Source organism: Paraeggerthella sp. LCP19S3_G8 (assembly GCF_052119225.1).
In the GTDB taxonomy this organism is placed as follows: domain Bacteria; phylum Actinomycetota; class Coriobacteriia; order Coriobacteriales; family Eggerthellaceae; genus Paraeggerthella; species Paraeggerthella hominis.
The window spans coordinates 1-46979 of record NZ_JBQKFQ010000014.1 but is presented as its reverse complement, the minus strand read 5'-3'; the positions used below and the strand labels follow the sequence as shown (position 1 = coordinate 46979).

The 46979-nt window shown below is 63.6% G+C and carries 60 protein-coding genes; all 60 read left to right on the top strand.

Features of this window, described 5'->3' with window-relative positions; translation table 11 throughout:
- The coding region (locus tag ACTQZK_RS12200) for a hypothetical protein (RefSeq protein WP_441899707.1) at nt 1–229 on the top strand (229 nt) is incomplete at its 5' end.
- Between the two features lie 259 nt (nt 230–488).
- Nucleotides 489–2189: a major capsid protein gene (locus ACTQZK_RS12195; RefSeq protein ID WP_441031765.1), complete on the top strand. Its 1701-nt coding sequence runs from the start codon at nt 489–491 to the stop codon at nt 2187–2189.
- A gap of 31 nt (nt 2190–2220) precedes the next feature.
- Nucleotides 2221–2943 (top strand): hypothetical protein, encoded by a 723-nt coding sequence (locus ACTQZK_RS12190; RefSeq protein WP_441031767.1) that lies wholly within the window; start codon nt 2221–2223, stop codon nt 2941–2943.
- A gap of 2 nt (nt 2944–2945) precedes the next feature.
- Nucleotides 2946–3191 (top strand): hypothetical protein, encoded by a 246-nt coding sequence (locus ACTQZK_RS12185; RefSeq protein ID WP_343095443.1) that lies wholly within the window; start codon nt 2946–2948, stop codon nt 3189–3191.
- 3 nt (nt 3192–3194) lie between these two features.
- Nucleotides 3195–3953, top strand: a complete 759-nt coding sequence (locus ACTQZK_RS12180) for a hypothetical protein (RefSeq protein ID WP_441031769.1) — start codon at nt 3195–3197, stop codon at nt 3951–3953.
- Nucleotides 3954–4383: 430 nt separating this feature from the next.
- The gene (locus ACTQZK_RS12175; RefSeq protein ID WP_441052903.1) at nt 4384–5037 is read left to right on the top strand and encodes a hypothetical protein; all 654 of its coding nucleotides are present in this window, start codon (nt 4384–4386) and stop codon (nt 5035–5037) included.
- Nucleotides 5037–5540 carry a hypothetical protein gene (locus ACTQZK_RS12170; RefSeq protein ID WP_441031773.1) on the top strand — a complete coding sequence of 168 codons (504 nt, stop codon included), beginning with the start codon at nt 5037–5039 and terminating at the stop codon, nt 5538–5540. The genes ACTQZK_RS12175 and ACTQZK_RS12170 overlap by 1 nt, the downstream gene beginning before the upstream one ends.
- Nucleotides 5541–5550: 10 nt before the next feature.
- Nucleotides 5551–5862 carry a hypothetical protein gene (locus ACTQZK_RS12165; protein WP_441031775.1) on the top strand — a complete coding sequence of 104 codons (312 nt, stop codon included), beginning with the start codon at nt 5551–5553 and terminating at the stop codon, nt 5860–5862.
- Nucleotides 5852–6283, top strand: coding sequence for a hypothetical protein (locus ACTQZK_RS12160; protein WP_441032707.1), 432 nt, complete (start codon nt 5852–5854; stop codon nt 6281–6283). Before ACTQZK_RS12165 ends, ACTQZK_RS12160 begins: the two co-directional genes overlap by 11 nt.
- A 47-nt stretch (nt 6284–6330) precedes the next feature.
- Complete coding sequence (locus tag ACTQZK_RS12155) at nt 6331–6879, top strand: hypothetical protein (protein ID WP_441031778.1); 549 nt, start codon at nt 6331–6333, stop codon at nt 6877–6879.
- A 3-nt stretch (nt 6880–6882) separates the two neighbouring features.
- Nucleotides 6883–7431 carry a DUF7240 domain-containing protein gene (locus tag ACTQZK_RS12150; RefSeq protein WP_441031780.1) on the top strand — a complete coding sequence of 183 codons (549 nt, stop codon included), beginning with the start codon at nt 6883–6885 and terminating at the stop codon, nt 7429–7431.
- Nucleotides 7432–7471: 40 nt separating this feature from the next.
- Nucleotides 7472–12937 (top strand): tape measure protein, encoded by a 5466-nt coding sequence (locus ACTQZK_RS12145; protein WP_441899705.1) that lies wholly within the window; start codon nt 7472–7474, stop codon nt 12935–12937.
- Nucleotides 12934–14229 (top strand): hypothetical protein, encoded by a 1296-nt coding sequence (locus ACTQZK_RS12140; RefSeq protein ID WP_441899704.1) that lies wholly within the window; start codon nt 12934–12936, stop codon nt 14227–14229. The genes ACTQZK_RS12145 and ACTQZK_RS12140 overlap by 4 nt, the downstream gene beginning before the upstream one ends.
- Nucleotides 14230–14231: 2 nt before the next feature.
- Nucleotides 14232–15365 (top strand): hypothetical protein, encoded by a 1134-nt coding sequence (locus ACTQZK_RS12135; protein WP_441032700.1) that lies wholly within the window; start codon nt 14232–14234, stop codon nt 15363–15365.
- A gap of 215 nt (nt 15366–15580) precedes the next feature.
- Complete coding sequence (locus ACTQZK_RS12130) at nt 15581–16225, top strand: DUF7172 family protein (RefSeq protein ID WP_441031697.1); 645 nt, start codon at nt 15581–15583, stop codon at nt 16223–16225.
- Between the two features lie 24 nt (nt 16226–16249).
- On the top strand, nt 16250–18097 hold the full coding sequence (locus ACTQZK_RS12125) for a hypothetical protein (RefSeq protein ID WP_441063944.1): 1848 nt from the start codon (nt 16250–16252) through the stop codon (nt 18095–18097).
- Between the two features lie 2 nt (nt 18098–18099).
- Nucleotides 18100–18750, top strand: a complete 651-nt coding sequence (locus ACTQZK_RS12120) for a hypothetical protein (protein WP_441031701.1) — start codon at nt 18100–18102, stop codon at nt 18748–18750.
- A gap of 1 nt (nt 18751) precedes the next feature.
- Entirely contained in the window at nt 18752–19444 is a 693-nt protein-coding gene (locus ACTQZK_RS12115) for a LamG-like jellyroll fold domain-containing protein (protein WP_441052916.1), read from the top strand.
- A gap of 189 nt (nt 19445–19633) precedes the next feature.
- Nucleotides 19634–20989: a peptidoglycan DD-metalloendopeptidase family protein gene (locus ACTQZK_RS12110; RefSeq protein WP_441031704.1), complete on the top strand. Its 1356-nt coding sequence runs from the start codon at nt 19634–19636 to the stop codon at nt 20987–20989.
- 21 nt (nt 20990–21010) lie between these two features.
- Complete coding sequence (locus ACTQZK_RS12105; protein WP_441032692.1) at nt 21011–21433, top strand: hypothetical protein; 423 nt, start codon at nt 21011–21013, stop codon at nt 21431–21433.
- 8 nt (nt 21434–21441) lie between these two features.
- Nucleotides 21442–22638 carry a DUF4185 domain-containing protein gene (locus ACTQZK_RS12100; RefSeq protein ID WP_441032689.1) on the top strand — a complete coding sequence of 399 codons (1197 nt, stop codon included), beginning with the start codon at nt 21442–21444 and terminating at the stop codon, nt 22636–22638.
- Nucleotides 22635–23081, top strand: a complete 447-nt coding sequence (locus tag ACTQZK_RS12095; RefSeq protein ID WP_340034933.1) for a hypothetical protein — start codon at nt 22635–22637, stop codon at nt 23079–23081. The genes ACTQZK_RS12100 and ACTQZK_RS12095 overlap by 4 nt, the downstream gene beginning before the upstream one ends.
- A gap of 12 nt (nt 23082–23093) precedes the next feature.
- Complete coding sequence (locus tag ACTQZK_RS12090) at nt 23094–23468, top strand: hypothetical protein (RefSeq protein WP_441031710.1); 375 nt, start codon at nt 23094–23096, stop codon at nt 23466–23468.
- A 77-nt stretch (nt 23469–23545) separates the two neighbouring features.
- Nucleotides 23546–23833 carry a hypothetical protein gene (locus ACTQZK_RS12085; protein ID WP_441031712.1) on the top strand — a complete coding sequence of 96 codons (288 nt, stop codon included), beginning with the start codon at nt 23546–23548 and terminating at the stop codon, nt 23831–23833.
- 52 nt (nt 23834–23885) lie between these two features.
- Nucleotides 23886–24896 carry a helix-turn-helix domain-containing protein gene (locus ACTQZK_RS12080; protein WP_441031713.1) on the top strand — a complete coding sequence of 337 codons (1011 nt, stop codon included), beginning with the start codon at nt 23886–23888 and terminating at the stop codon, nt 24894–24896.
- Nucleotides 24889–25389, top strand: coding sequence for a hypothetical protein (locus ACTQZK_RS12075; protein ID WP_441031715.1), 501 nt, complete (start codon nt 24889–24891; stop codon nt 25387–25389). Before ACTQZK_RS12080 ends, ACTQZK_RS12075 begins: the two co-directional genes overlap by 8 nt.
- Entirely contained in the window at nt 25386–25733 is a 348-nt protein-coding gene (locus tag ACTQZK_RS12070) for an HNH endonuclease signature motif containing protein (RefSeq protein WP_441032685.1), read from the top strand. The genes ACTQZK_RS12075 and ACTQZK_RS12070 overlap by 4 nt, the downstream gene beginning before the upstream one ends.
- On the top strand, nt 25727–26617 hold the full coding sequence (locus tag ACTQZK_RS12065; protein WP_441899703.1) for a YqaJ viral recombinase family protein: 891 nt from the start codon (nt 25727–25729) through the stop codon (nt 26615–26617). Before ACTQZK_RS12070 ends, ACTQZK_RS12065 begins: the two co-directional genes overlap by 7 nt.
- A gap of 80 nt (nt 26618–26697) precedes the next feature.
- Nucleotides 26698–26976, top strand: coding sequence for a hypothetical protein (locus tag ACTQZK_RS12060; protein ID WP_441031719.1), 279 nt, complete (start codon nt 26698–26700; stop codon nt 26974–26976).
- Between the two features lie 2 nt (nt 26977–26978).
- Nucleotides 26979–27854 (top strand): phage recombination protein Bet, encoded by an 876-nt coding sequence (gene bet / locus ACTQZK_RS12055; protein ID WP_441031721.1) that lies wholly within the window; start codon nt 26979–26981, stop codon nt 27852–27854.
- Nucleotides 27855–27856: 2 nt separating this feature from the next.
- Complete coding sequence (locus ACTQZK_RS12050) at nt 27857–28321, top strand: single-stranded DNA-binding protein (RefSeq protein WP_441031723.1); 465 nt, start codon at nt 27857–27859, stop codon at nt 28319–28321.
- A 20-nt stretch (nt 28322–28341) separates the two neighbouring features.
- A complete protein-coding gene (locus ACTQZK_RS12045) occupies nt 28342–28716 on the top strand; it encodes a hypothetical protein (protein ID WP_441032680.1) in 375 nt (124 codons plus the stop codon).
- Nucleotides 28700–30001: a replicative DNA helicase gene (locus tag ACTQZK_RS12040; protein WP_441031727.1), complete on the top strand. Its 1302-nt coding sequence runs from the start codon at nt 28700–28702 to the stop codon at nt 29999–30001. Before ACTQZK_RS12045 ends, ACTQZK_RS12040 begins: the two co-directional genes overlap by 17 nt.
- A 123-nt stretch (nt 30002–30124) precedes the next feature.
- On the top strand, nt 30125–30412 hold the full coding sequence (locus ACTQZK_RS12035) for a hypothetical protein (protein ID WP_343095466.1): 288 nt from the start codon (nt 30125–30127) through the stop codon (nt 30410–30412).
- A 51-nt stretch (nt 30413–30463) separates the two neighbouring features.
- A complete protein-coding gene (locus ACTQZK_RS12030) occupies nt 30464–30763 on the top strand; it encodes a hypothetical protein (RefSeq protein WP_441031730.1) in 300 nt (99 codons plus the stop codon).
- A gap of 52 nt (nt 30764–30815) precedes the next feature.
- Entirely contained in the window at nt 30816–30998 is a 183-nt protein-coding gene (locus ACTQZK_RS12025) for a hypothetical protein (protein ID WP_428280620.1), read from the top strand.
- Between the two features lie 20 nt (nt 30999–31018).
- Entirely contained in the window at nt 31019–31450 is a 432-nt protein-coding gene (locus ACTQZK_RS12020) for a hypothetical protein (RefSeq protein WP_441031733.1), read from the top strand.
- Complete coding sequence (locus tag ACTQZK_RS12015) at nt 31443–31727, top strand: hypothetical protein (protein ID WP_435546638.1); 285 nt, start codon at nt 31443–31445, stop codon at nt 31725–31727. The genes ACTQZK_RS12020 and ACTQZK_RS12015 overlap by 8 nt, the downstream gene beginning before the upstream one ends.
- A gap of 15 nt (nt 31728–31742) precedes the next feature.
- Nucleotides 31743–32195, top strand: a complete 453-nt coding sequence (locus ACTQZK_RS12010) for a hypothetical protein (protein ID WP_441032675.1) — start codon at nt 31743–31745, stop codon at nt 32193–32195.
- 157 nt (nt 32196–32352) lie between these two features.
- A complete protein-coding gene (locus ACTQZK_RS12005; RefSeq protein ID WP_343100140.1) occupies nt 32353–32658 on the top strand; it encodes a hypothetical protein in 306 nt (101 codons plus the stop codon).
- Nucleotides 32659–32703: 45 nt separating this feature from the next.
- Nucleotides 32704–33474 carry a pentapeptide repeat-containing protein gene (locus tag ACTQZK_RS12000; RefSeq protein WP_441031736.1) on the top strand — a complete coding sequence of 257 codons (771 nt, stop codon included), beginning with the start codon at nt 32704–32706 and terminating at the stop codon, nt 33472–33474.
- A gap of 2 nt (nt 33475–33476) precedes the next feature.
- On the top strand, nt 33477–34334 hold the full coding sequence (locus ACTQZK_RS11995) for a helix-turn-helix domain-containing protein (protein ID WP_441031738.1): 858 nt from the start codon (nt 33477–33479) through the stop codon (nt 34332–34334).
- Nucleotides 34331–34504, top strand: coding sequence for a hypothetical protein (locus ACTQZK_RS11990; RefSeq protein WP_441032671.1), 174 nt, complete (start codon nt 34331–34333; stop codon nt 34502–34504). The genes ACTQZK_RS11995 and ACTQZK_RS11990 overlap by 4 nt, the downstream gene beginning before the upstream one ends.
- Before the next feature lie 193 nt (nt 34505–34697).
- On the top strand, nt 34698–35012 hold the full coding sequence (locus ACTQZK_RS11985; protein WP_441031741.1) for a hypothetical protein: 315 nt from the start codon (nt 34698–34700) through the stop codon (nt 35010–35012).
- Nucleotides 35009–35596, top strand: coding sequence for a pentapeptide repeat-containing protein (locus ACTQZK_RS11980; protein WP_441031743.1), 588 nt, complete (start codon nt 35009–35011; stop codon nt 35594–35596). The genes ACTQZK_RS11985 and ACTQZK_RS11980 overlap by 4 nt, the downstream gene beginning before the upstream one ends.
- Nucleotides 35593–35973 (top strand): hypothetical protein, encoded by a 381-nt coding sequence (locus ACTQZK_RS11975; protein ID WP_441031745.1) that lies wholly within the window; start codon nt 35593–35595, stop codon nt 35971–35973. Before ACTQZK_RS11980 ends, ACTQZK_RS11975 begins: the two co-directional genes overlap by 4 nt.
- Complete coding sequence (locus ACTQZK_RS11970; RefSeq protein ID WP_441031747.1) at nt 35970–36458, top strand: hypothetical protein; 489 nt, start codon at nt 35970–35972, stop codon at nt 36456–36458. Before ACTQZK_RS11975 ends, ACTQZK_RS11970 begins: the two co-directional genes overlap by 4 nt.
- Nucleotides 36455–36775 (top strand): hypothetical protein, encoded by a 321-nt coding sequence (locus ACTQZK_RS11965; RefSeq protein ID WP_435546304.1) that lies wholly within the window; start codon nt 36455–36457, stop codon nt 36773–36775. Before ACTQZK_RS11970 ends, ACTQZK_RS11965 begins: the two co-directional genes overlap by 4 nt.
- A complete protein-coding gene (locus ACTQZK_RS11960; RefSeq protein WP_343095450.1) occupies nt 36772–37047 on the top strand; it encodes a hypothetical protein in 276 nt (91 codons plus the stop codon). The genes ACTQZK_RS11965 and ACTQZK_RS11960 overlap by 4 nt, the downstream gene beginning before the upstream one ends.
- Complete coding sequence (locus ACTQZK_RS11955; protein ID WP_441031748.1) at nt 37044–37304, top strand: hypothetical protein; 261 nt, start codon at nt 37044–37046, stop codon at nt 37302–37304. Before ACTQZK_RS11960 ends, ACTQZK_RS11955 begins: the two co-directional genes overlap by 4 nt.
- A complete protein-coding gene (locus ACTQZK_RS11950) occupies nt 37301–37756 on the top strand; it encodes a hypothetical protein (protein ID WP_441031750.1) in 456 nt (151 codons plus the stop codon). The genes ACTQZK_RS11955 and ACTQZK_RS11950 overlap by 4 nt, the downstream gene beginning before the upstream one ends.
- 331 nt (nt 37757–38087) lie before the next feature.
- A complete protein-coding gene (locus ACTQZK_RS11945) occupies nt 38088–38474 on the top strand; it encodes a 6-pyruvoyl trahydropterin synthase family protein (RefSeq protein WP_441899702.1) in 387 nt (128 codons plus the stop codon).
- Nucleotides 38450–39265: a 7-carboxy-7-deazaguanine synthase QueE gene (locus tag ACTQZK_RS11940; protein ID WP_441899701.1), complete on the top strand. Its 816-nt coding sequence runs from the start codon at nt 38450–38452 to the stop codon at nt 39263–39265. Before ACTQZK_RS11945 ends, ACTQZK_RS11940 begins: the two co-directional genes overlap by 25 nt.
- 3 nt (nt 39266–39268) lie before the next feature.
- Nucleotides 39269–39856 (top strand): GTP cyclohydrolase I, encoded by a 588-nt coding sequence (gene folE / locus ACTQZK_RS11935; protein ID WP_441031755.1) that lies wholly within the window; start codon nt 39269–39271, stop codon nt 39854–39856.
- Nucleotides 39849–40322 (top strand): hypothetical protein, encoded by a 474-nt coding sequence (locus ACTQZK_RS11930; protein WP_441031757.1) that lies wholly within the window; start codon nt 39849–39851, stop codon nt 40320–40322. Before folE ends, ACTQZK_RS11930 begins: the two co-directional genes overlap by 8 nt.
- Before the next feature lie 71 nt (nt 40323–40393).
- Entirely contained in the window at nt 40394–42790 is a 2397-nt protein-coding gene (locus ACTQZK_RS11925; RefSeq protein ID WP_441031759.1) for a terminase large subunit domain-containing protein, read from the top strand.
- Between the two features lie 13 nt (nt 42791–42803).
- Entirely contained in the window at nt 42804–43082 is a 279-nt protein-coding gene (locus ACTQZK_RS11920; RefSeq protein ID WP_417935921.1) for a hypothetical protein, read from the top strand.
- A 60-nt stretch (nt 43083–43142) separates the two neighbouring features.
- Nucleotides 43143–43454: a hypothetical protein gene (locus ACTQZK_RS11915; RefSeq protein ID WP_343095454.1), complete on the top strand. Its 312-nt coding sequence runs from the start codon at nt 43143–43145 to the stop codon at nt 43452–43454.
- A 3-nt stretch (nt 43455–43457) separates the two neighbouring features.
- Complete coding sequence (locus tag ACTQZK_RS11910) at nt 43458–44909, top strand: hypothetical protein (protein WP_441899700.1); 1452 nt, start codon at nt 43458–43460, stop codon at nt 44907–44909.
- Nucleotides 44910–45009: 100 nt separating this feature from the next.
- Nucleotides 45010–46979 (top strand): phage head morphogenesis protein (locus ACTQZK_RS11905; RefSeq protein ID WP_441899699.1); only part of this gene is annotated, 1970 nt, incomplete at its 3' end.

The window sequence follows — 46979 nt, the reverse complement described above, 5'->3', positions numbered from 1 at the left end:
CGAGGAATTGTCCCCGGTGGATGCCGCCCGCGTGGCTGCTATGGATGCGGTGCGTGAGGTGTTCGCCGCCCTCCGCGCCGAAGGGAACTCCCCCGGTGAGCTTGCGCACGCGCCGGGGCTCCGCGAACGGTTCAAGGCCGCGCAGGGCGTCATCGGCTTCGACGTGGAGCCGGACGTGCCCGCCCGCTATCAGGCGGTGCGGGACATCATGGAAAGCAAGGAGGACTAACAATGGCTTGTGGAGCATGTGGCAGCGGAGGAAGCTTCACCCCGGCGACGTACACCGTCCGCTCAACCGACGCGGATGGTCAGGTGCAGGAGCAAACATTCCTGTCTAAGACGCAGGCGGTGATGTTCGCGTCGCGGAACGGCGGTGGGGAGATCATCACGAATAGGGGCGAAGCCCGTAGCTAGACTGTGGGAGGTGAGGGGCATGTCGCCCTGTACACTCCCGACGTAGAGGGACGAGAGACCGACAAGGAGACCAGATGAACACGCTGGATGACATTCTCAAGGCCGTGGCGAACATGCCTACCGACCCGGCGGAGATTGACAAGATCATCACCGCCGCTAAGGCGGTCTACGATAAGCTGACCGCCGACGCGGGCGATAACCCTACCGAGGAGCAGGTCGCCGCGTTGGAGAAGCTCGCGGAAGCCGTGACGCAGGCGCGTGCTGCTAAGGCCGAGGCCGCTAAGGCGGATGCCCAGGCCGCTATCCGAGGTCGCCGGGACCGCGCCGCCGCCGCTGCTGCCGCGTTCGCGGATGATAGCGACGAGGGTGGTTCCGACGATTCCGAAGAGTCCGAAGGGGCCGACGGTGAGCAGGACAGCACCGATGATTCCGACGACTCCGACGAGTCCGAGGATGACGACGCGGGCGAGTCCACCAACGAGGATGATTCCGACGACACCGATACTGACGAGAAGGAGTTCGCTGTGAAGCGACGCTACGGCGGAGCCACCGCCGGTTACCGGGGCGAAGCAAAGTCCACCACCCCGTTCACCCTCGACCCCGCCGCGCCGAACTTCAAGTCCGGCGAAGCAACCTTCCTCGACTTCGCGGAAGCGTTCAACGGCATTTCGTCCGGTCGCGCCCTGCGCGCCACGACCGTCGGCCAGCAGACCCAATCTCACTTCGGACACATCCGCCGCGACCTCCCGACCGAACTCGTCGCATCCGACGAGGCGAGCCTGGTCGCCGCGATTGACCACGCCACCGACGAGTCCCGCCTTGACGGCGGTTCCCTCGTCGCGGCTGCTGGATGGTGCGCCCCATCCGAGACCATTTATGATTTCCTGCCCACCCCGGCTGCGGCGAACCTGTTCTCCCTCCCGGAGATCAGCCTGTCCCGCGGTGGTTTGCGCTACCCGGTGGAGCCGGACTTCTCGACGCTGTACGCCACCAACCGCGGCACCATGACCGAAGCGCAGGCGATCAGCGGCCAGACCAAGGACTGCATCGAGATTCCCTGCGCCGAGATGCAGGAAGTCCGCATGGATGTCCTGTGGACGTGTGTCACGTCGAATCTGCTGGCTAACACCGGCTGGCCGGAGCTGACCGCGAAGTTCCTGGAGAACGCCACGAAGGGTCACCTCCACCGCCTATCCGCCGCCCGTCTGGCGAAGGTCATCGCCCTGTCAAAGAAGGTCGCCGTGGGTGTGCCTGCCCTGGGCACCGCGGGCACGGTGCTGAACAGCATCGAGCTCCACGCGGAGACGCTGCGCCAGAAGTTCCGCCTGGGCACCTCCACCCTGGAGGGTGTCGCCCCCGCATGGCTGCGATCCATCCTCCGCGCCGATTTGGCGTACCGCGATGATGTCCTCCCGGAGCGTGTGACTGACCAGATCCTCGACCAGCACTTCGCGGACCGTGGCGTGCGCTTCCAGTGGGTCGATGATTACCAGCCGCTCAACGGCGACCCGGCATCCGCTGGCTACCCCGCCGAGGTGAAGGTGCTGCTGTACCCCGCTGGCACGTTCTTCTCCGCCGTCCAGAACGTCGTGAACCTCGGCGCTATCTACGACAGCACTGGCCTGTCCAAGAACCAGCGCACCGAAATGTTCCTGGAGGATGGTTTCGCCGTGGGCCAGCGTGGCTACGAGTCCCGCGAGCTGACCATCCCCGTCGCGATCAACGGCCAGGTTGGCCTGCGTCACGCGACAAACCCCGCCGTCCCCGCAGAGTAACCTAACCGGATCGTAGAAAGGAGGTGTCGGCATGGCAACAGTTGTGAAGCCGATGCAGTTCGTCGGACGCGCCCCGCTGCCGACCCCGTCGCGATCTGGCCTGTACGCGGTAGCTCAATTCGTGGACGTGGAGCGCCCCGTCATTCACGGGGTGGAGGTCAGCGTCCCATCCATCGGCGGTCATGGTCTATGGCCGGAGCCGTGCAACCCCGGCCAGGGGCCGAAGCACGGCGGTAATTCCGCAACGTTGATGCAGTTCCCCGGTAACGCTGTGTGGGCTGCGGAAGAGTGCGCCGCCGTGGGTCTTTCCGAAGCGGAGTTGTCCGCCCGGGCGGTGGAGAAACTTAAGGCGGTTGAACCGATTGATGTGGAGCGGCATTTCGCCGCGCTGCTGAAAAAGGAGCCGAACACCGCGTCGAGTATCCCGCAGGCCGAAGCGACGATGCTGGCCGAGGGATTGACCCCGACGGTGCATGTCCGCCCGTCGGACCTTCCCCGTCTGATTGAGTCCCGGCAGGTCATCTCGACTGCTGGTGTGCTCCGCACGATCATGGGGAGCCCCGTGGCGGCGGGCGCGGGGTATGAGACTGACCTGGACGGCACCTACGTCACCGGATCTGTGACGGTGTACCGGAACCAGATCGAAACTCATAACAGTTTCACCCCGGCGACGAACCTCCGGTTCACCGTGGCGGAGCGTGCCTTCGCCGTGGTGTGGCTGGGTACTTCTATCAAAATCAACGAAGGGAGCTAGCGGTGGCTGGCGTAATTTTCGAGACTGACGGTGATGTGGTGACGGTGTCGCCCATCATGGGTCGGCAGCAGGATTTCCAAGATGTAGCGGCGAAGCTCGTCGCCGCTGGCGAGGTTCAGACGGTCACCGCATCGCGTGGCGTGGCGCTCCGCGTCACCCGCGATACCGCTGTGGCGGCTGGTGTCCTCGAAGAGGATAAACCGGCGGCTCGGTCCGCCAAGAAAACGACTACTAAGAAGGACGGCTAAACAATGGCTGCAATCAACCAAGCACTCCCGGTTATTAAGGGCTTCCGGATGCGCGCGACCCGCGTGGGCCGCTGCGGACTCCCCCTAAAGGGCCCGAAGAACCAGATCGTCACCGACGGCTTCATCGAGTTCGGCATGGAGCGCGAAACCTCCGATGGTGACGACATCGAGCAGAAGAACGCGTCCGGTGTCGTGTGCGCGACCGACCGCACCGAAGACCAGTTCAAGCGCTACAACCTCACCCTCCAGTTGTGCGGCATTCAGCCGGACTTGCTGACGATGTTCACCGACCAGGCGGCGGTTCTCGACGCTGACGGCGACACCGCGGGTTTCCTACAGCAGACCGGTGGCAACACTTCCGGTTCCGTGGCGCTGGAGCTGTGGGCCGGTACTGGCGGCGGTGATGACTGCGAGGTGCCGGAAAACGACGACATTTTCAAGTCTGTTGAGGGTGGTAAGACTGGCGGTCAGTGGTGGTACATCCTGCTCCCCTGGGTGCGTGGTGCTACCCTGGGCGACCTGACCATCAACGGCACCGACGCGGCGGAGGTTACCGTGTCGGCGTACACCGGCAGCGGTGCTCATTGGGGCCAGGGTCCCTATAACGTCGTGCCGGGTGCGGATGGTAGCGCGGGTCGCCTGCTCGCCCCGGTGCCTGCTCGCACCCACCTGTTGATGCAGCGCACCACCATCGCACCCCCGGAGGTGACGAAGGGCGCGGTGGAGCTTACCGTGCCGTCCCCGTATTTCTCCGCTGCCTAATCATCCGGTATAGTGGTGGGTGGTGGCCCTACCGATTAGGGTCGCTGCCTCCGCTTCCAGATGTTGCGGTGGTGACAAGAAACCATTTTTTCTTGCGCGTACCCATGATTCCCCCGCTGTCCACTCACGGCGGGGGATTCGTGGTTGTATGCTGGTGGTGCGATGCTGCTTCACCGTCGGGTGTTTTCAACCGCTGTGGTGCTCGGCGGGGAGTTTGCCGCCCGGCTGGTGGGCAGTATCGCGCCGAGAATGAGGGATTGTCCGAATGAGCCCCGTTCCTGGTTGATGATGGTGTGGAGACCGTCGCCCCTTGTGGCCTTGTGATCTCGTTGTCTTGTGGTGAGCAGCGATTGATCCGGCGTATGGGTGCGGAGGACCATCATTACCCGGGGGCGGGGTTTATTCGTTTCCCGACCCGGGGAGGGGTGTCGTGGTTGGTAGCATTACCGGTATGAGTGACCTTTGCGAGTGGCCGGTAGACATGTCGTGCTTCCCCCCTATCCCGGAGGGTAAAGAGGATGTGGCCCGCCTGGCTGTGGATACGGCTACGGAGATTCTGTGGGCGCTGACGGGTCGGCAGTTCGGGGTGTGCCCGGCGGTGTATCACCCGGGGGTTGAGCAGTGTTTGCGGTGCGAGCCGACGCTGTGGCGGGGCGAGTGGTTCAACGTGGATGTGTCCACAGCGGAGTGTATGCGGATCGTGCTGCCCGGCCCGGTGTTCGAGGTGACTCGGGTGGAGCTTTCGGACGGGTCCGATGGTGAGTTCGCGGTGTCGGGGGATGCGGTGGTGGTGCGTGGGGCTCGCCCGACGGCGATTCACTACCAGCGGGGTATTCCCGCGCCCCCCTCGGCGGGGTTCATGGTTGGCAGGCTCGCGGCGGAGCGGTATCTACAATGTGTCGATTCCGGGCGGTGCCGACTCCCCAAATACGCCACGCAGGTGACCCGGCAGGGAGTGTCGGTGCACATGGCCGACCCGGCGGAGGTTATTGGGGAGGGGCTCACCGGCCTGCCGGAGGTTGATTCGTGGATACGGTCGGTGAACCCTAACGCACTAGCGGAGGACTCGGAGGTGCTCGGATAATGGCGAGGACCGATCAGGTGTCCGCCGCGCTGGTGCGGTGGATGGATAAAGCGTTCAACGATTCCGAGGCCCCACCGGTCGGTGGCGTGTCCGGGGGGACGGAGCTCCGCCCCGGCGTGAGTCTCCCCGCGTTGGACAATTTCGACACGTGCGTTCTCGCGTGGGTCATGTCCGGCATTAGGTTCCGGACGGAGACGTTCCCGTCGCCCGCGGAGATTCCGCAGTGCGGTGGGCGGCTCGCCGTCGAGTTCACCGTCGGCATCGCCCGATGTTCCGAAGCGTTGGGTGATGGTGGTGTCCTCCCGTCGATTGAGACGATGGAGCGGGAGTTCGCGATCCAAGAGGACGACAAGGACCGGTTGTGGGCGGCGACGTGCCGGGCGGCGAAGGAGCTGGAAATGGAGCATCACGTCCGCTCGTCGGCGTTGTACCCGGTTGAGGTGTACGGCCCGGAGGGTGGCACCGTGGCCGTGTACCGGTCCATAATTTTCGAGTTGATGTAGGAGATCAATCATGAGCAACAGTTTCAACATTCGTATCCGCTGGGTCCGCAACGTCATGGGCTGGCAGCGTGGAGACGAGACGACCGTTACCCGCACGGCCTATATTGACAACCTAATCGCTAATGGCATGGTGGTTGTGGTGGAGGATTTCGCTCCGCAGCCCCCGGCGGAGAACGCGACCCGGGCGGCGTGGGCGGAGTTCCTGACGAAGATGGGGATTGACTTCCACGAGCAGACCCCGCGCCGTGATTTAATCCGCATGTGGGATGACCGCACCGCCCCGGCTGCGGTGGACGATGGGAACCCGTCCGATGCCGAGTAGCGGTATCGTTTTCACCCCGAACCGGGCCGGCATAGCGGAGGTCACGGCGGGCGCGGCTGGGCCGGTGTTCAAGCTGGTGCGTAAAGCCCAGGCGGAAACACAACTCGTCGCGAACCGGATTACCCCCACGGATACTGGTCGTCTCCGCGGCGCGAATGAGACCACGCCGATTGTGGTGCAGGGAACGAAGGTCGTCGCCGGGGTGGAGAACAAGACGTCGTACGCAATGTTCGTTCATGAGGGCACGCGGGCGCATGTGATTGAGCCGAGGAATAAACGCGTCCTCGCGTGGGTGCCGCGTGGCGGGACGGTGCGGTTCGCGAAGCGGGTGCATCACCCGGGGACGAAGGCGCAGCCGTGGCTCGCGAAATCGGCGGAGCTCGCAGCGAGCCGGAACGGGTTCACCTTCCGGAAATCGTGATAAGTTGGTGTGGAAACACACCACACATATCCCCTAATGGAGGAATCATGGCAAACGATAAGGCAGCGGCGTTCAAGGCCGATGTGGAGTCCGCGGAGGATCGTCGGGAGCAGCTTCGACGCGAGCTCGCGGAGCTCGACGGTGATGCGGATGCCCCGGTTGCGGAACATGGAGATTTGAGCGTCGATTCGTTTGACGGCATCGACCCGGAGACGGTCGAGGTGGAGTCGAAGATGCTGGGCCGGACGCTGCTGGTGACCCGCCCCACCTCGGCCGAGATGACGCTGTTCGCATCGGATGTGTCTTCGCGCCTGATCAATGATGTGCAGCGCACCGCGATCATGTCGGACTTCTGCCAGACTCATATCGACCCGGAGGATTTCCTAGCGTGGCGTGACGAGGTGCTACGCCGCGGTTCGTCCCTGTTTTTTTATGAGTCCATCGCGGCGATGGTGGACATGCTCGAAGAGCTCGTCGTGGATAACGACTCGGAGCAGGAGTGGGAGTCGTTCGCGAACCGGCAGGAACGCCGGAAGGCGGAGCGGGAGAAGGCGGCTCGTCAGAAGGCCCGCGAAGCGAAGTTGCGTAAGCGTTAGGCCGTGGCGCTGATCGTTCGCGCGTACAGCCGGGACTGGGAGTTTTCGTCTCCCGGCCCGGCTGTCGCTCTACGTATCCACGAGCTGGCGGGCATGAGCCCGAATGACCAGTACCTAGAAATAGTGGACATCGTCGTGGAGCACCTATCAGACGACGATGCGGTTTGGTTCGACGCGCGGGGTAAATACGAACTGCCGGAGGATGCCCCGGCGGAGCTGCTGATCGAATGGCTGGAAGCGGCGACGGGTAAGCCGTTCTCGGCGGTGGCTGCGTTGTCGTCGGCGTTGGTGGAGAGCTGGGCGCAGGTTCGGGGCCGGCTAATCACGTCGGGCATCCCGGAGCCGATGGTGCAGATCCGGCAACTCGGGTCGATGCTCGACGCGGTAGAGTTCATGATCCTAGAGTCCCACAAGGACGACAAAGAGAGAGCGCGGTATCGGCAGAAGGTTTACAAGCCGCGTGTCAAGACCGGGGCAATTGAGAAGCCCGCGGGGTTCGACCCGTCGGACATGGCGGCGCAGGCGGCGATGCTGGAAGCGCTGGACGCTTAGCACGGTAGAGTATGGGGCGTAGGATCGGGAGGTTCATGGTATGGCGACTGTCGGCACGGCGCGGGTGACGATTGAGGCTGATTTCAGCAGGTTCGAGCAGGACGTTCAGACGTTCTTCAACCGCAGCGGCAAAGCGGCGGGGGATGCCCTCAACCGGGGCGTGAAATCGGGTGCCGATGCGGCGCAGAAGTCCGTGAAGGACGTGGGCACGGAGTTCCAGAATGTTGCTGCGTCCGCGTCCTCGGCGGGGCGTGATGCGTCGTCGTCGTGGGCGGCGGAGATGGGGAAGGTTGGCACGTCGGCGCAGAAGTCCGCGGCGGTGGCTTCCTCGGCGCTGACTGATCTGTCGGGTAAGGGCGCGTCGGCGGCGAGCCGGGTGTCGTCGTCCTGGGTATCGAGCATTAGTGGTGTTGCGTCCTCGACATCCTCGGCTGCGTCGGCTGCGTCGTCCTCGTTGGATGGTGTGGGACGGGCCGCGTCGGGTGCCGCTTCTGGTATCCGCGTGTCCTTCGCGAACGGCTTCGGCGGTGTCGCGTCGGCTGCGTCCGGGATGGTGAGTCGCGTGTCCGCGACGATGGGTAGCGTGGCTTCCTCGGCCCGTGGCGCGGCGGAGTCGATTAAAACGTCCATCACCAACGCACTGAAGGAGTCGGAGCAGACCGCTGACCGCGTTCCGAGCGCTATCGGCAGGATCGGCGTGGCCGTGGGCGCTATCGCCGGGCCTATGGCGATCCTAAAGGGCGGGTTCGACCGCCTGATGAACATCCAGCGCGCCGAGGTGATGTTCAAGTCCGTGGGCCTGTCGGCGGAGCAGACGAAGAATCAAATGGCGAAGCTTACCGAGCAGGTGACGGGAACGTCCGTGTCCCTGGCGGACGCGGCGAAGTACTCCGCTATGTTCGCGCAGTCTGGTGTAGAGCTCGGCAAGCCGATGGACTCCGCGATCCAAGCGTTCACGGCCCTATCGTCCATCGCGGAGGGCTCGGGCGTGGACGTGGGGCGTGTGATGCAGCAGATCAGCGCCCAGGGCAAGGTCACGGGCGAGGACATGGCGCAAATGGCCGACGCTGGTGTCAATGCGACGAAGTACCTCGCGGACAGCATGGGCATGTCCCAGGCTGATGTGAAGAAGGCGATCTCGGACGGCAAGGTGTCGTTCGAGGACTTCGTCACGGCTATCAATAAGGGCACGGGGTCGCTGGCGAAGGATATGGGGCAGACCCTCCCGGCGAAGATTGCGAACTTCAAGACCTCACTGTCCGCGTTCGGCGCGACGCTGCTGGAACCCATGATCGGCCCGATGACGAAGGCTGTGGAGTTCCTCACCGGCGTGTTCAAGGGGCTGAACCAGCCGATTAAGGACTTCGTGACGTGGCTCGGCGAGGGGTCGCTGGCGGCGGATGCCTTCAAGGGTGTAATGATCGTCGTTGGTGGTGTCGTCGCGGGTGCCGTGGCGCTTATGGCGGTCGGTGCGTTGGCTTCGCTGGGGAGCATGATCGGCGGGTTTGTCCTGGGCGGACTGCAGGCCACCATCACCGGGGCGAAGATGGTCGCGGCGGCGTGGACGACCGTTGCTGGGTGGGCTAGGGCCGCTGGTGCTATGGCGATTCAGGTGGCGAAGATGATCGGTCAGTGGGTCATGCTGGGCGGTCAGGCACTTGTGCAGGCCGGGCGTGTCGCCGCCGCATGGATCATGGCCGCGCCGAAGAACCTGGTGCAGTACACGATAGCGTTCGTTCAGATCATCGCCGGGTGGGTGCGCATGGCTGCGGTGGCGACGGTTCAGGCTATTAAGGCTGGGGCTGCGTGGATCATAGCCGCCCCGAAGAACCTGGGCACGTATGCCCGCGCGTTCGGCGCGATGATCGCCGGGTGGGGACAAGCCGCCGGTGCCGCTATCGTGAACGCTGGGCGCATCGCCGGGGCGTGGATCATCGCCGCCCCGAAGAATCTTGGAGCCGGTGTCAAGGCGTTGGGCATGATAGCCGGTGGGTGGGTCCGCGCGGGCATCGCCGCCGTCGCGAACGCCGCTGTTATCGCCGGGTCGTGGCTCGTTGCTATGTGGCCGGTGGCCCTCGTCATCGCCGCTATCGTCGGCATCATCGGTGTGTTCAAACTTCTGTGGGATAACGTCGCCGGGTTCCGCGAGTTCTGGCAGGGCGTGTGGGACGGCCTTGTCAATGTGGTGGCTACCGCGTGGACGTGGATCAAGAACATCATCGTCGGGACGTGGGACGCGATCGTCGGCTGGTTCCAGTCCGGCTGGGTGCAGGCAGTGTGGCAGACCCTCGTGGATGGGGCACAGGCCGCGTGGAACATCATCACGGCGGTGTGGGGCGGCTTGGTTGATTTCTTCGGCGGGATCTTCTCTGGACTCGCAACCGCGTTCAGCGCCGTGTGGGACGTCATCGGTACTGCGTTTATGTGGGTGTGGGAGTCCGTCCTATCGCCCATCTACACTTGGATTGCTGACACGTGGGGACGCATCGCGGAGATCATCGCCCCGGTGTGGGACACCATCACCGAGAAGGTCGCGGCGTTCGGGTCGTGGTTCATGGACTTCTGGAACACGACGCTGTGGCCTATCGTGTCGCAGGTCGTGGACTTCTTCAAGCGGATTGGTGAAGCGGTCGGCGGGTTCATCTCGGATCATTGGCCTGTTCTGCAGAAGGTGCTGATGATCATTGGTGGTGTGTTGCTCACGCCTATCATCATTGGTCTTGGTCTGGTCGTCGGCGCGATCGTCGCGGTCGTGACGATCGTTGGTGTGGTCATTGGTGCCATCACCGGGCTCATCTACGTGCTGGTGCAGCTCCCCGGGTGGATTAGCCAGGCCGTCACCGCGATCAAGGACTGGTTCGGCCAGGCGTGGCAGTGGACGAAGGACAAGTTCGCGGCAATGGGCGATGCCGTGTCCGGGTGGTGGCGTGATCACGTCGCGCCGTTGCCGGGGCGGGTGGGTCAGGCTATCGGCGGGGTAATTGATTGGTTCAAGGGCCTGCCGGGGCGTATCCGCGGAGCCCTGTCGGATGCTGGGTCGTGGCTAATCGACACCGGCAAGAACATCGTCCAAGGTCTGATCAACGGCATGACTTCCCTCGCCGGGAAGATCGGCAGCTACTTCCTCGACAAGATTCCGGGGTGGATCCGCAAGCCGTTCGAGTCGGCGCTGGGTATTCACTCCCCGTCGCGCGTGTTCGCGGGCTACGGCGAGAACATCGGGCAGGGCCTAATCAATGGCGTGCAGTCTATGGCTGGGAGCGTGAAGGGCGCGGCGCAGAGCTTGGCAAACTCGGCGGCTGATGTGTCGCTGCCGGAGGTCGCGGCCCCCACGGTCGCCGCCCCGGTGGTTCCCGCCCCGGTGCCCGGAATCGCGGTAGACAGTGTCGCCCAGATGCCCGGTGATGGTGCCGCCCTGGGCGCGATGATGCAGCAGCAGCAGGAGTCGATGCTGGCGTGGGGAGCCACCGCGCAGCAGCAGACCGGCGAGGTGGTGAACCCCGCCCTCGCGAGCGTCGGCACGACCGCGCAGACCATGAACGACACGCAATTCCAGCCGGTGATGCTGGGTATGCAGACCGCAATGTCCGCGACCGGCTCGGCGGTGTTGGCTATGACGAGCACGGCGTGGACCCCGGCGATGCTGGGGATGCAGGCCGCGTCGAACGCTACTGGCGCTAACACGTCGTGGAATGCTTACGGCGTCGTGAACCCCGCGTTGTTCAGCATCGCGAACACCGCGTGGAATGTTCTCAACACGGGCGTGAACCCCGCTATGGCTGGTATCCGCGGGGCGCTGACGTACACGGCGAACACGTTCGGGTGGGCTGCTGGCAACATCGCGCAGCAGTGGAATCAGGTGCGTGAAGCCACCGCCCGCCCCGTCCGCTTCGCGATCCAGTCGGTGTTTAACGACGGCATCGTCGGGATGTGGAACTCCGCGTCCGAGTTGCTCGGGACACAGAAGATGGCCCCGTACCCCGTACGGTTCGCCACGGGCGGTCTGGTGCGAGGCCCGGGTGGGCCGAAGGACGACAAGATCCCCGCGCTGCTGTCGAACCACGAGTACGTCCTCAACGCTAAGGCCGTTCGGAACATCGGCGTGGATAACCTCAACGCCTTAAACTCGGGTTCGTACCGCGTCGCCCCGCAGGTCCTCCGCGACCCGGAGAAGCGCCGGGCGATGCTGCGCGACAAGACGTTCACGAACGTTGCGGCGCGGTATCAGGGCGGCGGTCTGGCGGAGGGAACCCCGGCGTGGAAGGCGCTGCTCCGCGGATACAACTGGGCCCGGTCGCGCAACGGTCGTCCCTACGTGTGGGGCGGCTCGGCGCATGGCGATGGTGGTACGGACTGTTCTGGCTTCATGTCGGGCATCGCGGATGTGATCCTCGGCGGGTCCGGCGCACGTCAATGGGCTACAGGCAATTTCCCCGGGACGCAGCGGGGCGCGTGGAAACCTGGCCTGGCGGCTGGCTTCGCCGTCGGCATATCGGATGTCCACACCGCCGGAACGATCGGCGGAGCGCCGGGCATCCCCGCGGTGAACGTCGAGTCCGGTGGCATCAACTCACGTGTAAAGTTCGGTACCTCGGATGCTGCTGGTGCGAATGATTCGCAGTTCAACCGTAGATTCTCGCTCATTGTGACTGATTCCGGCGCGTTCGTGCCCGGCATGGGCGGCGGCGCGTCGATGGTGGACATCATCGGCGGGTTGACGAAGCCATTCCAGGAACGCATGAGTTCCGCAGCCGCCGGGTGGGCGCAGTCGCACGCTGGCATCATCAACACGTATCCGCAGAAGCTGTCGGAGACGCTGGGGAAGATCACCCGCGACAAGATTACGAAGCTGTCCGAGGAAATGATGGGCGACCCCGGCGGTGTCGGCGCGGAGCGGTGGCGACCTATGGCGAAGCGTGCCATGGCCCGCGTCGGCTTCAACTGGCAGGATAAACGCCAAGTCGATGCCATGATCGCGCAGATTCAGTCCGAGTCCGGTGGTATTCCGAACCGGGCGCAGGAAATCGTGGATGTGAACGGCACCGGCGCGTCGGCGGGCCTTGGCCTGCTGCAGATCATTCCGACGACGTTCGCGGCGCACCGTGACCCGGAGCTGCCGAACGACCGCACGAACCCGTTCGCGAACATGGTCGCGGCGCTGCGGTACTACAAGTCCCGCTATGGCATGGACCTTACGACTATGTGGGGTCACGGGCATGGTTACGACCGTGGCGGGTTGATCACGGATCGGGGCTTGTTCTCGAAGCAGACGACGCAGGCGGAGCGGGTGCTGTCGCCTAGGCAGACCGGCGCGTTTGAGGAGCTCGTCGGGTTCCTCGGGTCGGCTGATTGGCAGTCCCTCCGCGACGCTGGTGCAACCATTACCGGCGACAGCGGCGGGCGGAGCGTGAGGACGGTTGAGGTGACCCTGAACTACTACGGGAGCGGCGACGGTGAGGACGTGGCCGATGCCGTCGAGCAGCGACTTATTAGGAGCGCGTGGTGAGTTACAACGGCTATTTGAGTCTCGGAAGCGCGGAGTTGATTAACTCCCGCCGGGCGGCTGGGCACGCCCTCCACGGTATCTGTTCCCGCTCGTTTGAGCTGATTTGGGATGATTCGTGGGGCCAGCAGCACGTGTGGCTCGGCGACGAGGACTACATCACCCCGGAGCAAACCGGGGCCCCGTGGGTTCAGGCGGGCAGGCCGGAGTCGTTGGAGTTCGGCGGGGTGTACGGCCTGAATATTGACGGGCTCGACACGACGAAGATTGATCAGGATGTCACCGAAGCCACGGGCGACGGCGGTTCGGTCGGCAGGCGTAGGCTCCCCACTCGCGAGGTCAAGGTGGAATGCTTGCTTATGGCGGCGACTTCCCGTGGCCTGGAGTGGGGACTGCGGTGGCTGACCCGTTCTCTGCTCGCGGATGGGTGCGGGGGGGATAGCGGCCCGCGTGATTTGGTGTTCCTCGAATCGTGCCCGGATTATCGGCAGTGGGAGCGCCCGGCTGATGTCCGGGAGCGTGCCGGGCAGCTGACCCGGATGCTGACGAGCGTGGTGGTGACGAAGACCCCGGAGGTGACGAACCGCTACGGCGTGTCGAATGACCGTGGGGACTACGCGCCGTGTATGGCGGTGGTGGAGTTCGAGCTGACGGCGCTGGTGCCGAGGGTATGGCGCAGCCCCGTTGTGTTGCTCGGGCCGCGGAGCCTGTCGGCGGGCGAGGTGATGACCGCTAGGTTCCAAGAACTCGACGCGGATGGGACGTGCCCGGCGAACTGTGATGACGACGAGGGCGTGCTACTAGATCCGAAGATGGGCGACCTGTGGACGCTGCCCCGCCCGACCGCGCCGGGCGTTGAGATCGGTTGCATGCCGATTGATTCGCGACGATCCGTGTTCACAATCAGGGAGGGCGCTATCCCCCTGACCGGTGAGATGCTGCCGACCGTCGTGGTCCGCTCCACGGGGCGGGAAGAAAGGAACATCCGCATCCGCTGGGCGCGTGGGCTTGTGGTCGATGATGGGGCGGCGCTGGACTGCCAGACCGTCGGCGAAGCTATGGCAACGTACCTCCCCGCGGATAGTGTCCTCACCCTCGACGGGCGTTCCGGGGCGGCGTGGGCTGACCTTCCGGATGGTCGGCGTGTTGATGCCACGCCGGTGATGGTCGGGCGTGCCGGTGGGCCGTGGCGACCCCCGGTGATGACGTGCGGCGATCCCTACACCCTCGTGGTTGATGCTGGGCAGGACACGACCGCGACGGTGGAAGTCACCGGCGTGACGGGGGAGGTGTAGCCATGCCGACGTTGGGACAACCGAGGTGGGGCGCGACCATCGCGGAGCCTTCCGGGCGGATCATCTGGCAGTCCGGTGAGGACATTAGCGACTGGGACTTCGACCGGGTGCTGTGCGACATCTCGAAGGCGAGTATCAAAATCGCGGCATCGCCGGTGTTGTGCTCCCGCGTGGAGCCGTGGCTGCACACCCTCACATTCTGGGCGGGTAGCGAGGTCGCGTGGCACGGTCTGGTGACGGAGACGAAGGCGGCGAAGGGGTCGCTGACCGTCACCGCGTCGGATGGTGCCTGTCTGTTCAAGCGCCGTCGGCTCCCGTCCGGGCGGTTCTGGGATCAACGCGACGCATCGCAGGTGATGCAGCAGCTCGTGGTGGATGGGATGGGCCCGTCCGACCCGCTACACATCGCTGATCACATTCACGCCCTGGACTCCCGAATCTGGGTCGTGGTGAACGAGACGGCGAACAGCGTCCTCGTGGATGATGTGGTCGATGATCTGACCGAGGCCGGGCTGGAGTGGACGTTCGTCGGCGGGTCGTTGATGGTCGGACCGGTCGGGGCTCGGCATCGTACCGCACCGCTGTCGGATCGGCACCTCGGCGATGATGTCGTCGTGACGAAGGTGGGCAAGGATGTGGTCACCGACGTGCTCGTCAAGGGTGAGGGTGTGTGGGCGCAGCGGGCGATTGAGGATGACCGGATCGTCCTCCAGTCCATCGTGAAGGGAAACAAGCTCGCTACGGTTCAGGAGTGCGAGACGAAGGCGCAGGCGACGTTGGACCAGTTCGCGGTCGCCCCGGTGGCGGTGAGTGTCGGTGGGGCTGGGTTACGCGCCGACGCGCCGGTTTCGTTGCATGAGCTCGTTCCCGGCGTGCGTGTGCCTGTCTCGTCGGTTCAGACCGGCGTGCGGGTCGGCTGCGACCTGATGATCGAAAAGGTTGCGTTCTCACCGGATGGGATCAAACTGTCCCTCGTTCCTCCGTCGGTGTCGTGGGAGGCTCGCGAGGAGTTCCCGCCGCCGTTGACGAACGACTTCAAGTCGCCGTGGGAGAAGGAGCAGGCCGGTAAGGCCAACGCTTCGCAGAAGGATAAGGCCGACGATGCGGACTGGGTCAAGCCCGGAACGCCGTTATAGGAGAGCAGGATCATGGGTAGGACAGCGCGGACGGATGCGGAGTACATCGCGGAGTTGGAGCGGCGTGTCAGGCGGCTGGAGCGCGCTCTGGGGCCGTGGCAGTTGAGTGTGGGCCGGTATGGGGACCTCGTCGCCGATAATCTGGACACCGGAGTGAGAACCGTTGTAGCCCGGCGTGAGTCGGAGCCGCAGGGTAAGAAGGAGACATAGAGGTTATGGCTAACACCATTTGCACATCCCGTCAGTTCTCGACCGAGAACGGGGTGCTGCATCTATCACGGGCCGCGATGCCCCGCGTGGTGCTGGAGACTCGCACGCCCTCGGTTAATGACGGGGAGATTAAAGAGCACTCGCCGATTGATAACCAGAAGATTCTGATTGAGCAGCGCGGGCACTGGAAGAACGACTTCGGAGTTCCTGTGACGGTTCAGGTTCAGATCCAACGCGCTCGCCGAACCATGAGCACGACGTGTCCGCACACTGTGTTTCTCCGAGAGTCGTACACGACGCGGGTCGGGACCGATGGGCTTACGCAAATCATGGCCCCGGAGCCGACGACGGAGCCGACGTGGAACACGGAGTGGGGCGCGGGCCTGTTCGCACCGTTCAATGGGATGGGTGGGGACGAGTGGCCCCCGATTACGACGTGGCAGTCCACCCCGGAAGCCACCTCGACGCTGGACCAGATTCGCGTTCCAGCGGGACAATCGCTGGACGTTCGGTTCCGCGTCTCACTGGTGACGAACGCTTACGTCCGGGTGCCGTGGGGCGATGCTCACCCGCGCGATGGTAGGCCGACCGCGTTCGTCTGGGCATTCTCGAACACCATGCGATTCTTCGCCTTCCCCGACCCCGTATAGCTCGACTAGATAGGACACACAACAATGGCACTTGAACAGGATTACGGACGCATCCCCGTCCCGGCGGATAACGTTCCCGAGTTCGGTGTGGTGGTGCGCATCCAGGGCACTCACGCCGTCCTCACCGCCGACCGGGATGGGAAGCCGACCCCGTTCCTCCGACACAACGAGCAGATGATGGTGCGGTTCACCCCGCACATCAAGCAGTTGCTGGAGGAAGGGTGGGTCGATCTGATCGACTACATTGAGTTCCCCGCGGCGGCGCAGTACTTCCCCACTATGGCGGAGGTGTTCCAGATGATCGAGGACCGGGCTAAGACGCTGCCCGGCGAGTCGGTGCTGGGCATCCGCGTGGATGGGGATGCGCTGGTGATGCGGGTAGGCCGGGACTTGGAAACGTCCCGCGAAGTCCGGGCGGTGATTCCACAGTTCGGTGATTTGTCGGCGCAGGTTGAGCAGGCGGAGACGGCTGCGCTTCGGTCGGAAATGGCTGTGGAGCAGGTGATGAACCTGGTGAAGGACGCGGCGCAGGTCGCGGCGGATCAGGTGTCGGTGGAAGCGGAGCAGTACGCTGCGCTCGCTGCTGCTGCTGCGGAGCGTTCCGTCACGGCGGCGGAGGAAGCGACGCGACAGGTCGAGTCCATCGGCACGGTCGCCGGGCCGGAGGGTCCACGCGGGCCGGAGGGGCCGATGGGTCCGCAGGGTCCGCAGGGTCCGCAGGGTCCGCAGGGTCCGCAGGGCCCGAAGGGCGACACTGGTGCGGCGGGTAAGGACGGTAAGGACGGCGCTTCGGTGTCGTACGAGTCGATGGTCGCGACTTACGCTGATCTCCCGAAGGGTTTGTCCTCGTCTGATAAGGGCAAGGGCTGGGTTGTCACCGCTGATGGTCGGATTTACGTGTGGGATGGGGCGAAGTTCCCGCCCGAGGGCGCTGCACCATTGTTCCGTGGCCCGCAGGGCGAGACTGGTCCGCGCGGCCCGCAGGGCATCCAAGGCACGCAGGGCCCGAAGGGCGATACTGGCCCGCAGGGTCCGATGGGTCCGCAGGGTCCGAAGGGCGATGTTGGGCCGACCGGTCCGAAGGGTGATACCGGGCTTCAAGGTGTGCAGGGTCCGAAGGGCGATACCGGCCTACCCGGTAAGGACGGTCGGTCGTTGATCGTTCGCGGGGAGGTCGCATCCTCGGCATCACTGCCCCCATCGGCGGCGGTGGGTGACACCTACGTCATGACCGATAGCGGTAAAGCTGTGATGTGGAATGGTACGTCGTGGTCGGACCCGTTTGCGTTCGTCGGTCCGCAGGGACCGCAGGGTGATAGGGGACTCCGCGGCGATACTGGCCCGCAGGGTCCGCAGGGCCCGGCTGGCCCGGCTGGCACCCTATCGGCTGACCAGGCGACCGCGCTGTTTGGCGCGCCGTCGTTCCGCACGAAGCCCTACGGTGTGCTCCGCTGGACCGGGCCGCAGTACGACCCGCCAGCAGCACGGTTTACCCGTATGCGCGCCTACTCGGACGGGAGGCTCGTTGTCGGCAAGAACTACGGTGGCGTGGCGAACGCATCCACGAATGATCCGTACCTCGTCGCCCCGGTTGATGGGTGGTACAACCTGTACGCCCGGCAAGGTTTCGCCACCATCCCCGGCGCTAAGGGCTGCGGCCTGACAACGGACATTAACGCGGGTGATCGGGGGCTCGTGTTGTGGAACGATATTGGCTTCGGTCAGATCAGTATGGCGACCGGCGTGGAGTTCCTCACCGCAGGGACAAGGTTGTACCCGTGGATTTGGACGACCGAGGGTAACGCCGGGGCGACTGGCAACATCCGAGGAATGGAATCACAATTCCGCATGATCTTCCTAGCAGGAGCGTAACGATGGCTGAAATTAACTACGACGATCTACTCAATGAGATCATCGAGCAGATCAAGAATGACGATTCGGCGGACTCCGCGACGGTGGAGCGGCTGGTGCAGCGGCTCCGCGAGTTGCAGGCCACCGCGTCGGCGGAAGTCCTCGGTCGGAAAATCATCGCCGGGGACGGGCTCGCCGGGGGTGGGACGCTGGAGCAGGATGTGACACTCCGCCTGTCGGATGAAACGAACGAGTACATCCGGCTCGCGGCGGCTGCGACGACCCCGAAGCAGCTCGCGGAAGCGATCGCCCCGCTGCTGACGAAGGCCGAAGCCGGGGCGACCTACGCGACGAAGGCGGAAGCGAAGCCCGCCTACGTTATCCCGTTCAGCGTGCCGGGCACGATCAACGGCGAGGAAGTGTCCCCGCCCCTACTGATCGGCACGGGCGCGGCGGGGTTGAAGATCACGCATATCGGTGTCGCGGTCGGCACCCCCGGCTCGGCGGTGACTGTGACGCTGCGCGGTGGGGCGACCGGGTCTATTACCGTGGGGGATGGGGTGGTGTCGAAGCAGTCGGCGATGTCCGTCCCCATCACGGGCCCGGTGCGGGTTGCGATCTCGTCCGCGTCCTCGGCGGGTGTGACGGTTACGCTTCGGGTGCAGGAGTCCTAGCATGAGTATCAAGGACTGGGTCAGGACGGCGCGGGCGGTTCAGACACATGAGTCATTCGACGGGCGGCTCAACACGGGCGGGGCGATGATTGGCTCCCCGGTGTACGTGCAGGGCGTGGATGGTCAGGCGCTGTCGATTCCCGCGAACGCTGGTGCGACTATCCCGGTGTCGTCCGCTGCTGCTGCAGGCTACCCGGTGTCGGTATCACTGTGGTTCCGGTACTCTGCGAGCTCCGCGGTCGCGGAGCTGTTTCAGTGGGGCAACATTCCCGGCATGGGTGCGCGGGTGTACGGCGCCAATTCGGTTTATCCTCCAGGCACGGTCGAGGGGTGGGTGCGGTTGTCCTCGGGCGGGTTCGCGCTCCGCGCCCGGTCGGAGCAGTTATCACCGGATCGGTGGCACCTCGTGACCCTCACCGTCGAGGGGACGACGATATGGGGCGGGTGCCGCGCCCGCATGTATATCAACGGCACGCTGGTTGCCGTGCAGTCGTATAGCGGCGGGCTGTTCAACCTCGTGAACTTCGACCGTCCCCGTACCATGACCGTCGGCGTGTCCGCCGGGGCGGTTGTGGTGGACGAGCTGATCATCCAGGAAGCGCTGCTCGGAGATTCCGAGGTTATGGGGCTATATCAGTCTGCGGAGTCGCTGACGCGGGGGACGAAGCGGAGCGGGTGGGGCGTGGTATTCTAGACCGCAAGCAGGACCAGTCCCCGCTGACCTCCAGACAGCAGATTGGGGGCCGGTTCCGAAGGGATTAAGGCCCGTGTTGCTACGACCTCCCCCTCGCCTAGTGGGCAGCTATGGCGAGGGGGCTTCCTCATGTATAGGGGACGGGGCGGTCGCGCCGGTTAGACTCAACCTATGAGCAGACAGTGGCCGATGCCGAAGAACACATTCACCATCACATCCCGGTTCGCGGGCAGGATCAACCCCGTGACGGGCCGACCAGAATCACACTCCGGAACAGATTTAGCCGCCCCGGACGGCACCCCGTTCTACGCCGTCCAGTCTGGAACTGTGCAGTACATCGGACCCGCTTCGGGCTATGGGCAGTGGATCGTCGTGGACTCGTCCGACGCGGACGGCGGGGGCTGCGTCGAGTACGGGCACATGTGGAACGCCTTCGCCACGGGGCTGAAACTGGGCGACCGGGTGGAGGTCGGGCAGCTGCTCGGCTACGTCGGGTCGAATGGCCAGTCCACGGGCCCGCACCTCCACGTCACGGTGTGGGAACGTGGCTACGGCGGGAAGCGCGTGGACCCGGAAACCTGGCTCCAGGACGCGGCCTACCCACCGCCCGGTGGTGGTCGCGCCCCCGTCACCGGCGAATCACCAGCCGGGGGCGATGTGCTCTTCGGCGTGGACATCTCGAACCATCAGAACGGCTTCTCGTTGCGCCGGGTGAAGGAGGAAGGCTTCGCGTTCACCATCATCAAGGCGACCGAGGGGACGTGGCGCGACCCGGTGTTCCGGTCGCACCTGGACGACGCGAAGGCTAACGGCGTGCTGGCCGCTGCTTACATCTACGTGCGCGAGGAAACATCGCCGGAGGATCACGCCGCCGCGCTGGAAGCGCAGCTACCCGAGAAGGACGTTCCCGTCGCACTCGACATCGAGGACAAGAGCGGCTACGACCCGGGCCTGTGGCACGGCATCGTGTCCGCGCTTCGCGGGCGGGGCTACCGGGTGATCCTGACCTACCTCCCCCGGTGGTACTGGACGAAGGCCGGGAAGCCTGACCTGTCCGGGCTCCCGCCGCTGTGGTCCTCGAACTACCCGTCCACGACCCCGGGTTACGCTTCGGCGCTGTACTCGACCGCAGGGGACGCTGGCTGGGCTGGTTACGGCGGTCTGGAGGTGGCGATGTGGCAGTTCACCGACCGGGCCGTCGTCGCCGGGATGAAGGTGGACGCGAACGCCTTCCGCGGCGGGATGGATAAGCTCCGCGCCCTGTTTCAGGGCGAGGGGAACACCACCCCGCCCGGGGCGGAAGTCGGCCCTCCAGTCTTCGCGTCGAAGCTGACCGCCGAGGACTACGCCCGACTGTCGTTCGAGCAGCTCGCCGGGTACAAGTACCGGCAGGACGGGCTCCCCGACTTCGCCGGGTGGGATGCCGAGTCGGTCATCGCGTCCGCGAAGAAGAAGCTAGCGGACACGGGCGCGTGCACGCCCGTCGAGCTGCTGTTCCTCGCTAACGAAGATCTGATCAACCGAATCAAGAAGGGTGAGAAGTAAGTGAAAATCAAGGGAATTGACGTGTCCATCATCGTTCGCGGGGTGATCTACGCCGCGGCGTTCGTGTTCTCGGCCGCGATGCTGCTGTCGGGTAAAGCGACGAGTGATCAGGCGCAGGCGTGGCTGGATTATGCCCCGGAGCTCGCTGGCATGGTCGCCGGTGGTCTAGCGCTGGTGAAGCTGAACCGCGGGTCGAACTCGACGGCGACCGAGGACGATGTTAAGGCCGCGCAGACCGCAGCCACCGTGGCCGCGATGGAGCGGATGTACCAAATGAGCCGGGAACTGCTCGACACCATCAACGAGAAGAAGCAGCCATACCAGTCGGTCGGCGCTGCGGACAGTAACCCTCCGATGGACGAGTCGGCGGAGTACGGTCAGCACGCAGCCCCGGTGAGTGTTGATCGTGCTGGTTCGCAGCACGGTTCCATCTACCCCGGATAGGAGCAGAAATGATGTCATTCATTAATCAGGTATTCAGCTGGGCGCGGAAGATCATCCCAGCATCCATCGTCCCCGACGTGCCGGTTGGCACGTTCATCCACACCTCGGCGGGCAACGGCGGGACTGACCAGCCCACGCAGCGGTTCGGCATCGGCGGGACAGACCTCGGCTTTTTGTTCGAGGGCGGCAAGTCCGTCAATGGCGGGAAGGCACTATGGGTCGGCGGGGTCTTCGGCGATACCTTCACCGGCGGGACACCGGGCCAGGGTGATTGGCGCTCGCCCGTGGGGCTCCGCTCGTCAAACCGGGATGTCACCACGCGCGGCATCGTGTGGGACAACGCAATCCACGGAATCAACTACGCGAACCAGATGTGGCCCTACCGGCACGTGGGCGAGTCCGGGACGGTGAACGGCAGGAACTTCGACGCATTTACCATCATCCCGAATGATGTGATTCAGCTCCCCGATGGGAACTACCTCGGCAACGGCTTCCGTGTGAAGCGGTGGGGCCAGGGCGGTGTGCAGCGGATGTGCTGGACCCTATCCGCAGCCTGGTTCTGGTCGAATGAACCGCACGCCGAGGTGTGGGACGTATGCCGTCACGAGAACAACCTGGGCACCCTATACGAGTGGGTGAATCGCGGACGCGATCATTACTTCCAGAACAACACTATGGTGATGCTGCCGGGCGACGAGAACGTCTATGTGTTCGGCACGCCGGAGGGGCGGAAGCGCGGCCCGGATAGCGGTATCTACCTCCGCCGGGCGAACTGGCGGCACCTATGCAACGACGCGTCGTGGGAGTTCTGGGGCTGGACCGGTACACGGTGGGAGTGGGGACGGCACATCAACCCGACCCCCATCCTTCTCCCCGACACGCCCGAAGGCGCGATCGGTGAAATCAATGCGCAGTACATCCACGGGAAGGTGGTGCTCACGTACTGCGACGAGAAGCGTGGCGTGATTGTTCGCCTGGCGGATCGCCCGGATGCGCTGTGGACGAAGTCGCGGGAGATCGTCACCCGCCTACAGGAACCGTCGATGTACGCGCCGAGCATCCATCCGTGGTCCCCGTCGCTGGAGGATGCCTACCTTCATCTATCGTCCTGGCGGCAGTGGGATGGACGGACGATTGACTACTGTGCTCGCGGCTACCGGGTAAACCTCACCGGGAACACCCCCGGGGCGGAGGGGGCGGCATGACCCTGCTGGAGAAGGAGAAGGAGCCACCACTGGTCCGGCTCCGCCGTGGGCTCGGGTCGCCCTGGACGGGGCTGGGAATCTACGGAGTCGGCACGCTCATTAAAGGCCTGTTCTACCTGCCGATGCTGGGGAACCCGAGTCGGCTCCCCGCCGTCGAGCAGTGGGGCGGTCCGAACCTGTGGGCATTTGTGTGGATCATCGTCGGTGCGTTCGCAATCTGCGCGGTGCTGACCCGCCGATGCGGAGCTATCGCCGCCGGGGGCCTGTTCTTTATCTACCTGATATGGGGAGGTATGTACCTAATCGCCGAGGTCTACGGTAACTACCCACTCGGGTCGATGGCGTCTGTGGTGTACCTACTGGTAGCTGCGACGATCTTCTGGGCGTTCTCGCGCCCCCCCGGTGGAGCAGATCATCGTCAAATCAACGCACTGCGAGGGTGAGGGAGATTCCGAATGAGCGAAAGCCTAGCCGCGGTCGTCGTCGGTCTGGTGGGCCTCGCCGGTGCCGTGCTGACCGCATTTATCACCGGCCTATTCGATAACCGGAAATCGGTCGCGGACCAGTATCAAGCCCTGGTGGACGATATTCAGGACTTCGCGAGCAATAAAGCTGCGGAGCAGGATAAGAAAATCAAGGTGCTAACCGCGAAGCTGGAGGACGTGCAGCGTGTCGTGGCGGAGCAGGGCGAGCAGCTCCGCGTGATTAGCAGCAAGTATGATCTGGCGATCGGGTTCATCCGGCGTGCGCATCAGGACAAGACGGTCGCGGATCTGCTTCCGCCGCTTCCGGAGCGGTTGTTGGATGATGTTCGTCGGCAGGTGTCGTGAGTGTTGTACCAGACCAGAAACTTCTGGTAAACTATACGTGTAAGATTCATATCCACAGGAAAGGCAGTACAAGCACCATGCAAGCCCCCGTGATCGGCTCCGCCGCCCTTCACCGACTATCCGAAGCCGACGCGAACAAGCGCGTCTACAGCATTCTCGATTGGATCATCAACCACGCCGACGACAACGGAGTCGTGGAAGTCTCGATGTCACAACTGACTAAGGTATTCAACGTGACTATTGCGATGATCCAGCAGCCACTCCAGCTACTCGAACAGCTCGGCCTGATCACCCGCGAACGACGTGGCCCCTACCCATCGGTTATCCGACTGACCCCCGTCGTCATCCCCACCCTGAAGCATTAAAAAGACCCCCCGCGCTAACGAGGGGTCCCAACTCACAGAAAGGCGTTCTGCTATGAACGACTATACACCAACGTCCGCATGGACCGCAACTTACGACCGAGATCGCCGGAAACTATGGGGCGAACCTGGGAGCGTGTGGACTGTCTTCGACATCCTCGCATCAATGGCTAACGGATCATCCGGGCGGTGCTGGCCGTCCGCGGCGTACATCGCGAAGGAAACCGGATTGAGCCGCGCGTCGGTGAAGAACGCGCTCCGCCGTCTTGACGAGCTCGGAGTGATCAGCGTCGAGCACCGGGAAGCGACAACGAGTGTTTTCACAGTCCCCCTGGCGACCATGAAGGGGGTTAAACCTGTAGCCGGGGGGGCGGGTAAATCCCTGCTCGAAACGGGGGGTAAGGATTTAACCCCAAATAAAGAATTAACTAATAAAAAATCATCTAACAACACGGGCGGCGCTCCGCGCCCGTCGGAGGATGTCTTCCACGAAGAACCGAAGGACACGTCGGCAGGGTGGATTGACGAGCGGACGGCTCACGCCGCCGCCGAAGCTGGCATCACGGCGATGGAGGACGAAGGGGTGCCACTGCGCACCATCGTGGAGCAGACGGCGCAGCGGGCGAACCAGTATCAGATCGTCACGGACCTGTCCCCGCTCCCTCGGACGATCCGCTCCGGTGAGTGGACGCTGGACCCGGAGGGTGATTGGCGGTCGGTGGCTCGCACCATCGTCGTCGGCAAGTGCGGCCCGGTTGAGGGCAGGATCATGAACATGTTCCTCGACGGCATCGCCCCCCTCGTCGCCACGGGGGAGGTTCCGCTGCACCTGATCGAGGAAGCCGCGGCATCCGGCGGTGGTGGCTTGTACGCCATCGGAGCTGTCCGGCACGTCGCGGTCGGCCTGTCGGCGCGTCGAATGTCGTGGTTGTGGCGCATCCGGGCGATCCGCAGGGGCGGCAGCGGCGGGCGGGTGATTGACACGATCATCCCGTCTCGGACGAGCGGTGTCACCACCCCAACCGAATTGTCATTTACCGAGATTGAGGAACCCGCTTATGCGTAATTTCACCGAAGCGCTCGCGGCCCGGTGCCGTGGCCTACTCGGAACCGACCAGGTTCGGATCACCGACGGGCAGACCATTATCCGCTGGACGGCGGAAGTCGAGATAGAGGGAGGGCCGTTCACGACGGCGACGTTCGAGGTCACACCCCGCCCGTTCACGATGGACGCGGTGAATGAGGTGTGCGCGGAGTACAGCGTGTATGACGGATTAGAGCTGGACATCGCCCTGACCGATCTCACCAAAATCATGCCGACAGTGTTCCCAGATAAACTCGAACGAGCTCGGGAACTAGTGCAGCACGACAGCGTCATGATCTACCCCAACGACGTGTACGACCGCGTCGAGTACGTGATCATTAACCCCGACTCTGGGCAGACCATCACCGGCGACGCGGCCCCGGACACCATCCCGCAGATCATGGCCCGCGACGCGGCCCCGAACGCGATCACGCTGGTGTTCGTCCCCGACAACCTCATTGGGGGCGTGTGGTGAAGGAGGGGTTCAGCGTCGAGGACAAGCGCATCATGAGCCGCCGGTCATACGGCGTGTGCGAGCTATGCAACAAAAAGCCGGGCGGGCACTACCACCACCGGAAGCCCCGCAGGATGGGCGGGGTTCATGGCGACGCTGATGCGGACGTGAACCGCCCGTCGAACGGGCTGGTTCTATGCGCGGCCTGTCACGACCGGGTGGAGTCCCGGCGCGGATGGGCGCACGACAATGGGCTGCTGCTGAAAGCGAACCAGCGACCCGAGGAAACACCGGCACGGCTTCCCCGCTACGGCGGGGCTGTGCTTCTGGACGATGAAGGAAACGTGGCATGGCAGATGTGGTAGATGTGCAAGCGATCATCAGTGAGCATGCGACCGTCGCGGAGGGCGTGGAGCCCGGAACGGCGGAATGGCGGCGCAGGGTCACCGCGTCGAAGATTGCGGGCATCATGGACTGCGACCCGTGGGGCGGAACCCCGTGGATCATGTGGCACCAGCTCGCCGGTCATTTCGACGCGCCCGAAGCGGATACCGAGGCGACCCGGCGCGGTCGGCACCTCGAAGCCGGTGTCGCTGATTGGTGGGCCGAGGACAACCCGGAATGGACCGTCACAACGTGCGGAACGTTCCAGTCGCGCCGGTGGACATGGGCCTACGCAACCCCCGACCGGCTGCTGGCAACCACGAGCCGCGTCGCGCTCATGGAGATCAAGACCCAGGCCGACACGAGCGGATGGGGAACGCCGGAAACCAACGGTGTCCCGCTGCACTACTGGCTCCAGGGCTTGTGGCAGTGCGCTGTCACTGGGCTGCGCGATGTCGTGTTCGTGGTCCTCGGCCCGTTCCTGGAGCTCACCGAGTATTGGGTCACCTACACTGATTTCGATATCGAAATGACGGTGGACACGATCGGGGAGTTCGTCGCGACGCTTCCGGGGGGTGTGTGCGAGCGGGAGCCGGAGCGGACGAATCCGTCCTCGGAGTGGCCGGTGTTGGCTGCTATGACCCCGGCGACGGTGCAGGCGGTTGAGGTGGGCGATGTGTATTTCGAGTACGCGGCTGCGAAGCTGCGCGAGAAGGAAGCGGCGGCGGAGTTGGATGCAGCTCGGTCGCGGGTCATCGTCGCCGGTGTGGATGGCGAGTGCATCACGGCGGATGGTCGTGTCGTGGCGACGCGGTCGGGCGATCGGTGGCGGTTTAAGCCGGTTCCGAAGCAGTGGCAGCGTTGAGGTTGATTTCCCCACAACTATCCGGTAAACTTTAAGTAGGTGTTTATGGTGAACACCGTGACCAGCATAGAAAGGCAAACATGCTCAACCCCGAAGCGCCATACGAGCGCTACCCAGACAACCACCCCTACATCCTCGACCCCGAGGGGACCGTCAGGAACAACCTCCCCGACATTATGGCCGACAACGGACTCGGCACCAACACCGAAGACCTACAGTGCCGCAACGAAATCATGCGAGCAATGGTCTACACCGCAGCCATGTTCGACAGCCCCGAAGACTTCGCCCGCTTCGCCCGCGTCACCGGTGACTCACTCCACCGCCTAGCCGACGAAGTCGAAAACACGGAGGACAGCTAACCATGACTGACCAGTACAGCAGCCGATCCCTCACCATCGCCGCCGAGCAGGACACTTTCACACCGGTGCAGATCGAAGCACTCCGATCCATCGGCCTACAAGGCGCAGCCCCCGCCGAGATTCAGGTGTTCTTCCACACGTGCAAGCGGACCGGCCTGGACCCCTTCGCCCGGCAGATCTACATGATCAACCGCCAGGGCAACTGGACGATCCAGACCGGCATCGACGGCTTCCGACTCGTCGCGCAGCGCACCACCGAGCGGACGCACGGAACGCTCGGATACGAGGACCCATTGTGGTGCGGACCGGACGGAGTGTGGCATGACGTGTGGGTCGCGGACGAGCCGCCGGTGGCATCGAAGTCCGTCGTGGTCCGTAACGGCGAGCGGTTCCCCGCCGTCGCCCTGTTCCGCGAGTACGTCGGAACCCGGTGGGATAAGAAGCTTGGCAAGAAGGTGCCGAACACGATGTGGCAGGAGAAGCCCGCCCTGATGCTGCAGAAGTGCGCCGCAGCCCTCGCCCTCCGGTCCGCGTTCCCCCTCGACCTATCCGGTGTCTACACCAACGACGAGGTTCAGGCCGACATTGTGGAGCCGGAGCGTCCCGCCGCGCCGCGTACCGATTCCCTCCACCCGGAGGGGTTCGACCCGGAGACGTGCACTCGCGAGGAACTGCAGGCGGCGTGGAAGCGGGCGAACGCGGCCCGGCAGGTGGGTGAGATGAACCGCATTTCGCAAATCGCCACGCGCCGGTTCAGCGGCGATAATGACAAGAACGGGCAGCAACCAGCCGACAAGGCCCCGGAGCAGGCCGAGCAGCCCGCCGAGGACACCACCATCATCGACGGCGAGACCGTCACAACCGACAAGGAGCAGTAGACATGAAGCAGGGAGAGAACCCCCTATTTTTCGAGGGCGGAGTCAAGGAAGACCCGCAAGTCCGGTACACACAGGACAACAAGCCGTGGGTCACCCTCGACGTAGCCAGCACGTCCCGCCGGTTCGACAAGGAAGCGAACGAGTGGGTGGACGGAACCACGACGTGGATTCCCGTCGCGCTGTTCGGCAACGGCGCGGAAGCAGTTGGCCAGCAGGTGCGGAAGGGAACAGTCGTCATGGTGTTCGGCAACCTCGTTCAGCGGTCGTGGACGACCGAGCAGGGCGAGCGCCGGAGCCGCCTGGAGTGCCGCGCATCATCCATCGGAGTCAAGTGCCGTAAGACCCGCGACGGCGCGGGCGCGGCCCCCGGCGCGGACATGGGCGACCCGTGGGGCTCCACCCCGTCCGGCAACACCGGCGGGGGAACCGGCGCGGCTGGGTTCGACAGCGACGAGCCGCCGTTCTGATGCGGTCCTGGAACCTCCCCATGTCGTTCACCCGCCCCCCACTGTCGCTCAACGACCGGGGACACTGGGCGAAGAAGGCGGCGGCGGTGGCGGCGGTGCGGAAGGAAGCAGCCTACCGCGCCCGCGCGACCGTCCCCCGGAACCTCGGCCACATCACCACCCGGCTCCACTACCTACCGCCGGATAACCGCCGCAGAGACGAGGACAACCTCGTCGCCACGGCGAAAGCGTGCTGGGACGGGCTTGTCGATGCGGGCATCGTCCCGGACGATACGAGCGAGTACATGACCAAGATCATGCCCAGGATCCATCACCACGAGAAAGGCCAGAAGCCGCGAATGTGGCTCGAAATCACCACCACCGGAAGCGAGGACACGAATGCAGCGGACAAGTAAATCGGACAACGTTTTCACACCGGTTGAGTCGGAAATGTTCGTCCTCGGCGCGATGATCCAGTCGCGCGATGCTACCGCCGAGATTCTGTCCTCGGGTATGAACCGGCAGATGTTCTACCGCCCGGATCACCAACTCGTTTTCGAGACAATCGAGCAGATGGAAGCGGAGGGGGCGCAGATTGACCCTGTGTTCCTCGCCGACCGGATCAACGCCGCTTCCGGGCGAACGATCGGAGATGTCGCCCAACTGATCTTCGACCTGATCTCAAAGGCCCCAACTCCGATTTCCGCGATGTACCACGCCGAGCGCGTGCGGGCGGGTTACCTACGCCGGGAATCGTACGCCGCCGCGGCGAAGATCAAGCAGCTATCGGAATCGCCCGAAGTCGAACCGATCGAGGTTGTGGAGCAGGCCCGCGCCGAGCTCGACAACCTAGGGACGGTCAGCGTGTCCGATGCCCCGTCAATGGTGGGCGACATGCTCGAAGCGACGCGGGACTACTACCGACAGGACACCGGGCGGATCACATGGTCGGGCTTCGAGTCCCTGGACTCCATCACGGGCGGGCTCAGGGCGGGGCAAATGATCATCGTCGCGGCCCGGCCCGGTATCGGTAAATCGACCCTCGCCCTGGACTTCGCCCGCAACGTCGCCCGCACCGACCGGGCGGCGTTGATGTTCTCCCTAGAAATGAGCAAGCAGGAAGTGACAGCACGGGCGATCAGCGCCGAGTGCTCCATCGACCTCGGGCGGTTCACGCACTCGACGCTGATGGATGATGAAGCGCAGCGGCTCGCGGATCACGCCGACGATATGAGCAACCTTCACTTGTGGGTGGATGATGCGCCGGGGATCACAATGGCGGAGATTCGGGCGAAGGCTCGGCGGTTAGCTCGCGAGCGCCCCCTGGGGTTGATGGTCGTGGACTACATCGGATTGATTAGCGCTGTGGGAAAGGTTGAGTCGCGGCAGATTGAGATTGCGCAGTACAGCCGGGCGCTGAAAATGCTCGCGAAGGAACTGGACTGTCCGGTTGTGGTGGTCGTGCAGTTGTCCCGGCAGGCGGAGATGAATGGCGCGCCGCGGCTGCACCACCTCCGTGAGTCGGGCGCGCTGGAGCAGGACGCGGATAAGGTCCTGTTGCTGTCGCGGAGTGATGGTGGTGATTTGACGGTTGATCTGGCGAAGAACCGCAGTGGTCAGCTGGGAAGCGTGGAGCTTACGCCGGTGCTGCATTACTGCCGGTTCATGGATCAGAAGTGGTCGCCGGGCGGGTATCAGTAGGGCGGTTCGGAAAAAAGTTTAAGTGTTTTTCGTTTTTTACTTGACTTACACCACCATATCACCTATACTATAGTTACAGGTTAAGGGAAAGGCCCGTAACCAACCACCAGAAAGGCAGAAACAATGAGCACCATCATCATCGAAAAGACCACCACCGAGAACCAGACCAACTGGACCGCCGGAGACCACACCCTCACCAAGAACACCTACGACAACGGCAGCGTCGAATGGCGGGTAACCAGCAACTTCAACACCAACTGCACCCTCCACATCGACCTCGCAACCAACGAACTGCGCTACGCAGCAGCCAGCACCACCGCAAAGGTCGAGGACATGGACAAGCTGATCGAAGAACTGCAAAACGTGAAGCAGATCGCCGAAGCCTTCCAGCAGATCATCGCCACCAACTAACCCCTCCACTCACCCCGCCCCCCGGGGCGGGAACACAGTAAGAAGCACACCATGACCATCGAGATCGACAAGTTCGACAACGTCGCAACATTCGAAACCTACGGCTACGTCCTCATTCGCGAAGAGCTAGACCCCGACTACATGGAACCAGGCGAACCGCCGGTCATGTGGCGCATCGCGTGCCGGAACATCGACAACACACGAATCGAGATGACCGTCAAGAACTTCACCAAGACCATCGAGTTCCACATCCTCGACACCCCACTCCAGGACATCGACACACACCTCAATAACGTGCAAATGGTCAAAACCATCGCCCGCATGTTCGAGTCCATCATGCAAGACGACTAACCCCCCATTCATCCCCGCCCCCCCGGGGCGGGACTCCAGAAAGGAAAACATCATGGCCGGTAAGCACCGCGCAGAAGATCGACACACCAGCAGCTACGACTACGAACTGATAGACGACTACTACGACGAACCCGTCACCATCATGGACTGGGTCGTGTTCATCGCCCTAATCATCATCGGCGGCACGTTCGGCTGGTTGCTGTTCCACTGGTTCAGCCCACTGTGGATGAACTAAGAGAGGGAGGACATACCACCATGAGCAAGAAAATCACCACCAAACCCGCTCCCCGCGCGAACGAGCTTCGCGACATCATCGCGGAGATCATCGGACGCGACGAGAACAAGAACGCCCCGGCGAAGGACCTCGCGACGATCATCGTGGGCGAGATGCTGAACGGCCAGTGGGTACGCAACGACCGCGAGCGCGCTATGGCCGCGAACGTTGGCCCGTCGCTGGTCATGACCTATCACCTGGATATGTCCGCAGACGAGTCTACTGGGTCTATCCACTGGACCACCACGAGCCCGAGCGAGTTGCTGGCGATGCTCGCGGAGACGGTTAGCTGGGCGATCAAGGAAGCGGAGGACGAGTTCCACGTCGCTGGCCCGGAGCTGCTGGCGATCCTGGTCGCGGCTATCGCGCACCACCGGGCAGAGGACGAGCGGAATGGGGGCGAGGATGACTAGCCCGCACCCCGCGGAGTCCCGCGCCCGCGACGAGCTCCGCACCGTCCTGATGAACCCGCCAGATGACCCTGGCGTGCTGCGGAGCCGCATGGTGGATGTGTTGAGCGAGTTGTGCCACGCGCCATTCGAGCGGTGGCCGCAGTGCGCCGTCGAGCTCCGACACATCATGCTCGCGCACCCGGAGACGGACAAGACGCAGCGCCCCGCCCGCGAATGGATGTGGAGCCGCTTGTCCACGATCGAGAAGATGCAATACAGGAAGACCAACAAGTTCTAGGAAGGACTGATCACAATGAAACTGCCGAAACTGCCCTATATAACGACCCTCGCGACGATGACGAGCGATAAGCGCGACGAGGACGAGCTGGTTCGGTGGCACGCCGAGCATATCGCCGATGGAATGGCGGTCGGGACCATCGACATGCTGGGTGACGTGTATGCCCGCCTACTGCTGGAGTCGCTGATTTCCACCGGGGTCTACTGGTCGTGGTGGGAGCTGGTGACAATGGAGGACGAGAACACGGTGCGGTTCGAGCTTGTGGACCGGACTGTCGTGGTGACTTTCGAGCGGCTATTTGAGCGGCTCAACGAGATTAGTCTGCCGGGTGAGGGGCGGTTCGTGGACGAGTTTAACCAGCGGTTGACTGACCGGGACTACGAGGGTCTGTATGGGATGTGTTCGGACTCGGCGCAGGCGGATGATGTGCTGCAAATGCTGCTGTTCGGTCGGGAGGTGTTTGCATAATTGTGTGCGTGACCTGCGTGTTTGATGGTCGCGAAAAAATGTCAAAGTTTTTTAAAAAAAGTTGCAAAATAACTTGTACGACATGACTAGATGGTATATACTATAGTTACAGGTTAAGGAAACACCTTAACCACCACCACAGAAAGGACAGCCCACAATGATCACCATGGTTACCAAGACCGGAACCTACCGAGGACACACCCCCTGGACCATCGCCCGCCGACTCCACGGCACCAAAGCACAAATCAAGTGGAGCACCGACCCAAACAACCCAGAACGCGGAACCATCGTTGAGAAGAACGGGGTGAATACCTACACCGTACTCGGAACCATCCTCGACATCACCAACGCCGACGGCACCGATTGGACCATCAACGACCGCATGGCCGAGTTGAAGCTCGACCCAGAAATCGACGATGCGTTCTTCGACACCGCAACCGGCGAAGAAATCATCATCCACTAACCCAAAGCCCCATCCGGGGCGGGCCACCCACAGAAAGGCACCACCATGAAACAAGTCATCGACGGGCTTGTTCAATTCAACCAAGCAATCAAGAAAGCACGGCTCACCGATGGGACCTTCACCCTCCAGGGCTACACCATCACCGACGTGAACCTCGGAGACATCACCATCACCGGCGGCGAGTTTGTCGACTGCACCTTCTACGGAAACGACCTAGCCGACGGCGGGTTCACCCGCACCGCCTTCACCGAATGCCGATTCGAGTTCCTCGGAGCCACCGACGCGGAGATGCGCGAGAACGATTTCAAGGACTGCTACTTCCGGGGGCTCGACGCGCTCCGCGCGGACTTCACCGGAAGTCAGTTTGAGGGCTGCACCCTCCAAACCACCGTGTTCATCAACACGAATCTGGAGAACACCATGTTCTTCGACTGCGAGCTGTACGGCGCGACCATGACCCTCGCGAACCTCAAAAAAGCAGGATTTATCAAGTGCAACTTCCGCAACTCCAGCGCGACGTATGCGAACTTCACGATGACGAACCTCACGGACTCGAACCTGTCCGGACTGTCGTGGTGCGGCTCGGTGCTTTCCAACACGCCCCTGGGCACGGTGTACCTGATGCCGACGGGCCGCGGTCTGGTGGTAGACGCGCTCGGGAAGCACCTCACACTGGACGAGTTCGCGGAACTGACGTTCAAGGAGGAACCGGCGAAAACTGCCGCGGTTGAGGGTATTCACCAGCTCGCCGCAGCACACCACCTGTCGTACGCGGATGATCTCGAAACAACAGTGTCCAAATGGAAGGAGCAGTGATTATGGAAGCCAAGAAGGCCACTCCCGAACAGCCGCCCCATGCCGACATTTGCGCATCACCCAAGTGCCCGAACCACGCCCTACGCGAAGTCGGGTACTGCAAGAAGCACGCCTACCTCCACGGCGCGGTTCACCACAAAGTCTCGCCCGTCATGGCCTGCAACCATATCAACTGGCTACTACAGACCGGCTCGACCCGGACGGGAGTCGCGACCGCATCCGGTCTATCCACCGAGACCGTGGACCGCATCCTCAACGAGAACACCACGGCGATCCAGCAGCGCACACACAACGCGGTCCTGGGAACCCCGCCGAGCCGGTCCATTCAGAAGATCAGCACGTGGCAGCTCGCCCGGCGTATCCGCGCCCTCCGCGCCGCCGGGTGGACGGTCAGCGACATCGCCACCGACAGCGGCCTATCGCTCCCCACGATCCTCCACATCCAGCATGAGAGGTGGCCCACGGTCCAGCGACGCACGGCGATCAGCCTGCGCGACACCTACAGCCGTCTATCGTCCCTCCCGGTGAAGAAACCGCACTACCGCGTCGCGAGACAGGGCTGGGCGCTCCCGATGGAGTGGGACAACATCGACGACCCCAACGAGCACCGCGACCGCCCGCCCCTGGGCGACGACAACCCGGGAAACATCGACAAGACCCGCATCCCGGTGGATGACCAGCTGCTCGCGAAGCTCCGAGAACTCGTCGCACACTACGGCAGCATGGCCGAAGCGGCGCGGCATCTCGGGTGGGACGGGAGCCGGGTCCGTACATACCTTACCGGGCGGGTGAAGTCCATCCAGGAGCGCACGTACATCCGAATCATGAATCACCAACCAGAACAGGAAGACAAGCAATGAGCATCAACCGACACCGAATGGCCACCTACATCACCATCGCTACTACGGCGGCGATTATCGCCGTGAAGGCACAGCCCGGGACCAAGACTCACACAGCATCCGCCGAGCTCGCCACCGCGATGCTCGCGAACGTCATCGCCCGCGCCGTGAAGGCCAGGTGTGGAAAGTGACGTACCTCGACCCTCGCAAACTCCGCGTGCGGTACCGCTCCAGGTTCGCGGTGCACCTCGTGTTCACCATTGCCTTGGCGATCATCGCCGAGACAGTATGCAGCGGTGCCGACCTCCACGATGACCTCAACTTACTAACCATGTTTTCCGCTGGGATGGCTCTCACATCCTGGATAACCCTGAAAGATTTCTCATGAGACCCACAATCCGCCGAGGAGGCTTCGGCCGCTGGACCGTCCACGAACCAGACGGCACCGCCACCAACTTCCGCACCCACGCCCAAGCCATTCACCACGCCGACGAAATCGCCCGCACCATCACCATCACACTCCCGCCGTACCGACCACAGCGCAAGGTCGAAGAGGTCATCGTCACGAGCACCGAATACGGCGGGACCTTCTACGGCCCACGGGAAATAGAACAAATAGACATCACTCCCAGCTCGGTAAAGACCATCGCCCTCGCCCTACTTGCTACTGCTCACCACCAGGAGAGGAACCAGAAATGAATCGTGAAGAAGTGCTTGACATTGTGAAAAGCGCACGAGAGGACAATAAGCTCCCGGACCTGCGCGGCGCTGACCTGCACTACGCTGACCTGCGCGGCGCTGACCTGCGCGGCGCTGACCTGTACGGCGCTGACCTGCACTACGCTAGCCTGCGCGGCGCTAACCTGCGCGGCGCTAGCCTGTACTACGCTGACCTGTACGGCGCTGACCTGCGCGGCGCTGACCTGTACGGCGCTGACCTGAGCGGCGCTAACCTGTACGGCGCTGACCTGTACGGCGCTAACCTGCACTACGCTAGATGGGGCGGACTAGAAATCAACCACCTACCCAGCGGCACCCTCCACCTCACCCCCACCCCCGAAGGCTGGCGAATAACCCTCGGCTGCTGGAACGGCACCCCCGACCAACTACGCGACCTCATCGCAAAGGACCAAGGCTGGCCAGAAGCCGAAGGCGACGAAATCACCCGCCGCCGACCCTACATCGAAGCCGCGCTTACCCTATGCGACCTCCACATGCAAGACCACGAAGACATTATCCCCACACTCGCCGAAAAGTGGACAGACAAGGAGAACAACCAATGACCGACAAACAACCCCGCACGCTTGCGGACATGACATCCGAAGAGCTCGAACAATGCCGGGGTATGTGGTGCGACTTATCCATAGAAGCCTGGATCGTGGTTAGTGCCTATTACTCCGAGCAATACAAGCAGACACTGGTGGTGCTGCTTGACCCCGTAGACGGCGAATTGCTAGAAGGCGTGCCCGCAACAGCAGTAACCCCCCGTTTCGATCTGCCCCGTGCTTGGACCCCGGACGGCACGCCCGTGGTGGCCGACCCGGAGGAATACACCGCCGACGGGCGTAGTCGAGTCTATTTCGAGGGCATTGAGAAAGTCGCCTTCCCGCCCGGCACCCGAGTCCGCCGCTGGGTGAGCGACTGGGAGGAAATCGAGTGACTATCTACACCGAGTATCGAGCCACGACGGCGCTTGGTGTCGACCAGGACGGGAACCTCCAGTGGCAGTCGCCGGAGTACTGGCATTGGTACACAGACGAGCAGGAAGCCCGCGAAATCTACGCCGACATCGTAGGCGGACCGTCCGATCGGCTCACGGCGCTCATGTCCCGCCAAGTGACCCCATGGGAGCCAGTAGATGGCCCCATCGCCCCGGACGGCGACCTCATGCCCGCGTACCGCGCCGAGCTGTGGTTGCCCCGCACCCGGGGTGGTCAACCAGAACGCAGCCGGGTAACCATCCCCAAATCCACATACGAAGCCGCCGAAGCATTCAAGGACCTTGCCCACCACCACGGCGACCGTGGGTGGCGCGTCTACGCCCGACTACAGTCGCCCATCACGATCCTCGAGCAGCGCGGCGCTGCGCAGCTCGTACCCCGCCCAGCCGGGCACATCTACAACCTCGCAAAGGATCAATCATGACCATCACACCCAAACAGGCACGCGCACGCCTGGAACAGAAACCGGACGCTAACCGAATCGAGCGCCGCGCCTACCGCACTATCGCCGGGATGCAGTGGGAGTACGCCCCGCAAGCCCACCTCAACGGAGCCTGGAAACACTACACCGGATGGGGCAACCGTAGGCGACCGGAGCCGCCATTCAACACGCCAGCGCACACATTCGAGGTCGGCTGGTTCAACAGCGAAGAAGAAGCGCGACGGATAGCGCCACCGCCAGATTGGGCAGAATACCGCATCGTCCGCAGACTCGTATCCAAACCGGAGGTAGTCGAATGAGCTTCGCAATTTACGGCACGCTCATCGGCATCGGAGCGGGAATCGCAATCGGAACCGCAGCGACCTGGGACGAGCGCCGATCCCGCATCCTACGCATCACCATCACCGCCGCCATAGCCGGGGCTCTAATACTAGGAAGCTTCGGCGGATGCCTGGCATACACGACAGATACACTGCAATGCCCGCCAGGGCAAACCGAGGTGTACGCCGAAGAGAACCCACACGGCCTAAGCGGCTGCGTCCCCAACGACCTACTGAAAGACCTCAAATGACCGCCAACACCGACTGGCTCAACATCATCGCCCACACCTCCCGCATCCTCCACGACATCGTCGAGGGCCACCCCGTGTCCACAGCCGACCTCCACAAGGCCGCAGCCGTATCCGGCTGGATCGCCGAAACCCCACAAGCAGACCAAAACATCGTCGCCGAGTTGTACACAGACAGCACCCCGGAACGCCTCGCAGACTTGGGGCGCGCCTTCCTCGCCCTCGCCCTCAACCGCATGGAAGAACAGGAAACAGAATGACCATCACGCCAGACCAAGCAAAGACCCTCAGCTGCGACGACTACCCCCGCCCGTGGGAAATCGGCCAAGTGCCCGTCTTCGACCCATGGGATGACTACGAGGATGCCTGGTACGCAGGCCCCGCCATCGTCTACGACGAAGACATCGCACCCCTAGTCGCAGCCGCCCCGGTCATGGCCGAGCAAATCGCCGGAATGCAGTGGGAGTACGGCATCGATCGAGAAAACTTACAGTGCAACCACATCGACCATCCAAACGGATGCCGATTGACGATGTGGTGCCAGAGTCTCGACAGCGCTCGTGACGGAGTCGAGATCGCGCAGCAATCAGACCCTACCGCCCGCATCGTCCGCCGCCTCGTCGGACAACCAGAAGAGACACCACAACCACACCTGCTACAATCACACACAGGTGAGTCCACCAACGCGCTGCAACGCAAGGACCCACCATAAAGGGGCACATCAGAGAGATACCAAGTCCATCACCAAGAACCCCCGCGACAAGGTTCGGCAAAACCTCGCGGGGGTTCACCCATACCCACCCAAAAAAACAACAAACCAAAACAACAAAAAATTAAGATAACATCAAACCATGACAAAACTCGGACACACACAAACCATCCCCACCAACCAACTCCACACCCACCACAAGAACCCACGCCGCGGCGACGTCCAAGCGACCGCCGACTCCCTGCGCGTCAATGGGCAGTTCCGACCCATCGTTGTGAACCGGGGGACGCATACGGGCCGTCCGATGGAGGTGTTGGCTGGGAATCACACGTTAATGGCGGCGCGTGATTTGGCGGAAGAGGGGGTGTCGGACTTCGCGGAGTTGGACTGCTACGTCGTGGACGTGGACGAGGATCAGGCAACGCGGATCGTCCTGGCGGATAACCGCACGGCAGACATTGGCTCGTACGATAACGAGGAGCTGCTGGCCTTGTTGGAAACCCTGGGCGACGAGTTGGACGACGTTGGCTTCGTCCTGGACTACCGTGCTCTCGCGGGCTTCGGCGCGTGGTTGGACGAGAAGTTCGACCACCAGCACCTGAACGACCGGGTGGGCTTCAACCCAACAGCGGAGAACATGACCCGGTTGCTGTACGAGACCGCGCGGAACATGGGGCTCCCCGCCATAGCGGTGTCGTGGTCGGAGACTCCGAAGACGTGAGCGACGTACCGACCGAAGGGAACGCTGTGATGGACTACGACTACATGACCGCAATGCTCGACTGGCTCGACCAGCATCCCGAAGCGAATGTGGAGCGCCTACCCGTGTCGGAAGTGTTCGGCCCGACAATTCAAGGCGAGGGACCGCACGCCGGGCGGACGTGCCACTTCATCCGCCTGGGCGGCTGCAACCTATCCTGCTCGTGGTGCGACACCCCGTATTCGACGGGGCAGCACGGCATCCCGCTTTCAACCGTTCCCCGGGTGATGGTGGACGATGTGGTTGCGCAGATCCCCCACGGAGCGATGGTGGTGCTCACCGGTGGGGAGCCGCTGATGCACGCACGCCGCGCCGGGTTTAGGGCGCTGCTCGTCCGGTTGAAGAATCACGGGTGCGAGGTGCATGTGGAGACGAACGGCACGATTGTTCCCCATGAGCTCGCCCCATTGTTTGACCACATCACCGTGTCCCCGAAGCTCGGCGCTCCGATGCGGAACCAGCACCATAACCCCACCCTCGGGCAGTGGGATACGTGGGAGACCCCGTTCTGCTTCAAGTGGGTTATCGACGTGGGCCGGGACGAGGACGTTCCCGAAGCTGTTACGCGGGCGGTTGATCTGTCGTTAGAGCACGGCTGCGACCGTGGGGATGTGTGGGTCATGCCGGAGGGCGCGACCCCGGAGCTGCTGGCCCGCCGGTTCACCGCGATATGCGACGCAGCAGCCGAGCAGGGAATCAACGTTTCGCACCGACTCCACGCCCTCGCGTGGGGCGACAGCAAAGGACACTAGATTATGCACAGTTACACCGAGGATCAGATCATGGCGGCAGAGTCCGCGATCAGTGGGCTGCTCGCAGCCTTCAACATTGACGAGGGCGACCACACCGACAACACACCGCACCGCGTGGCGAAAGCATGGGCGGATGTGCTCGGCGGGTACACGGAGAACCCGGCGGATCACCTCGCCACGACATTCACCGCCCCCCAGAACCCGGGGCTGGTGGTGGTTCGGAACATCCGCATGCAATCAACCTGTGCCCACCACCTGTTGCCCATCACCGGCACGGCGACGGTCGCGTACCGGCCCCGCCCCGGCGAGCGGGTCGTCGGCCTGTCGAAGATCAACCGACTGGTGGACGGGTACGCGCGTCGGCTCCAAGTCCAAGAGAACATCACCGCGCAAGTCGTGGACGCTATCGCCGATCGGCTGAACCCGCTGTGGGTCGCGTGCGCAATCACCGCCGATTATGGGTGTATGACCCTCCGCGGAGTCCGCGACGAGTGCTCCGACACCATGACGTTCAACGAGTGGGGAGTGCGGGACAGCGCGGATGTGGATGCGTTCTGGGCGGCGCACGTGGGCGGTGGTCGCCGTGGCTAAGAAACGCCCCGGCCCGCGCGTCGGCATGACCGAGGAAGAACGGCTGCAGGAAATCGAAGAGATGCTCCGCCTACGCCGAATGGGCGCGTCCTATGAGGCGATCGGTCGTGAGTTCGGCCTGACCGCTCGGACTGTGTGGGGCAAGATTGACACCTACCTTAAAGAGACACCGAAGCACGAGGCGGCGCAGCTGCGTGTCATCGAGGGCCGGAAGCTAGACCACTACGAGTTGAAACTCCAGGCCGACATCAACAAGGGCGATGTGCCCGCGATTAATACCGCTATCCGCATCTCGGAGCGTCGGTGTCGCATGATGGGGCTGGACATGCCGCAGCAGCATGAAATCACGGTCAGCAAGGAGGAAGAGGCGTTGGCTGATCAGTTGGTCGAGGAGTTCCTGGAGGACTTCCGCCGGGCCGCGCGGGAGGATGAGGAACACGACACGGAGTCGGAGTCGGAGGTGTAACGGTGGTTCGAGAGCCAACCCGGTCGGAGATTCTCGGAGCATTCGACCGGCTAAGTGGAGAAGCGCGGATCATGGCGATGCGCCGCGCCGTCACCGCCCTGCGGAACAAGAACAACCGCATGAGGTTCCGCACGCCCGGCGAGTTGGCTATGAGCGTGGACCGGAAGATGCGACAGACCCCGGCCCTGGAGCTGATCGACAAGGAAATCGCTAAAGCCCTCCGCGATGGTGGTCGGCTGATCATCACCATGCCGCCGCAGGAAGGCAAATCAACCCGCGTGGCAATCTGGACACCCATCTGGGCGCTGATGCGGAACCCCGATTCCCGTATCGTCGTGGCATCGTATGCGGCTTCGCTGGCTCGTCGTAACGCCATGGCTTCGCGTGAGATCATCGCCCAGTACGGTTCGGGGGCTATTGATCCACTGTCGGGCGCGGCGATGCCTGACCGCCTTGGCCTGGCGCTGAACCCGAACCACCGGCAGGCGACATCGTGGTCGGTCCTCGGGGCGCAGGGCGGCGTGTACGCATCCGGCGTGTCCGGTTCCCTGACGGGTAGGGCGGCTGATGTGTTGCTGATTGACGACCCGTTCAAGAACCAGCAACAGGCCGACTCCGCCCGCGAGCGGGAGAAAGTCTGGGAGTGGTGGACTTCGGTGGCGCAGACTCGTCTCGCCCCCGGCGCTGCTGTGATCCTGATCATGTGCATGACGGGGGACACTCCCGTCCTCATGGCGGACGGGAGCGAGCGACCACTGCGGGATATTCGACCGGGTGATGAGGTGGCGACGTATGAGGGGGGACGGTTGACTACCTCCACGGTGAAAAACTGGCGAAACAATGGCCCTGATTCCATCTACCGGATTAGAATGAAATCGGGTGTAGAAGTCCGCGCAAACGCACGGCACCCCTTCCTGACCGTGAAGGACGGCAACGAAACATGGACGAGACTAAGAGACCTGAAGCCGGGCGACATCATCCGGAGGGCTACTGGGGAAAGTGGCGAGGAGTCACCTGCTCCGCAGAAGGGTGTGACAAGCCCGCGAAATGCAAGGGCATGTGCATGTCCCACTACAACCGGAAACGGTGGGCAGACGGACACCGGCCCCCGTCTGCCAACCCGGAATCCCGTAGAGCCGCCCGAGTCAAGCACCGATACGGAATCACTGCCGACGAGTACAACGCACTCCTGCAACAGCAAGGGGGACGGTGCGCGGTCTGCGGCGAGTACCCTACGCCCGGGAACACTCGCGCCCACTGGGACGGGAAGCTGTGCATCGACCACGACCACGAGACCGGTCGAGTCCGTGGCCTGCTCTGCAACGACTGCAACCTCGCCGTCGGGTACGGGAAGTCACCAGACGTCCTCCGACGGTCCGCTGACTACCTACAACGTCACTCCTGACGAGGTGGAGTCCATCACCCCCTGCGGGGTGGAGGACGTGTTCGATGTGCAGATCGACCGGACGGAGAACTTCATCGCCAACGGGCTCGTGAGCCATAACACCCGCTGGCATGAGGACGACCTCGCCGGGCGGTTGATCCAACATGATTTAAGACAGACTCCGGAGAACCGTCTATGGCGGGTGGTGAACATTCCCGCGGTGGCGGAGGAAGGTGTGCCCGATGCGCTCGGTAGACAACCGGGCGAAGCGTTGGTGTCGGCGCGTGGTCGTTCCCGCAGGGACTTCGAGACGATCCGGCGGAGCGTCGGCGAGCGCGTGTGGACAGCCCTATATCAGGGCGTGCCGACCCCCACCACCGGAGGTTTGTTCGCGGCCGAGGATCTGAACAAGCACCGCTGCCAGTCGTCGGACATCATCGGGCGTGTGGTGTCGGTAGACCCCTCGGACTCCGGCACGGGCGACGAAGCGGGCATCCTAATCATGGGCTGGGACGACTACGGCAACGTAATCGTGGAGGAAGACCACTCGGCCCCGATGACCTCGGCGACGTGGTCGAAGGAAGCGGTGTCGCTCGCGATCAGCACCGGGGCGGGCGACATCGTGTACGAGGCGTTCACGGCGGAGGCGACTTACCGGGCGGTGCTGGAGAACGCGTGGCATGATATTCACCGGCAGGCGGAACTGCTCCGCCAGACCGGCGGGGATACCGTCGCGGCTGCTCAACTATGGCATGACGAGGGGCGTGGCGGCGATGGGCTCGGCGCGATGCAGGAAACATTGGGCATTCTCGATTTGGTGCCTGTGGAGGATAGGATGCCGTTCCGGCTGGTTCCGTGGCGAGCCAGGGGCGATAAGACCGCCCGCGCGGCTGGTGCCCGGCAGGCATCGCAAACCGGCAGGCTGCGGATGCTCGGCGAGCACCGCGTGCTGGAGAACCAAATGAGAACATGGCAACAAGGCCAGGCATCACCCGACCGGGTAGATGCGATGGTCAATGGGTACGAACACATCCAGAAAACAATCGGTGTCACCACGAGCATTGCCTTCCCCGGCGAGTGGTAGGTAGGGAGAGATCATGGCGCATTACACGATCGGCTTGTGGGAGCAGATGCGGTTCACGGATCTGTCCCCCACGGCGAAGCGTATCGTCGCCGCCGCGTGGATGAACCGTGGCAAACCACTGACCGAGGATGCTCGGCTCACCTCCGCCGACCGGGGGCGGATCGGCAAGATCATGGACGAGGAAGGCTTCGAGGTGCTGCAGGACATCCTCGCCACCACCGACGAGCTCCGTGCGGAGAATAGGCGACTCCGCCGCCGCCTAGCCGACGTTCAACGCGGACTGGTGGGCTGACCGGTGCTGATAGTCTAAGCGTGAGCTACATTCACCCATCATCAGAGGAAGTGACCCCCTATGGCCCACGTCATCATCATCGTGTGCGCCGCACTGCTCGGCGCTCGCATCACCCGGCTAATCACGGCTGACCAGATATTCCAGCCATTCCGAGACTTCGTCCTCCGCCGGTGGGGAGTCGAGTCCCAAGTGACGTACTTCGTCCACTGCCCCTGGTGCGTCGGCGTGTGGGTCGCGATCATCCTCGCCGTCGTCGCGTGGCTCACCGTCCCCGGCGACTGGCCCGTCACCGCGTGGTGGGGCATCCCCGGCATGGCCGCAGGTATGTCGTGGCTCAACGGGTTCACCGCCTACACCGCTAAGGGGGAGTAAGCCGTGGGCATCCTGAACAGTCTCACCGCATCGGTGAAGAAAATGGAAGTCGGAGTGCCGCAAAGCAACAGCAGCGGGTTTCAGGACGATAAGAAAAAGACCGCGTGGCAGGCCGAAGCCTGGGAGATGTATAACACCGTCGGCGAGCTATCGGCGGTGTGTCAGTGGATCGGATCATCCGCCGCCCGGGTGGGCTTGTACGCCGCGGATGTGGACCCCGACACTGGGCGTACCAACTCCCCGTCGGATAACCGCCTGGCTCGGCAGATCGTCCGCGATATCGGCGGCGGTGCGGAGGGAACAGCGGAGCTGCTGCGCCACGCAGCGACGTTGCTCACCGTCGTTGGCGAGTTCTACATCGCGATCATCACCGACGACAACACGGGCGAGGAACAGTGGTTGGTGATCCCCACGAATCACGTGTCGAAAACGATCCGTGGCGAGTGGGAGATCAAGCTGGGCGAGAAGAAGCACATCATCAACGACGACACCGAGTCGTTGTTCAAAGTGTGGATCAAGTCCCCGAACGAGCCGACGGAATCGCGGTCGTCGGTGCGGGCGGCTCTTCCGGTGCTTCGTGAGATCAGGGCGATGGATCGGATCATCGCGGCTGCTGCTCGGTCGCGCGTGTCGGGTAACGGCATTCTGATTGTCCCCGCCGAAGCGGAGCTCCCCCGCCGCCGACCGCCCCGCGCCGCCGACGCGCCGGGGCTTCCCCCACGCCCGGCCATGCCGACCCAAGAGGACGACGCGACCTCGTTCTCGAAGAGTCTTTACACAACAATGAAGTCGGCGCAGGACGACCCGGACTCGCCCGCCGCTGTGACCCCTATCGTGGTGAAGGTTCCGTCGGAGCACGCGGCGCAGTTCCGTCACTTGACGTTGGACACCGGTATCGAAGCGAAGGCGGTGGACACGCGGGAGCGGGCGATCCGCCGCCTAGCGTTGTCGTTGGATGTGCCCCCGGAGGTGCTGCTCGGCATGGGCGACTCGACGCACTGGAACGCTGGCCTGGTGGACGAGTCGGCGCTGCGGCAGCACATTAGCCCGCTTGTGGAGGTCATTTGCGACAGTCTCACCGAGTCGGTGCTGCGCCCGTTCATGCCGGAGGGCGAAGCGGGGAGTGTCGCGGTCGCGGCGGATATGTCCGCGTTGGCGCAGAAGCAGGATAAATCGCAGGCCGCATTGGATGCGTTCGACCGTGGCGTGTTGTCCGCTGCCGCGCTCCGCCGGGAACTCGGGTTCAGCGAGGACGACGCGGACGACAAGGACTCGGATGTGGCTCGCCGCGCCCTGGCGGAACGGTTGGTGACGAAGGCACCGTCGTTGTTCCCCTACCTCGCGGAGGTGCTGGGTTTCACCCTCCCGCAGAACGTGTTGGACCGTCCGATTAGCTCGAATGTTGGTGCCCCGCTGCGGGCCGTTACGGCGGGGGGTGATTATGGTGGCGCGTAGTCGTTTCAGCGCGGAGCCGAACCGGGGGACTGACGAGCTCGTCGGTATCGTCACCGCTGCTGTGAAGGAGTGGATCGCCACGGTCCGGGAGGATGTGGATATGATCACCGCAGCCGGTGAGGAATGGGCTGGGGAGGTGACGGTGAACGTTATGCCCGCGCTGGGTGCGGAGTTCATCGCCACGGCGGCGGCGGACGCGCCGAACACGGGGTTCGTGTCCCCGGACGTGGCTATCCCCTGGCCGTCGGGTGTGTCCGGCCCGGCGACGGTCGCTGACCTTCTCGCGGAGTTTCCCGCGACGTTCGCGGGTGTGGACCCGTCGCAGATCAGTTTCATCATCGCATCCCCGTCGTGGCGGCACCTGTTCGCGGACTACATGCGCACGACCGAGAACCTCGTGGTGGGAATGCAGGACACGGTGTTCCAGACGATGCAGGGTATCTTGTCGAAGGCTGGGACGGGCGGGAGTTTCGAGCAGCGGGAGCTGGTTAGGCAGTTCCTATCGTGGGATGCCGAAGGGGGCTATGAGGGGTGGATGCGCCGGGCGGAGCGGATCGCCCGGACGGAGCTTCATCAGGCCCGCACGGCGGCGGTTCACGCTTCCGCGACGATGACCGCCGATGCTGGTGTCCCGATGGTGAAAGTGTGGTCGGCGGCTCATGACGAGCGGACGCGGGTCGCGCACGCCGAAGCGGACGGGCAGACCCGCCCGGTGGACGAGCCGTTCGAGGTGGGTGGGGAGCTGCTGCGCTACCCCGGCGACCGGGCTAACGGCTCGGCGAAGAACACGATCCAGTGCCGCTGCACCGCGACCTACGTCGAGGATGAAATCGGCGCGGACATACCGTGGGCGACGCGGATCAATAGTATGAGAGACGTAGAGCGACAGATCAGGGAGTTAGATATGGATGCGTTGGCAGCTAGTGGCGCGAAGGGCCTGGAGTGGAAGGGCCGTCTCGCCCCGGTGGGTGAGCCGACCGGTGATGGTCGTATTTTCACGACCGATGGTGAGTTCCGGTTCCGGAAGTTTCCCCTTCCACTGCTGTGGCAGGAAACGACGAGCGAGGGCCACGACTCGTCCCGTATCGTCGGAACCATCGACCGGGGCGAGGTCACCCCGGACGGGTTCACGGCGGAAGGCACAATCTTCTCGGATGAGGATAAGGTCATCGCCCTGCTGGAGAAGGGCGTGATCCGCCCGTCGGTTGATTTGTGCGACATGCTTGCCGACACGTTTGAGGTGGAGGATGGTCCTCGGCTGGAGGTGCATTCGGCGACGATCATGGCGGCGACGTTGGTGGCGAAGCCCGCGTTCGAAAACGTGGGTATTCAACTCACCGGCGACGAGTCGGAGGTGGATACCGACGGCCTGGTCGCGTCGGCTGGTGCGGTGTTGGACCTGCCGAAATATGATTCGGCGGCGTTCGCTGACCCTGGCCTGGACGGGCCGACTCCGATTACCGTCACCCCGGAAGGGCGTGTGTTCGGGCACCTCGCGCTGTGGGATACGTGTCACGTCGGTCAGCCCGGTAAGTGCGTGACCCCGCCCCGTTCGGCGGCTGGGTACGCGCATTTCCACCAGTCCACGGTGCTCACCGATGATGGTCCGGTGGCGGTGGGCCGTCTGACTGTGGGTGGTGGTCATGCTGGTGTGCGCGCTGGTGTGCGTGCCGCTGCGGAGCATTACGACACGACCGGGTCGTGTTGGGCGTTCGTCCGCGCCGGTGAGGATAAGCACGGCATCTGGGTCGCTGGTGAGGTGAATCAGGACGCGCCCGCCGCGAAGCTCCGCGAAGCCGCGACCGCACCCCTATCTGGTGACTGGCGGCGCGTCGGCAACAGCTTGGAGCTCGTCGCTGCCTTGTCCGTGTCCACCCCGGGCTTCCCCGTGCGGCGGGAGTACGTCGCGGATGGTCAAGCCCTGGCGTTGTGCGCGTCCGGGTGGGCTGCTCCCGCTGTCGAGGAATTGTCCCCGGTGGATGCCGCCCGCGTGGCTGCTATGGATGCGGTGCGTGAGGTGTTCGCCGCCCTCCGCGCCGAAGGGAACTCCCCCGGTGAGCTTGCGCACGC

Bases quoted from the DNA above. Each gene is read 5' to 3' on its own strand.
- ACTQZK_RS12195 (WP_441031765.1), top strand. From the start codon at position 489: ATGAACACGCTGGATGACATTCTCAAGGCCGTGGCGAACATGCCTACC.
- ACTQZK_RS12190 (WP_441031767.1), top strand. From the start codon at position 2,221: ATGGCAACAGTTGTGAAGCCGATGCAGTTCGTCGGACGCGCCCCGCTG.
- ACTQZK_RS12180 (WP_441031769.1), top strand. From the start codon at position 3,195: ATGGCTGCAATCAACCAAGCACTCCCGGTTATTAAGGGCTTCCGGATG.
- ACTQZK_RS12170 (WP_441031773.1), top strand. From the start codon at position 5,037: ATGGCGAGGACCGATCAGGTGTCCGCCGCGCTGGTGCGGTGGATGGAT.
- ACTQZK_RS12165 (WP_441031775.1), top strand. From the start codon at position 5,551: ATGAGCAACAGTTTCAACATTCGTATCCGCTGGGTCCGCAACGTCATG.
- ACTQZK_RS12160 (WP_441032707.1), top strand. From the start codon at position 5,852: ATGCCGAGTAGCGGTATCGTTTTCACCCCGAACCGGGCCGGCATAGCG.
- ACTQZK_RS12155 (WP_441031778.1), top strand. From the start codon at position 6,331: ATGGCAAACGATAAGGCAGCGGCGTTCAAGGCCGATGTGGAGTCCGCG.
- ACTQZK_RS12145 (WP_441899705.1), top strand. From the start codon at position 7,472: ATGGCGACTGTCGGCACGGCGCGGGTGACGATTGAGGCTGATTTCAGC.
- ACTQZK_RS12135 (WP_441032700.1), top strand. From the start codon at position 14,232: ATGCCGACGTTGGGACAACCGAGGTGGGGCGCGACCATCGCGGAGCCT.
- ACTQZK_RS12130 (WP_441031697.1), top strand. From the start codon at position 15,581: ATGGCTAACACCATTTGCACATCCCGTCAGTTCTCGACCGAGAACGGG.
- ACTQZK_RS12125 (WP_441063944.1), top strand. From the start codon at position 16,250: ATGGCACTTGAACAGGATTACGGACGCATCCCCGTCCCGGCGGATAAC.
- ACTQZK_RS12120 (WP_441031701.1), top strand. From the start codon at position 18,100: ATGGCTGAAATTAACTACGACGATCTACTCAATGAGATCATCGAGCAG.
- ACTQZK_RS12115 (WP_441052916.1), top strand. From the start codon at position 18,752: ATGAGTATCAAGGACTGGGTCAGGACGGCGCGGGCGGTTCAGACACAT.
- ACTQZK_RS12110 (WP_441031704.1), top strand. From the start codon at position 19,634: ATGCCGAAGAACACATTCACCATCACATCCCGGTTCGCGGGCAGGATC.
- ACTQZK_RS12100 (WP_441032689.1), top strand. From the start codon at position 21,442: ATGATGTCATTCATTAATCAGGTATTCAGCTGGGCGCGGAAGATCATC.
- ACTQZK_RS12095 (WP_340034933.1), top strand. From the start codon at position 22,635: ATGACCCTGCTGGAGAAGGAGAAGGAGCCACCACTGGTCCGGCTCCGC.
- ACTQZK_RS12090 (WP_441031710.1), top strand. From the start codon at position 23,094: ATGAGCGAAAGCCTAGCCGCGGTCGTCGTCGGTCTGGTGGGCCTCGCC.
- ACTQZK_RS12085 (WP_441031712.1), top strand. From the start codon at position 23,546: ATGCAAGCCCCCGTGATCGGCTCCGCCGCCCTTCACCGACTATCCGAA.
- ACTQZK_RS12080 (WP_441031713.1), top strand. From the start codon at position 23,886: ATGAACGACTATACACCAACGTCCGCATGGACCGCAACTTACGACCGA.
- ACTQZK_RS12075 (WP_441031715.1), top strand. From the start codon at position 24,889: ATGCGTAATTTCACCGAAGCGCTCGCGGCCCGGTGCCGTGGCCTACTC.
- ACTQZK_RS12060 (WP_441031719.1), top strand. From the start codon at position 26,698: ATGCTCAACCCCGAAGCGCCATACGAGCGCTACCCAGACAACCACCCC.
- bet (WP_441031721.1), top strand. From the start codon at position 26,979: ATGACTGACCAGTACAGCAGCCGATCCCTCACCATCGCCGCCGAGCAG.
- ACTQZK_RS12050 (WP_441031723.1), top strand. From the start codon at position 27,857: ATGAAGCAGGGAGAGAACCCCCTATTTTTCGAGGGCGGAGTCAAGGAA.
- ACTQZK_RS12045 (WP_441032680.1), top strand. From the start codon at position 28,342: ATGTCGTTCACCCGCCCCCCACTGTCGCTCAACGACCGGGGACACTGG.
- ACTQZK_RS12040 (WP_441031727.1), top strand. From the start codon at position 28,700: ATGCAGCGGACAAGTAAATCGGACAACGTTTTCACACCGGTTGAGTCG.
- ACTQZK_RS12035 (WP_343095466.1), top strand. From the start codon at position 30,125: ATGAGCACCATCATCATCGAAAAGACCACCACCGAGAACCAGACCAAC.
- ACTQZK_RS12030 (WP_441031730.1), top strand. From the start codon at position 30,464: ATGACCATCGAGATCGACAAGTTCGACAACGTCGCAACATTCGAAACC.
- ACTQZK_RS12025 (WP_428280620.1), top strand. From the start codon at position 30,816: ATGGCCGGTAAGCACCGCGCAGAAGATCGACACACCAGCAGCTACGAC.
- ACTQZK_RS12020 (WP_441031733.1), top strand. From the start codon at position 31,019: ATGAGCAAGAAAATCACCACCAAACCCGCTCCCCGCGCGAACGAGCTT.
- ACTQZK_RS12015 (WP_435546638.1), top strand. From the start codon at position 31,443: ATGACTAGCCCGCACCCCGCGGAGTCCCGCGCCCGCGACGAGCTCCGC.
- ACTQZK_RS12010 (WP_441032675.1), top strand. From the start codon at position 31,743: ATGAAACTGCCGAAACTGCCCTATATAACGACCCTCGCGACGATGACG.
- ACTQZK_RS12005 (WP_343100140.1), top strand. From the start codon at position 32,353: ATGATCACCATGGTTACCAAGACCGGAACCTACCGAGGACACACCCCC.
- ACTQZK_RS12000 (WP_441031736.1), top strand. From the start codon at position 32,704: ATGAAACAAGTCATCGACGGGCTTGTTCAATTCAACCAAGCAATCAAG.
- ACTQZK_RS11995 (WP_441031738.1), top strand. From the start codon at position 33,477: ATGGAAGCCAAGAAGGCCACTCCCGAACAGCCGCCCCATGCCGACATT.
- ACTQZK_RS11990 (WP_441032671.1), top strand. From the start codon at position 34,331: ATGAGCATCAACCGACACCGAATGGCCACCTACATCACCATCGCTACT.
- ACTQZK_RS11985 (WP_441031741.1), top strand. From the start codon at position 34,698: ATGAGACCCACAATCCGCCGAGGAGGCTTCGGCCGCTGGACCGTCCAC.
- ACTQZK_RS11980 (WP_441031743.1), top strand. From the start codon at position 35,009: ATGAATCGTGAAGAAGTGCTTGACATTGTGAAAAGCGCACGAGAGGAC.
- ACTQZK_RS11975 (WP_441031745.1), top strand. From the start codon at position 35,593: ATGACCGACAAACAACCCCGCACGCTTGCGGACATGACATCCGAAGAG.
- ACTQZK_RS11965 (WP_435546304.1), top strand. From the start codon at position 36,455: ATGACCATCACACCCAAACAGGCACGCGCACGCCTGGAACAGAAACCG.
- ACTQZK_RS11960 (WP_343095450.1), top strand. From the start codon at position 36,772: ATGAGCTTCGCAATTTACGGCACGCTCATCGGCATCGGAGCGGGAATC.
- ACTQZK_RS11955 (WP_441031748.1), top strand. From the start codon at position 37,044: ATGACCGCCAACACCGACTGGCTCAACATCATCGCCCACACCTCCCGC.
- ACTQZK_RS11950 (WP_441031750.1), top strand. From the start codon at position 37,301: ATGACCATCACGCCAGACCAAGCAAAGACCCTCAGCTGCGACGACTAC.
- ACTQZK_RS11945 (WP_441899702.1), top strand. From the start codon at position 38,088: ATGGCGGCGCGTGATTTGGCGGAAGAGGGGGTGTCGGACTTCGCGGAG.
- folE (WP_441031755.1), top strand. From the start codon at position 39,269: ATGCACAGTTACACCGAGGATCAGATCATGGCGGCAGAGTCCGCGATC.
- ACTQZK_RS11925 (WP_441031759.1), top strand. From the start codon at position 40,394: ATGGCGATGCGCCGCGCCGTCACCGCCCTGCGGAACAAGAACAACCGC.
- ACTQZK_RS11920 (WP_417935921.1), top strand. From the start codon at position 42,804: ATGGCGCATTACACGATCGGCTTGTGGGAGCAGATGCGGTTCACGGAT.
- ACTQZK_RS11915 (WP_343095454.1), top strand. From the start codon at position 43,143: ATGGCCCACGTCATCATCATCGTGTGCGCCGCACTGCTCGGCGCTCGC.